The following is a 41,570-nucleotide window of genomic DNA, read 5'->3' on the forward strand; positions in this document are numbered from 1 at the left end:
CGCTTCGTTCTCGTAAAGGGGAAGACCAATGGATTTCAATGAGATGCTCGTCGGCATCACCGGCGAGGTGAGCGGGTTTCTGTACACGTACATCCTGCTCGTCCTGCTCGTGTTCGTGGGCGTGTACTTCACGATCCGCACGAAAGGCGTGCAGATCCGCTTCATCAAGGACATGTTCACGCAGTTGACGGAGAAGAAGCACGTCAAGGGCGAGCGCTCCATCTCGTCGTTCCAGGCGCTCATGGTGTCTACGGCCTCGCGCGTGGGCACGGGCAACATCGCGGGCGTGGCCACGGCCATCGCCACGGGCGGCCCGGGCGCGGTGTTCTGGATGTGGCTCATGGCCATCGTGGGCGCGGCGTCGGCGTTCGTCGAGTCCACCCTCGCGCAGATCTGGAAGGTGCGCGGCAAGGAGGGCGAGTTCCGCGGCGGCCCGGCCTACTACATCGAGAAGGCGCTCGGCAAGCGTTGGCTGGGCATCCTGTTCGCCGTGCTGCTCATCCTGTGCTTCGCGTTCGGCTTCAACGGCCTGCAGGCCTTCAACGCCACCTCGGCGCTGGAATACTACATTCCCGACTACGCCACGAACGGCACGGCCATCGCCTGCGGCATCGTGCTGGCGGTGATGACCGCGTTCGTCATTTTCGGCGGCGCGAAGCGCATCAGCGTCATCACGTCCATCATCGTGCCCATCATGGCCATCGGCTACATCGCCATCGCGGTGTGGACCACCCTCTCCAACATCACGGAGCTGCCGGGCGTGTTCGCGATGGTGTTCGCCTCGGCCTTCGACGTGCAGGCCATCTTCGGCGGATTCGCGGGTTCGGTGGTCATGCTGGGCATCAAGCGCGGCCTGTACTCTAACGAGGCCGGCATGGGCTCGGCGCCGAATGCTGCGGCCACGGCGTCGGTGTCGCATCCCTGCAAGCAGGGTCTCGTGCAGAGCCTGTCCGTGTACATCGACACGCTGCTCATCTGCACGTGCTCGGCTATGATGGTGCTCGTGTTCTACGTGCAGGATCCGCAGGCGGCTTCCGCCCTTAACGGCATGCCGCTCGTGCAGATGGCCGTGAACAACTCGGTGGGCGAGTTCGGCATCCACTTCATCACGTTCGCCATCTTCGCCTTCGCGTTCTCCAGCCTCATCGGCAACTATTTCTACGCCGAGAACAACCTGCGCTTCATCAAGGGCGACAGCAAGGCGCTGCTGTTCGTGTTCCGCGTGGTGTGCCTGTGCGTGGTGTTCTACGGCGCCGTGAACAGCTTCGACTTGGCGTGGAACCTCGCGGACATCTTCATGGGCTTCATGGCGCTCGTGAACCTCATCGCCCTGCTCTTCCTTGGAAAATGGGCGCTTGCGGCGCTCGACGACTACACGCGCCAGCGTAAGGAGGGCATCGATCCGGTGTTCGTGGCCGATCGCATTCCCGGTATGCCGAAGACCGAATGCTGGCACGTGTCCGAGGTGCACGACTACGGCAAGCCGCCGGTCAAGGAGTATCTGGACGACGCGCTCGACCCCGAGTACGTCGGGCTGAACTGACGCGCGCCGCTGGACGGGCGTGGTAGGATAGAGGGAAACGCGCGCGGGCGGGCGGCGCGCCTTGGGAAAGGAAGCGGCATGGCTGACGACGACCGTCGCGCGGGCGACTGGCAGAAGCGCGACCTGCGCAAGAACGCGAACGACCTGATCGAAGAGCCGAACCAGAAGGCTTGGTGCAAGCAGACGTTTTGGATCGTGTTCTTCCTCATCGTGTTCTGGCCGGTGGGTATCGTGCTGTGCTGGAGGAGCAGCTGGCATATCGTGGCGAAGGTCCTCGCTTCGGTGGCGGTGGCGTTCATGGTGTACTTCTCGGTGACCATGTACCAGGCTACGCAAGCGCTCATGGCGGCGGGCATGGCGTAGGTCGTCCGCGCCGCTCGGTTCGCGACTCTCTGCGGAAGAAGGGTCGTCCCGCTCGCAACCGAGCGGGACGACCCTTGCTTTTTCGGAAGGCGAACGACTCCTGTGCGATTTTTCGCCTTTCGCCGCAAGAGCGTATCGCGAATGTTCCTTGTGCGCTATCATTTCCAACGAAAACAGTGATCCATTCAGTACGAGTTGCACAAGGATAACGATATGACGAACTTCGCGAACGGTCACACGACCGTCCTGGCAGGCCACGGTTTCGCCGAGTCCGGCCCCTACCTCTTGATCAACGACGTAGAGCAAGGCGAGCAGCACCGTTTTCCCGTGTTGGGCAAGACGTTCTCGTTGCGCCGCCTTCCCACGCGCCGCTGCGTGGGACGCTTCGATCTGGCGTCCTACACGAAGGAGGTGTGCCCGCTCAACGTGGAGCTGCTTCCCGATGCGAAGGACACGATGTGTCCGGCATGCCAGGAGGCCACGGGCTTCAACCCCTCGTTCTACTACGCCGACTTCATCTCCGCCCAGCAGCGCGCCTACAACCTGACGCCGCATTTCACGTACCTGGCGTACTTCTCGCCGAAGCACGTGAAAGCCGGCATCTCGTCGGAGACGCGCGGCATCGAGCGCCTGCTGGAGCAGGGCGCCCGCGCGGCCCGCATCGTCGGCCGCTTCGGATGCGCCGACGACGCGCGCGAGCTGGAGGCGGCGCTGTGCGCGCAGCCCGGCATCCTGGAGACGATGCGCGCGTCGAAGAAAGTGGACTTGCTGGTGAACGAGCGCTTCGATTTCGTCGAGGCGAAGGCGGTGCTCGACGACGTGGTGGAACGTCTGGGTCTCGAGGGCGCTGAGCCGGCTCAGGACCTGTCGCCCCACTACTTCGGCGGCCCGTCGCCCGACTGCCACGACTTGCAGGTGCCCGAAGGCCACGACGGCGAATGCGGCGGACGCTGCATCGGCATGGTGGGCGGCGCGCTGGTGTTCCAGCAGGAGGGCACGAACTACGTCGTGTCAGTCAAAGAGTGGGAGTCGCACGAGGTCGAGCTGCTGCTGGACGAAGTGGTGTGCACGTACGACTTCGCGCCCCAACAGTTCTCCTTGTTCTAAGGCGGGGTGGGCGAGGGCGTGCGCCTTCGCCCCGACGGCGGCATCGCGTGTGCGGTATCGACCGAAATGCCGCAGATCCGGCTTCCCTCGACTTCCTTGCCTTTTCTACGGGCAGGCTTCATTGCGGCTTCGGAATCGCTGCTTTTCAGGAACGGCACGGATGGTCGGTTCGATCTGCTGCAAAAACGGGTTTTTGGCGGCAAGGGGAACGAACGCTCCCGGCGGAAATCTTGCGACCAGGTGTTTTTCAGACTTCCCCGTGTTCGAGGGCTTTCGGTGGCGCTGAAGCCGCGAAATTGCTGCCAAGAACCCGTTTTTGCAGCAGATAGCTCAGTCCAAAGCGTACATCCGTCGCTTGATGCGGACGGCGTTTTTCCGCGTGCGGGGAATCGATAGGATGCAGCGTCCTTTTCTTCGGCTAAACATTCTTTCCTCGAGGTGCGGCGAGCCGTGATCGCGCTCCTTCTATGACGTAAAATAAAGCGGTTGTCCGAAACGTTCTGCAAACGGCTTGCTTTACTACTCTACTGTGATAAAGTACTACCAGCAAACGAACGGCGTGCGCGGCCGCGTGCGAACCGGCGAAACGATGCAGCGAAGGAAGAGAACCATGGATTACGTGACACCGGCAGGGTTCAGAGACGTGCTATCCGACGAGGCGTGCATGCGCGAGCGCATCGCTCGCGACGTGCAGGCATGCTTCGCGGCGCGCGGCTACCTGCCCATCGAGACGCCGACGCTGGAGGTCATGGACGTCATGCGCGCGGGCGGCCGTATGCCCGGCTCTCCCTTCAAGTTCTTCGACGCGAGCGGCGACCTTCTGGCCATGCGCCCCGACGTGACGCTGCAGGTGGCGCGCATGTGCGCGACGCGCCTCGCGGGCCAGCCGGGGCCGTTCCGCTTCCGTTACATGCAGCGCGTGTTCCGCGAGGCCGAAGGGCGCATGCAGGCGCAGGCGCGCGAGATGACGCAGATCGGCGTGGAATGCATCGGCGAGGCCGGGCCGCAAGCCGACGCGGAGGTGGTGGAGCTCATGGCGGAGGCGCTGGAGCTCGCGGGCGCGCGCGGCTGCAAGCTGGCCCTGGCCACGGTGGGCGTGCTGCGCGCGCTGCTGGCGGCCAGCGGGGCGTCCGCGCAGTGGACCGAGCGGGTGCTGGCGGCGTTCCACGCCTCGAACTTCGTGGAGGTCGACCGGCTCACGGGTGAGGCGGCGGCCGTGCCGCCCGTGTTCGCCGCGGCCATCCGCGCGCTGCCGCGCATCCGCGGCGGGCGCGAGGCGGTGGAGGAGGTGCGCGCGCTCGTGGCGCCCCTGGGGTGCGAGGACGGCCTCGACGACTTTGCCCGCACCTGCGACCTGCTGGCCGAGGCGGGCTTGGCCGACCGCATCCTCGTGGACTTCTCGGTGATGAGCTCGTTCGATTACTACACCGGCATCGTGTTCGAGGCCTACGCGCCCGAGCTGGGCACGCCGCTGGGCAGCGGCGGGCGCTACGACAACATGATCGGCTCGTACGGCGAGAGCCGCCCGGCCGCCGGCTTCGCGTTCTCGTTGGAGCAGGCCATGGCCGCGGCCGCCGCCGCCGAGCGCTCGGTCGACGACGAAGCCGCGCGCCCGCTGCGCATCGCGGTGCCGAAGGGCGCGCTCAACGCCGACACGGTTGCCGCGCTCGAGGCCGCGGGCCTCGATACGACCGGGCTCGACGACCCCGGCCGTCAGCTCATCATCCGCAACCCCGGCGTCGAGTACGTCATCGTGCGGCCCACCGACGCGCCCGCGTTCGTGTCGCTGGGCGCGGCCGACTGCGGCATCTGCGGGAAGGACTCGCTGCTGGAAGCGCAGTCCGACGTCGTCGAGCTGGTCGACCTCGGATACGGCGCATGCCGCTTCGTGGTGGCCGAGCCCGCCGGTGCGGCCGAGGCCACAGGCGAGCACTACCGCCGCCTGGGATCGCTGCGCATCGCCACGAAGTACCCCAACATCACGCGCGCCCACTACGCGAAGACGGGCACGCAGGTGGAAATCGTGAAGCTGCACGGCAACATCGAGCTGGCGCCCCTCACGGGCATGGCCGAGCGCATCGTCGACATCACGGCCACCGGCACCACGCTCAAGGAGAACGACCTCGTGGTGGTGGACGAAGTCCTTTCGTCGACCGCGCGCTTCTTCTCGAACACCTGCGCGTTCCGCACGGACGCGCGTATCGTACAATTGGCGAATACGCTGCAGCGGAACGCGGAAGCCTCCGCGAGCCCGGCCGGCGAGGAAAAGGAGTAGCCCATGCGCCGCATCATCTTGCAACCTGGCGAGCAGTTCACCAACGCCCACCTCAAGCGCACCGGCGCGTTCAACGCCCAGGCCCTGACGGCGGCCACCGCCATCATCGAGGGCGTGCGCGAGCGCGGCGACGAGGCCCTGCGCGCCTACACCGAGCAGTTCGACGGCGTGCGCGTGGAGGAGTTCCGCGTGTCGCAGGCGGCTATCGCAGAAGCCATCGTGAACGTCGACGACAAGACGGCGCGCGCCCTGCGTCAGGCCGCCGCACAGATCCGCGACTTCCACGAGCGCCAGAAGCAGCAGAGCTGGTTCACCGTGCGCGAGGACGGCGCGCTCGTGGGCTCGAAGGTGGAGCCGCTGGAATCCGTGGGCATCTACGTGCCGGGCGGGCGCGCGCTGTACCCGTCGTCGGTGCTGATGAACGCGCTGCCGGCCGCCGTGGCCGGCGTGAAGCGCATCGTATGCGTGACGCCGCCGACGGCCGACGGAACGCTGGATCCGGCCATTTTGGAGGCGTGCCGCATCTCGGGCGTCACCGAAATCTACGCGGTGGGCGGCGCGCAGGCCATCGCCGCGCTGGCGTACGGCACCGAGTCCATCGCGCCCGTGGCCAAGATCACCGGACCCGGCAACGCCTACGTGGCGGCGGCGAAGAAGGTGGTGTCGGGCGATGTGGGCATCGACATGATCGCCGGCCCGTCCGAGGTGTGCGTCGTGGCCGACTCCACGGCCGATCCGGCGCTCGTGGCCATCGACCTCATGGCGCAGGCCGAGCACGACCCGCTGGCCGCCTGCTACCTGGTTACGTTCGATGCGGCCTACGCCGACGAGGTGGAGCGCATGGTTGAGCGCCACCTCAAGTCGTCCACACGCGCCGAGATCACGGCGGCATCGCTGGCCGACCAGGGCCTCATCGTCGTGTGCGACAGCATGCCGCAAGCCATCGAGGCCGTGAACGCCATCGCGCCCGAACACCTCGAGCTGCACGTCGACCACGCCTTCGACCTCTTGGGCGCCATCCGCAACGCGGGCGCCATCTTCCTGGGCGCCTGGACGCCCGAGGCCGTGGGCGACTACGCCGCCGGCCCGAACCACACGCTGCCCACGGGCGGCACGGCGCGCTACGCCTCGCCGTTGTCGGTGGACGAGTTCGTGAAGAAGTCGAGCGTCATCCAGTATTCGTCGCAGGCGCTCGCCCGCGATGCCGACATGGTAACCACCATCGCGCGCCACGAGGGCCTGTGGGCGCACGCCATGAGCGTGGAGATGCGCAAGAACCTGCTCGACACGGGCAACGTGTATGGGATCGAGGGCGGCGACGGAGCGGGCCGCGCGGCCGGAGACGGGGGTGCCGATGCGTAGCGTGTGCGCGGCCGCGCCCCAGCTGGCGGGCGTGGTGCCCTACGATCCGAAGTATTTGCCCGCCACCGCCGTCCTCTCGGCGAACGAGAACCCGCACGACGTCGACGACGAGATCCGCCGCGACATCATGCGCGAGGTGAAGCGCCTGCCCCTCAACCGCTACCCGGACCCGCTGGCCAACGACCTGCGCGACATGATCGCCGAAGCGAACGGGCTCGACCGCGACCAGGTGCTGGTGGGCAACGGGGGCGACGAGCTCTTGTTCAACCTGGCGCTGGCGTGGGGCGGGCCGGGGCGCACGTTCCTCAACCTGCCGCCCACGTTCTCGGTGTACGACGCGAACGCCCGCCTCACGAACACGTCGGTGGTGGACGTGCCGCGCCGCGCCGACTTCTCCATCGACGAGGAGGCCGTGCTGGCGCGCGTCGCCGAGGGCGGTATCGACTACCTGGTGGTGACCAGCCCGAACAACCCCACGGGGCAGCTTGCCAGCGAGACGTTCATCCTCCGGCTGCTCGACGCCACCGATGCGCTCGTGATGGTGGACGAGGCTTACTTCGAGTTCTCGCGCCAGACGATGCGCCCGTATCTGGCGCAGCACAAGAACCTCGTCATCCTGCGCACGTTCTCGAAGGCGTTCAGCCTGGCCGGGGCGCGTATGGGCTACATCCTGGGAGACGCCGAGGTCGTGCGCGAGTTCGTCAAGGTGCGCCAGCCGTATTCGGTGGACGCCGTCTCGCAGGCCGTTGCGCGCGTGGTGTACGCGAACCGCGCGAAGTTCGAGCGCGGCATCCTGGCCGTCATCGAGGAGCGCGCCCGCCTGATCGAGGGACTGAAGAGGATTCCCGGCGTGAAGCCCTTCCCGTCGGATGCGAACTACGTGCTGTTCCGCGTGGAGAACGCGCCCGTCATCTGGGAGGCGCTGTACGAGCGCGGTGTGCTTGTGCGCGATTTCTCGCGTGCGGCGCATCTGGAGAACTGCCTGCGCGTGACCGTGGGCGCCTCCGAGGAGAACGACGCGTTTTTGCGCGCGCTGCGCGATGCGGTGATGGGCAAGTGCGATTTGAAGGTTCCGTCGACCTGACGGCCGACGGAACGAGCCGACGGCTGCGACGCGAAGCTAGTCCCCGTAGGGGGCGGCTTCCCGTGGTGCCCGATCTCGCGGCGAGGTCGAGGACTCGCGTACCGAAGTATCCCCTACGGGGACTTCCTTCGGGGCGCGCTTCGTCCTCGCCCTCCCCACGATCTCGGGCACCACGGAAACCCTCGCTGACGTTGCTGGACCAGCGATAAAGAAAGGCCAACCATGAACCAGAGAACCGCCGAAATCGTCCGCACGACGAACGAGACGGACATCCGCGTCGCGGTGAACCTCGACGGCGCGGGTGCGACCGACATCGAGACGGGCGTGCCGTTCTTCGACCATATGCTGACGGCCTTCGGAAGGCATAGCCTGATCGACCTCGACGTGCGCGCAAAAGGCGATATCGAGGTGGACGCGCACCACACCGTGGAGGACGCGGGCATCGTGCTGGGCCAAGCCGTTGCGCGTGCGCTCGGCGACAAGCGCGGCATCGCGCGGTTCGGGTCGCTTTCGCTTCCCATGGACGAGGCTCTCGTGCTGGCGGCCGTGGACATATCGGGGCGCGGCCAGCTGCACTGGGCCGTGGACGTGCCCTGCGTCATGCTGGGCACGTTCGACGCGTCGCTGGCCAAGGAATTCTTCATCGCCTTCGCCGCGAACGCGGGACTTACGCTGCACGTGCGCAGCCTGGCTGGCGAGAACGCGCACCATATCGTGGAGGCGTCGTTCAAGGCCGCAGCGCGCGCCTTGCGCCAGGCCGTCGAGCTCGACCCCCGCATCGGCGATGCGCTGCCTTCGACGAAGGGCGCGCTATGATCGCCGTGGTCGACTATCATAAGGGCAACCTCAAAAGCGTCGAGCGCGGTCTGGTCGCGGCGGGCGCCGAGGTGCTCGTCACGAGCGATCCCGCCGCCATCGCCAAAGCCGATGCCATCGTGCTGCCCGGCGTTGGCGCGTTCGCCGACGCGGCCGCCACCATGCGCGAGCTCGGCCAGATGGACGCCATCCGCGAGCGCATAGCCGCCGGCGTGCCGTTCCTCGGCATCTGCCTGGGAATGCACCTCCTGTTCGAAGAAGGCGTCGAAGGCGCGCCGCGCGAGGACGACGAAACCTCGACCCACAACGCCCGCGGCCTGGCAGTGCTGCCGGGCGTGGTAACCAAGATGCCGAAACAGGATGAACACTCCCTCTCCTACAAGGTGCCACATGTAGGTTGGAACACCGTGCATTTCGGAGACGGCAGCGAGGGGTTCGGCGGCGCCCACCAAGCGAGTTCCGCACGAGCCGGACAGTCCTGTGGACTGTCCGAGCGAGCAGGACTGTCTGAGCGACTGGGCGTTGCCGAGCTCCTCGCGGACAGGTTTCAGGAATGCCCCCTGTTCGAAGGCATACCGTCGGGCACTTACTTCTACTTCACGCATGGCTACATCGCGCCGTCGGGTCCCTTCGTCGTCGGCGAGACGACGCACAGCGTGACGTTCCCGAGCGCCGTCCAGTACGGCGAGGCGGCGTACGGCGTGCAGTTCCATCCCGAGAAAAGCTCGGATGCGGGCGCGCGTCTGCTGCAGAACTTCGTGTCCATCGTGAAAGGGGCGTGAGCGCCATGTACCTGCTTCCAGCCATCGACATTCTGGGCGGCAAGGCCGTCCGCCTCGCCAAAGGCGACTACGACCGCGTGACCGTGTACCACGACGACCCCGCCGCGCAGGCGCAGCTGTTCGAAGAGCAGGGCGCGACGTGGCTGCACGTGGTGGACCTCGACGGCGCGCGTTCGGGCATCCCTGAGAATATCGCCATCGTCGAGCGCATCATGCGCAAGACCCTGCTCAAGGTGGAGGTGGGCGGCGGCGTGCGCTCGCTCGACACCATCGCGCGCCTGGCGGACGCGGGCGTGTCGCGCGTGGTGCTGGGCACGTCGCTCGTGGCCGACCCCGACTTCGCCGAGGCCGCCATCGCGCAGTACGGCAAGCTGCTGTGCGCGGGCATCGACGCGAAGGGCGGCGAGGTGGCCGTGGCCGGGTGGCGCGAGGGCGCTGGCGTGGCCGCCGAGGAGCTGGCGCGCGACATGTCGGCGCTCGGGTTCCGGCACCTCGTGTACACCGATATCGCGCGCGACGGCATGCAGACCGGCATCGAGGCCGCGGCGTACGTGCGCATGGCCGAGGCGTTCGGACATCCGGTGATCGCATCGGGCGGCGTGGCCGGCGTGGACGACATCGTGCGTTTGGGCGAGGTGGCCGGCAGCATCGAGGGCGTCATCGCGGGACGCGCCGTGTACGAGGGCGCGCTGTCGGTGCAGGAGGGCGTGCGCGCCTGCGACGAGGCCACGCGCCGAGCCGAGGCCGCCGCCGTCCAGGCGAACCCTTGTGGAATGTGAGTCCAACATGTTTGGTAAGGTCAGCGAGCGGGTTCTTCGCGAGCGCGATTGCCGCGAAGGCTCGACGAAGCGTGCCTTGGGCACGTGAGGAGAACCTGGAGCGGCAAGCGTGCCGCGAAGTACCCGCGCAGCGTCGGCACGTCCGTCGTTGCGTTAGCAACGACGGAAGGAGCGAGATGCTAGCGAAACGCGTGATACCTTGCATGGACGTGAAGGACGGTCGCGTGGTCAAGGGCGTGAACTTCGTGAACCTGCGCGACGCGGGCGATCCCATCGAGCTCGCGCAGCGCTACGACGAGGAGCGCGCCGACGAGGTGATCTTCCTCGACATCACGGCCACGAGCGACGACCGCGCCACCACGGTCGACCTTGCCAGCCGCGCCAGCGAGCAACTGCATCTGCCGTACTGCGTGGGCGGTGGTTTCCGCAGCGTGGCCGACATTCGCACGATGATCGCGGCCGGCGCTGACAAGGTGTCGGTGAACTCGGCCGCCGTGGCCGATCCGTCGCTCATCACGAGCGCCGCCGCGGCGTTCGGCTCGCAGGCCATCCTCTGCGCCATCGACGCGAAGCAGGTGACGGGCAACCCGAACAAATGGGAGGTCTACGTTGCGGGCGGGCGCAAGGCCACGGGCATCGACGCGGTCGCCTGGGCGCAGGAGGCGGCCCGGTGCGGGGCGGGGGAGATCCTGCTCACCAGCATGGATCGCGACGGCAGCCGCGACGGCTTCGACTGCGCGCTCACTCGCGCCGTCGCGCGTGCGGTGGACATCCCGGTCATCGCCTCGGGCGGGGTGGGCAAGCTCGAGCACTTCGCCCAAGGCGTCATCGAGGGCGAGGCCGATGCCGTGCTGGCTGCAAGCGTCTTCCACTTCGGCGAGCTTTCCGTCCGTCAAGTGAAGGAGCATATGCGCGCCCAGGGTATCCCCGTGCGGCTGTAGGGGTGGGGCGGCCCTCGTTTCCGGAGCGAACGCGACGACGGGTCGCTCGACCGCGATCCTCCATCGCGTCAAGGGGTCGCACGGCCGAGCCTTCCGTGCAGCTGAAAGCGCTGCGACTGGCGAAAAAGCATCGAATTCGGAAGTTTCTAGCTGGGTCGCAAGCTCGTCGGAGGCTCTTTTTGCGCATAGAGCCTGGTTGCTGGCTTGCTCCTTTCCGCTCCCGGGCGCCGCATGCGCTTGAAACGGGCGATGTCTTCCGAATTCGATGGCTTTTCGCCATTCAGAACGCCGTAGGCCGCACAGGTGGAGGAGCGATCCGGTTTTCGGACGATCCGACGGCATGGTTTGGGATCGTCCCGAGGACGTTCACGCGCCGGCCTTCCGCCTTCGCAGGAGAGAAGCGAGGGGCGGATGCAGGCTGCGGTTGCGCAAGCAGCCGCAGTACATCGATCGAGTGAGGATTATAGGTATGAACATTCCTGGCATCGCTTACAACGCCGACGGGCTCGTTCCCTGCATCGTGCAGGATGCAGACACGCTCGAGGTGCTCATGATGGCGTGGATGAGCGAGGAGTCGCTTGCGCTCACGCTCGAGCGCGGCGAGACGGTGTTCTGGAGCCGCAGCCGCCGGGAGCTATGGCACAAGGGCGCCACCTCGGGCAACGTGCAGAAGCTCGTGGAGCTGCGTTACGACTGCGATGCCGACACGCTGCTCGCGCTCGTTCATCCGGCGGGTCCGGCCTGCCATACCGGCGAGCGCACCTGCTTCTACCGCGCGTTCCCCCGCTAGCCGCCTCTCGCTCGGAACGCTCAGTGCAGCGAGGCCCGAGGATTCCGCTTATGTTGAGCCGTTGCATCATAGGGGTTGTGAGGATGCCGATCGTGCCTCATAATATTGCGTTCGATTACGGGATGGTTTAGAAGGGGACGCGAGTGACTGACAAGTCGACGGCAGGCCGTGACGGGGAAGCGGGCTCGACCGGCTTCGCTCGGGTTTCCATTGAAGCCCCGCGCATCGATGCCGCTACCGGGCTGCTTGGCAAAGAAGCCTTCTTCGACGAGGCCGCTGCGTATCTTAGGCATTCGGGCGCACGCGATGTCAGCATCGTCTGCTTCGATGTCGACCATTTCAAACTGTTCAACGATCTGCACGGACTTGATTGCGGCGACGAGCTTCTAAGGTACCTGGGTCGCGCCCTCGCCCTCCGCTTCTCGCCCGACGGGGCGCAACCGCTCGCGCGCCTTGCGGCCGATACGTTCGCCTTGTGCGCGACCGGCATCCGCCCCGAGCGCGTCGAGCGCATCCTCGTCGACATCTCCTCCGAATGTCCGAACGGCATCGACGCCATCGTGCGCGCGGGCGTGTACCGCATCGAGGATCCTGCTTCGCCGGTCAGCATCATGTGCGACCGCGCGGTCATCGCGCTTCGCACGGTGAAGGGCAGCTACTTCGACCGCGTGGCTTTGTACGACCCCGGCATGCGCGAGGCGCTCGTCCTCGAACGCGAGGTCGTCGCCGGCATAGAATCGGCGTTGCGCGAGGATCGCATCGAGCTGTTCCTCCAGCCGAAATGCAATATACGCACCGGCAAGATCGTGGGTGCCGAGGCGCTGGCCCGTTGGCGCCATCCCGAGCGCGGCATCGTCGCCCCGGGCGAGTTCATCCCGCTGATCGAGCGCAACGGCCTTGTGCGCTCACTCGACCTGCGCGTGTGGGAGAAGACCGCCGCGTGGATCAGGGGCCTCATCGACGAAGGAGTGCAGCCCGTTCCCGTGTCGGTGAACGTGTCGCGCGCCGACATCTACCTCGTGGACGTGGCCGCCGAACTGCATGCGCTCGTGGAGCGCTACGGCATCGAACCGTCGCTCATCGAGGTGGAGATCACCGAGAGCGCCTATTCGGAACGCCCCGATCGCATCGTGGCCGCGTTCGACGAGCTGGCCGAGCGCGGCTTCACCGTGCTCATGGACGACTTCGGCAGCGGCTACTCGTCGCTCAACATGCTGAAGGACATCAACGTCGACGTGCTGAAGATCGACATGCGCTTCCTCGACCGCGACGACCGGCGCAGCAAGGACATCATGGAATCGGTCATCCGCATGGCGCGCTGGCTGGACCTGCCCGTCATCGCCGAAGGCGTGGAGACGCGCGAGCAGGTGAACTTCCTTTTGGACGTGGGGTGCTCGTACGCGCAGGGCTACTACTACGCGCGCCCGATGGAGGCGGCGGCGTTCGAGGCGCTGCTGACCGACGGTTCGAAAGTTCAGCACGAGCAATGCGCTCTGCAGGATGCGCGCCGTCCCATCCTCGATTTCAGGGATCTGCTGCATGAGAACACCATCAGCGACCGCATGCTTTCCAGCATCATCGGCTCGGTGGCGCTGTACTCGTATGCCGACGGCGATCTGCGCCTGATTCGGGGCAACGAAGCGTACCGGCGCTTGATAGCGACGCTCGGGGAAGGCGTGAACGGCGCCGAGGAGGGCGGCAGCCTGCTTCCTTTCGTGCATGACGAAGATCGGGACGCCCTCGTGGCCGCGGCGGAGGAGACGGTGCGCTCCTGCCCCGACGACGGGGTGGAGGTGGTCGTGCGCCGCATGGGAACGAACGGCTGCCATTGGCATAAGATGCGCCTGTTCCATTTGAACACGACGAACGGTTCGGCCACGGTGTACGGCTCCGTGACCGACGTCACGGAGCGCATGGAGTACATGGAGGCGCTGCGCAAGAGCGAGCAGCGCTTCGAGATGACCTTGGAAGCCAGCGGCACGGTGGTGTTCGAGCTGGACATCCCCACGCGCACCGCTCGCTATTCGGAGTTCTTGCAGCAGGCGTTCGGCTTGGCCGAGACCGTGGCGAACGCCCCGGAGGGGTTCATCGAGCAGGGGACGGTTGCCGAGGAGTCCATCGAGGATTTTCGCGCCATCTACCGAGACCTCTACGCCGGCGCGCCTCGCACGTCGGCGGTTGTGCGCGCCATCATGGGAGACGGGTCGCGTGCGTGGAACCGCGTGACGCTTCTGGCCATGCCGAACGAGGCGGGCGCGCCCGTCAAGGCCGTCGGCCTCGTGGAAAACGTCACGCGCGAGACGGAGATGGATCTTTTGCTGAAGCGTCTCGGTCGTTTCGAGCAAGATTGAGGATCACGCCGTCCGCAAGGCGCGCCCGCACCGTTTCGTAGACCTTCCTCCATCGCTTTTACACGATACCTGCCGCTTTGCGCTTGAACGAAGGAAACACATGCGGTACCATGATGATCAGTTCTTTTATCTCACAGCACACATCCAACACACCCGCATCTCATCACGGAATCCATGCGCGCCGTCGCGCGCGTTTCACCTGTAATAGCCATTGTATAAGGAGGACCTGGGTGAAGTTTTTTCTGGACACCGCCGATCTCGACGAAATAGAAGAGGCGGCCAGCTGGGGCGTGCTCGCCGGCGTCACTACGAACCCGACGCTGTACGCGCGCACCGGAGGCAAGCTCGACGATTTCCACAACCACATCAAGCGCATCTGCGAAATCGTGGACGGGCCCGTCTCCGCTGAAAGCGTCGCCATGACGCGCGACGAGATCATCCGCGACGGCCGCGAGCTGGCCGCGCTTGCCGACAACGTGGTCGTGAAGATCCCCACCATGGTGGAGGGTCTCGCCGCCACCAAGGCGCTCTCCGAAGAGGGCATCCCCGTCAACATGACGCTGTGCTTCAGCGTGCCGCAGGCCATCATGGCCGCCCGCGCCGGCGCCCGCTACATCAGCCCCTTCGTCGGCCGGTTCGACGACATCGCCGAGGACGGCATCTCGCAGTTGGCCGACGTGGTGGCCGCGGTGAACAACTACGACTTCGGCCACGACGTGGAGATCATCGCCGCGTCGGTGCGCAGCGCGAACCACGTGACGCAGGCCGCCCTCATGGGCGCCGACATCGCCACGGTGCCGTTCGCTGCGCTCAAGAAGTGCGTGCAACATCCGCTGACCGACCGCGGCCTGGATGCGTTCATGAAGGACTGGGAGAAAGTTCAGCAAGCATGAGCGAAACCGAAGCAACCACGGAGGCTCCTGCGGCCGCTCCCGTCAAGCGACGTTCCACCAGCGTGAAGGCGAAGACGCAGGGCAAGGCCGAGGGCGCAGCCACTCCGGGCCGCAACTCGTCGGCCACGCGCACGCCGCGCAAATCGGTGAAGGCGGGCGGCGCGCAGCAGCAACAGCCGCAGGGCGGTTCGAACAACCGCCGCCAGAACGCCTCGAACGCCGGCAAGCAGAACAACGGCGGCAGCAATCGCCAGAAGCAGGGCGGCGGCCAGAACCGGCAGAACAACAGCCAGAACCAGCGTCGTCAGCGTCGCCAGCACGACAACAACCGCGGCAACCGCGAAGTGCAGCCCAGCGTGTCGCGCGAGGAGCTGGCGAAGCTCAAGGTGGCCGAGCTGCGCGAGAAGGCCGCCGAGCTCAACCTCGACGTGACGGGCCTCAAGAAGGCCGAGCTGGTGGAGGCCGTGTTCGAAGCCAGTGTCAAGGCCGAGGGCTTCATCGAGGTGTCGGGCATCCTCGACATCCTGGCCGACGGCTACGGCTTCCTCCGCACGCAGGGCTACCTGCCCAGCGAGACGGATTGCTACGTGGGTCTTTCCACCATCCGCCGCAACGGCCTGCGCAAGGGCGATCTCGTGTCCGGTCAGACGCGCCCGGCGCGCGAGAACGAGAAGTACGCCGCCATCCAGAAGGTCACGGCCGTCAACGGCACGCCCGTCGAGGAGCTGGGCAGCCGCGTGCGCTTCGGCGACCTCACGCCGGTCTACCCGGACGAATGCCTCGTCATGGAGCACGGCAAGAACACCGTCACCGCCCGCGTCATCGACCTCGTGTCGCCCATCGGCAAGGGCCAGCGCGGACTGATCGTCAGCCCCCCGAAGGCGGGCAAGACCACCATCCTCAAGGACATCGCCGCCGCCATCAGCGCGAACAACCCCGAAGTGCACCTCATGTGCCTGCTCGTGGACGAGCGTCCCGAGGAAGTCACCGACATGGAGCGCTCCATCAAGGGCGAGGTCATCTCCTCCACGTTCGATATGCCCACCGAGAACCACATCGCCGTGTCCGAGCTGGTCATCGAGCGCGCGAAGCGCCTCGTGGAATGCGGCAAGGACGTTGTCGTGCTGCTGGACTCGCTCACGCGCCTCGCGCGCGCCTACAACCTGGCGCAGCCGGCATCGGGCCGCATCCTGTCGGGCGGCGTGGACTCCACGGCGCTCTACCCGCCGAAGCGATTCCTGGGCGCTGCGCGCAACATCGAGCACGGCGGTAGCCTGACCATTCTGGCCTCAGCCCTGGTGGACACGGGCTCGAAGATGGACGAGGTCATCTTCGAGGAGTTCAAGGGCACCGGCAACATGGAGCTCAAGCTGGATCGCAACCTGGCCGACCGCCGCATCTTCCCGGCCATCGACCCGGTGGCGTCGGGCACCCGCAAGGAGGATCTGCTGCTGGAGCCGCAGGAGGCGCCGCTCATCTGGGCCGTGCGCCGCATCCTCGCGAACACGAACAGCACCGAACGCGCCATGGACATGCTGATCAAGTCGCTCAAGCAGACCGAGACGAACCAGGAGTTCCTCGTGCGCACGGCGAAGAAGGCCCAGCACACAAAGGCCGACGGCTCGCTGGAGTTCTAGGCGCGCCCATCCGTCATCCGGCCGACACCGTGCGCGCCGGTCGCGGTCTTATAATGGAAACCACCAGGGAACCGCATCCGTTGGGTGCGGTTCCCTGTCGCATACGGTAGTATGGTCAGACGCATGAACCAAGGAGGGACCATGTCTCAAGACAACAACTGGCAGCAGCAGGTGTGGCAGCAGCCTGCCGCGCCGCAGCAGCCTGTCGCGCCGGCCGCGCCGTACGGCTACGCCGTGCAGCCCCCGAAGAAAAGCCGCGGCTGGATCGTCGCCCTCGTGGCCGTCGTGCTCGTGTTCGCGCTGCTGGCGCTGGGCATGTGGTCGTGCACGTCGGTCATGTCCTCGTCGTTCGGGTCCTTCGGCACGGGCTCCACGGTCGACGACGTGGACTACCTCACGGGCGACGCGGTCGGCGTCATCGACATCGACGGCACCATCCAGTACGACAACACCACCTCCAGCCCCGAAGGCCTGAAGGCCCAGCTCGATCGCGCCGAGAAGAACAGCCATATCAAGGCCGTCGTACTGCGTGTGAACTCCGGCGGCGGCACGGCTACGGCGGGCGAGGAGATGGCCGACTACGTGCGCGGGTTCTCCGAGCGCACCGGCAAGCCTGTCGTGGTGTCCAGCGCGTCCGTCAATGCGAGCGCCGCCTATGAGATATCCTCGCAGGCCGACTATATCTACACGGCCAAGACCACGGCCATCGGCGCCATCGGCACGGTCATGCAGGTTACCGACCTGTCCGGCCTCATGGAGAAGCTGGGCATCTCGGTGGACAACGTCACCAGCGCCGACAGCAAGGATTCCAGCTACGGCACGCGCCCGCTCACCGAGGAGGAGCGCGCCTACTACCAGGATCAGGTCGACCAGATCAACGAGACATTCATCCAGACCGTGGCCGAGGGTCGCGACATGCCCGTCGAAGACGTGCGCGCGCTGGCCACGGGTCTCACGTTCACCGGCATGACGGCAGTCGAGAACGGCCTTGCCGACGAGATCGGCACCAAGGACGACGCCGTGGCGAAGGCGGCCGAGCTGGCGAACATCGCGCACTACACCACCGTCACGCTCAAGAATCCCACGAGCAGCCTGTCGAGCCTGCTCGACCTCATGTCAAAGAGCAACGTTTCCACCGACGATATCGCCCGAGCGCTGAAGGAGCTGGACACCGATGGCAGCATCGCCCAATAGCAACGAACGAATCTCGTGGCCCAAGCGCGCCGTCGTCACGGCGGGCATGCCCTACGGCAACAAGCCGCTGCACTTCGGCCACATCGCCGGGGTGTTCGTGCCGGCCGACGCCTTCGCGCGCTTCCTGCGCGACCGCATCGGCGCGGCCAACGTGCGCTTCATCAGCGGCACCGACTGCTTCGGCTCGCCCATCAACGAGGGCTACCGCAAGCTGGTGGAGGCCGGCGAGTTCGACGGCACCATCGCCGAGTACGTCGAGCGCAACCACGAGGCGCAGAAGAACACGCTGGACGCCTACGGCATCAGCCTGTCCATCTACGAAGGCTCCGGCATGGGGCATTCGGGCGACGTGCATCAGCTGATCACCGAGAAGTTCATCGAGAAGCTGCACGAGAACGGGCACTTGCAGCGCCGAAGCACGCTGCAGTTCTACGATGCGGAAGCGGGCACGTTCCTCAACGGCCGCCAGGTGGTCGGGCGCTGCCCCGTGCAGGGCTGCAAGTCCGAGCACGCCTACGCCGACGAGTGCGACCTGGGGCACAGCTACGCCCCCGAGGACCTCATCGCGCCGAAGTCGTCGCTGACGGGCACGACTCCCGAGATGCGCCCGGTGGAGAACTGGTACTTCGATTTGCCCGCGTTCGCCGACTTCCTGCGCGGCCACGTGGCGGCGCTCGAGGCCGACCCCGAGGTGCGCGCCATCGTGCCGCAGACCGTCAAGGAGTTCCTCAGCGCCCCCGTCGTCTACATCAAGAACGACGCCCGCGAGGCCTACGACGCCGTGGCGGGCGAGCTGCCGGCCCATCAGCTGCGCGAGGCCGAGAAGGGCAAGCAGAGCTTCGAGATCGAGTTCGCCTCCATCGACGACCGCGACGCGGCGCGCGAGGTGCTGGGGCGGGCGGGCATCCGCTTCCGCACGGGCAAGGCGCTCGTGCCGTTCCGCATCACGGGCAACATCGAGTGGGGCGTGAAGGCGCCGGTCATCGACGGGCTGGAAGGCCTCACGGTGTGGTGCTGGCCCGAGAGCCTGTGGGCGCCCATGTCGTTCACCATGGCCGTCAACGACAAGATGGGCCTGCCGCGCGGCAGCTGGCGCGATTTCTGGTGCTCGGAGGACGCCGAGGTGTACCAGTTCATCGGCCAGGACAACCTGTACTTCTACGGGGTTGCGCAGCCCGCGCTCATCGAGGCGCTGCGCCCTGGCGACATCCTGACGCCCGGCGTGACCGAGCATCCCATCCGCCAGACCACCCTCGTGGCGAACCATCACATCCTGTTCGGCGACAAGAAGGCCTCGTCGTCGGGCTCGGTGAAGCCGCCCACGGCCGACGAGCTGCTGGACTACTACACCGTCGAGCAGCTGCGCGCGCACTTCCTGGCGCTCGGCCTCGACCAGAAGTCGGTGGGCTTCAAGCCCAAGCCGTTTTTGGCCACCCCCGAGGAGCTTGCGGACACGCGCGTGGCCGACCCGGTGCTGAAAGAGGGCGCGCTGCTGACGAACGTGTTCAACCGCTTGGCCCGCAGCTGCTTCTACGAGGCGCAGAAGAACTTCGAGGGCTATATGCCGCTGGGCGATGCGTCCGAGGACGTGGTAGCGAAGGTGCACGAGGTGCTGCGCGCCTACGACGAGACGATGCACCGCGTGGAACTGCACACCATCATGTCCATCATGGACGAGTTCATCCGCTGGGCGAACAAGCGCTGGTCGGACGGCATCCGCGAGGTCGAGAACACGGGCGACGACGAGCTGCGCCGCCAGGTGCTCGTGGACTCGTTCTTCCTGCTGCGCATGGCGACGCTGCTCATGCACCCCGTGGTGCCGGCGGGCGCCGAGAAGATCTGCGACTACCTCAGCTTCGAGTTCGACGACTTCTTCAGCTGGAACTACGACTTCGAGAACATGGACGAGCTGTGCAGCGCCGGCGAGATCACTGAAGCCCGCCACCGCATCCGCGAGCTGCCCCCGCGCTTCGACTTCTTCGCGAAGCACCCGAGCCAGTACAAGTAACGTCCCGACAGGGGGCGGGCCTTCAACGGGGATGTTTTCGGGATGAAGAGCGCCCGTCCGCGGAATGCGGGCGGGCGCTTTCGGTTGACGTGCGTTAGGGAGGGACGGGTGGTTCGACGCGTGCGCAGCTATGGGTGGATTGCGTGCAGCAAAAACGCCGGTTTGGCAGCACCGGCCCGTTCGGACGCCTTCTTCTCGGGTTCGGGAGCGTTGTTTTGCGGAATGCGACCGAGCGCCATCTGGAGTTTTGTCGCTGCTCTTCACCAGTCGCGGAGTCGAGGCTGCCAAACCGGCGTTTTTGCTGCACGCGAGCCGGCGAAAACGTGCGCGGCCGTTGCGTGGTCCGACAGCCGAGGGGCGGAGCAGGTTGCCGGGCTGGGCGCAAAGAGGGTTCCATGACAATCTCGAAGCAGTTTCGACGTGCCGGTAGGCTTCGCCAAACCGTATAATCCCAGGTGGTGAAAATCTTGCGTCGCCGCCGACGTCCGATCCGGCCGCCGAATTTGTCATGGGACCCGTTTTGCGCCCAGCTCCGCCTCGCTCTATGTCGGATTTGACACGTCAGGGTTCCAACGTGTCAAAGCACCCGTCCTCTTGACGCACTGGGTGCTGCCGTTCGCCCGCATGGACGCTCGCGACGGTGTGGGACGCAACATGAAAACGCCCGCCCGCATTTCGCGGACGGGCGTTTTCGGTTGGCTCGAGGTTGCGTGCTGCGAAGGGTTTAGGCCACTTCGAACAGCAGCGTCGCCGCAAGCGGGGACACCATGCCGTCGGCGGTTTTCGCGCGCACGGTCATGCGGTAGTCGCCCTTTTCCTCGAACGACGTGGTGAACTGCCAGTTCACCCACTTGTCGGCCGTGGCGCCGTCGGTGTCGCACGACGTCCATGTGCGGCCGTTGTCGAATGAGAACTCGATGGCGGCGATGGGGCTTCCCAGATCGTCGGCCACGCCTTCGAACATGATCTCGTCGCCTGCCTTGAACACGCAGTCGTCGGAGTAGTTCATGATGTTGATCTTGTTGCGGTAGCACGGGTCCACCTGCTGCACGTCGGGCTCCGCATCCTCCTGCGTCAGCTCGATGTTCACGATGTCGCGCGTGAAGTAGCGCGCCACGGTCTCGGGCATCCACAGCTGCAGGCTCGACCCGGTGGCCGCCTCCAGCTCCTGGCCGTTCACCTGGTACGCCAGAAGCGCGTTCTTCTCCAGCGCGTAGCGCAAGGGCAGCGGCTGGCCGAAGCCGTCGGCGCCGTAGGCGGTGATGGTGTTCACGCCGTCTTCCAGGTCGGCCATCTCCACCACGGCCGACAGCGGCACGCCCATGACGGCCGCCTGGCCGAAGGGCGATCCGGTGGCGCACGAGCACGCCATCATCGTCTCCTGGTTGGCATCTTCGGCCAGGTCGCGCACGTCGATGGTGAAGTTCTTCTTGATGTTGCCGCCCACGTTCACGTAGAAGTTGGCCACGCCGCCCTCCACGTCGACGAGCTCGGTGGCAGGCTTCGAGCACATGCTGGTCAGCGCTGTTCCGAACACGTTGAACAGCTCGTCGTTGGGGGTGACGCCTTCCTGGTTGAAGGTGAACGCTCCCTGGGCGTTGGCCACGGAGACGTAGGACACGTCGTCCTCGTTGAACCATTGTGCGGTCACGACGTTGTCTCCCACGGCATGCGTCGTGGCGATCGGGTCCGCGTCGGCGGTCTGCGGTAGTCCGGCCGTAGCGCCGATACCGCCCACTGCTCCGAACATCAGCAGCGCGCCGCCGGCCACGCCGCCCGCGATCTTCTTGGGGTTGTAAGCCATGGCGTCCTCCTACTCGCTCTTCTCGTCAGATGCCGCCGCGACCTTCGGAGGGATCAGCGATGCGCTTTCCAGCACGGTCGTGTCCTCGGGGTTGGGCATCTTGTCCTTCGCGTTGAACATGACGGTCTGGGTCTCGAAGCTCGTCATGCCGCTTTCGGTGGTGGCGCGAACGGTCAGGCAGTACGCGCCTTCCAGTTCGGGCTTGTAGGTGAAGCTCCACCACACCATCTTGTTGCGATCCATGTCGCCGATATCGTACTTCGTCCACGTTTCTCCGCGGTCAAGGGAGAACTCGACGCTTGCGATCTTCTCGTCGTAGCCGTCCACGTAGCCGGTGAATTCGTAGGGCTGGCCGTTCTGCACGAGCAGGCCGTCGGGCACGCCGAGGATGGTGGCGTTGGGCTTGTTCATGGGAACGTCGTCCTCGTTCTGCCATCCGTTCGGGTTGCCGGCCCACTTGTCGGTGTAGTCGATGTCCTCGTCGGTGACGTGGTAGGTGTCGATCTGCTTCGAGTTGATCTGCGCGTCCACGCCTTCCACCCAGTTCGTGCACGGATAGCCGCGCGTCGCGTCGAGGTACTCGCCGCCGATCTTGTACACCAGCAGCGCCTCGTCGGAGTCGACCTTGTCCACGGGGAAGGCGCGTTTGGAGCTGCCGTCGGCGCGCAGCGCCTTCACGCCCGTCGTGCCGTCCTTGTAGCCGCCCGCCTTTTCGACGAGCCAGCTCACGGGAATGCCGGTTATCTCGGTGTTCGTGACTCCGCCGCCTCCCACCGGGTTCCAGTTGCACACCATCTTCGAGGTCTTCGTGATCACGGCGCCGTCGGCCTCGGCTTCTTTGATGAGCTCGGGCAGCGTGGCCGTGTACTCGGCGTTCACGTTGCCGTCAACGGTGATGGTCCATTCGTCGAACAGGCTTTGCGGCATCTCCAGGTCGAGGCCGTTCACGCCCGCGCCGTGGCGCATGTTGTCGTAGTAGGCGTGCATCCAGTCGTACGAGAACACGCCGCTCTGGCCCTGCGTCCTCTCTTGATCGATCTTGAAATCGCCCTGCACGTTCTCGACGTCGTTGATTCCCCACAGGCGATCGTATTTCGTGAGATCCCACAGCTCCAGGCCCGCACCGTTCTCGGTGGCGTTGTGGCAGGACATGCAGTCGCCCTGATACTGGTTGACGAAGTCGCTCTTCGTGCGCGATCCGTAGTGAACGGCGTGCATGAGCGTGCCGAACTCGTACTGCTTCGCGATGTAGCCCGGAGCGTAGGAGTGGCAGAACAGGCACTGCTGCAGCGTGGTCTTGTTGTCCAACTCGTCGTTCCAGGCAACCGGGTGCTCGTAGGGCAGGTGCTTCAGCAGCGAGTTCATGTCGGCATGGCACGATTCGCAGCCGCGGTTGTCGGCGTCCAGCCAGTAGGTGTTGTACGAGTTGGAACCGGCTTGGATCTGCCAAGCGTCGGGGTTCACCTCGTACTCGGTGGGCGTGCGCTGCACCATCTGCCCGTTCGGCAGGGTGCGCACTTCGGGAGCGTATTCGGTCGCAACCTGGTCCCAGCGGTCCCATAGGTTGTCGAGGTATTCCTTGCCGGGATAGTAGTTCTCGTCGATGTCCTCGTTCGTGGTGCCTTCGGCGCCGTCGATGACGGCCTGCTGCTCGGGCGTGAGCTTCTGCTCCTGCGGGACGGCGCCTCCGTCCCCGGACGGAGCGGCGGCGCCTGCGTTCTCCGACTGCTGCGGCGCGCATCCTGCCGCCAGGCCGAGCGTGCAGGCCGCGCAGGTTGCCACGATGATGGCCTTCTTGTTGAGCCTCATGCATCCCCCTTTCCTTGTCTTGGTTCCCGTCGTCCGCCATGCGCGCTCGCGCTTCGCCGTTTGCGTCCCTCCCTTCTTCCTCTTGCGTCGTCGATGCGCGCGGACCGTCCCATCGTAGGATGCGGGCTGCCGTGCGCGCCATCGCCCAAGTATCCGATTCGCGGGTCGTCCGATGATTTCCGCATCGGACACTTTGGCCGATGCCCGTGCAGAGCGGGGTGATTCTGCCGGTTCGGGCCGAACGCGCCGTTTTTTGAGGGTGCGGGCGTGCGAAGGGCGTGCGATAATGAGAGGCGGTCGCCGAGCGGTGGCCTGATGTTGGGGAGGCTTGGGGAATCACCGATCATGGGCAACCGCGGTCTGCAAATCAATCCGGTGGGCGTGCTCGCTTCGTGCGGGCTGGGGCTCAATCTGGTCTGGTGCACGTTGATGGGCCACACGCTGGGCTTCATGTCGTCAACAGCCGGCATGGATGCGTGGGCGAATCCGCGCCTGTTCTTCCTTGCCGGCATCCTTCTATGCACGGCGGCGTTCGCGACGGCTCCGCGTGCGCTCAAGCGCGCCGACGGCATGCTGCGCTTCGTGCTGCCGCTGTTGTCGGCCTTCGGCACGGCGTGCTTCGGCATGTCGTTCCACCAGACCTTCTTCGATCCCGGGGCGCTGGCCGTGGGCGGCCTGTTCGTGGCCGGCGTGGGCTACTTCTGGCTGGCGGCGCGCTATATGCTGCTGCTCGCGCGCACGCAGGGCTACGTGTGCGCCGTCGCCAGCATAGCGGGCAGTCTGGTGCTCAAGCTTCCCGTCTTGCTCGTGCTCAGCGCGTTCGCAAGCCCCGCAGTGCAGGTGATCGTCGCCATCGCCATGCCTGTGGCCACGGCGCTTCTGTTCGAAACGGCATGCACTCTTGCGCGCGATCGTGCCGATCTCGCGGCAGGGGAGGGCGTTTCGGATGCCGTTGCGCCTTCGAGGGCGGCTTCCGCCTCGGAGGGCTCTCGCGCTCGTACGGTGTTCGGCGTGCCGGCCGTCCCGCGCACGCGCGAGCGCACGTCAGCTGCCGAACGCCGCACCATGCTCGTGCTGTTGGCTATTGCGGCGGTGGTGCTGGCTGTTATCCGCTCGGTGAGCTACCTGGGGATGTGGGGCGATACGAACGCGAACATCTCCACGGCGCTGCCGTGGCTCACCGCCATGATCGTTCCGGCCGTCTGCGTCGTGGTGTTCGCCTACGCCGCGCTCGCGCGCCTGGCCGATGCCGCGTTGCCGATCCGATTCCAGCCTGCGCTGCTGCTCATCTTGGTGGGTTTGTTCGTCGTAGCCATCCAGGCGAACCCCACGGGAGCGTCGCTCGGGTTCCTCACCGTGGTCATACAGATCGACGAGCTGTTCGCGCACCTCTTGTTCTGGACCGTCGTGGTAACGGCGCTCGACGTGCTCGACGTGCCGTCGTACCGCGTCATGGGGGTGGCCGGCGTGGTCTATGCGGGAGCGTCCATCGCCTGGGTGCTGTTGTTGGGACGCGCGGCCATCGTGGACACGTTGCTCGTGATGCTGGCAACCTACGCTTTCGTGGTCGTTGCGCTGTGCGCCGTTTGGTTCGTGCCGAGTCGAAAGGATGCCGCTTCGGGCGAGGTCGCTGCTCCGCTCGTGCAGACGGTGTCGGACACGTGTCTCGAGCTGGCGGGACGTTATGCGCTGTCGCCGCGCGAGACCGAGGTGTTCGTGCTTCTGGCCCAGGGCCGCACGCGCGCCTTCATCCAGGACGAGCTGGTGCTGTCAGGCAGCACCGTGAAGACCCACGTCTCCCATATCTACGCCAAGATGGGCGTCCACGACCGCCAGGAGATGATGGACCTCATCTGGGGCTGACGCGTAGAATTCGATGGCGACCGCTCTCTCGTGGTATGATACCCATCCGGTTTTGCCCCTCCGACGCGAAAGGCCCTCCACATGCATGTAGATATATACACCGACGGTGCGGCGCGGGGGAATCCGGGGCCGGGGGGCTACGGCACGGTGCTGCGCTTCGTCGATTCGAAGGGCGCCGTCCACGAGAAGGAGCTGTCGCAGGGCTACGAGCGCACCACGAACAACCGCATGGAGCTCATGGCCGTGGTGGCGGGTCTCGAAGTGCTCAAGCGCCCGTGCTCCATCACGTTGTACTCCGACTCGCAGTACGTGGTGAACGCCTTCAACCAGCATTGGGTTGACGGCTGGCTCAAGCGCGGCTGGAAGAACGCGCAGAAGCAGCCCGTGAAGAACGACGATCTGTGGAAGCGTCTGCTGGCGGCCAAGGAGCCTCACGACGTGACGTTCGTGTGGGTGAAGGGGCATGCGGGCCATCCCGAGAACGAGCGCTGCGACGAGCTGGCCACGACGGCCGCCGACGGCGCGGGGCGCATTCGCGACGAGGGCTTCAACGGATAAGTGAGGATTCCGAAGCTGCACCCGGCTCACCCGAGGTTCGTATGATGTTCCTGTTCGATTTCCAAGCTGTTTCGTAGGCGAGCCATGCGATCTGATACACTAGCTCGCAATGTATACGAGCATCTGAGCGCAGGTGGAGGTTCCCACATGCAACAGCAAGCAATGCGCGCCCGCAAGGGCGTGTTCGCGGGAGCAGTGGCTGCGGCCCTCGCGGCGACTCTCATGATCCCTTCGTTGGCGTACGCCGATCCGACTGCCAGCGAAAAGCAGGCTGAAGCTCAGGCCGCGCTCGCATCGCTCAACAGCATGCAGAGTACGCTCAACCGAACCTCCGTCGTCTACGATGAGGCCTTGGCCGCGCAGAGAGAAGCCGAGGCCAAGCGCGACGAGGCGCAGGCGCGCATCGACGAGGCGAACGGCCAGATCGCCGACCTTCAAACCCGATTGGGATCTCGTGCGCGCAGCATGTACCGCACGGGCGGAAGCTCGTTCCTCGACCTGCTGCTGGGCGCCACCACCTTCCAGGAGTTCTCGACGGGTTGGGATATGCTCAACACCTTGAACGAGAACGATGCCGATCTCGTTCAGCAGACGAAAGATCTGCGTGCCGAAGTGCAGGAGCAGCAGGCCGCCTATGCAGAGCAGCAGCGCGTAGCCGCCGAGAAGGCCGATGAGGCGCTGCGCTCCAAGCAGGAGGCGGCGTCCACGATGTCCGCCATGCAGGCTACCTACGACAGCCTGAGCGCCGAAGCGGCCGAGCTGCTGGAGCAGGAGCGCGCTGCGCAGGCAGCCGCCGATGCAGCTCAGGCCCAAGCCGTGGTGGAAGCGTCTGCGCGTCAGGCCCAAGAGAACGCGAACGCTTCGGGCAATGTTGCTCCGGGCAACGATCCCTCGCCTTCTCCGTCGCCCGCTCCGAGCGAGCCTTCCGGACCCTCCTACAATCCTGTGACGGGCAATGCTATCGTCGACCGGGCGTACGGTTGCATAGGATTGCCATATTCGTGGGGTGGGGTAGGACCGAGCTCGTTCGATTGCTCCGGCCTGGTAAGCTATGCCGTGACTGGAAGCTTCTCCCGATGGGGAACCACGAACACGTTCATGGGCATGTCGCAGGTAGGCGATCCTCAACCTGGCGATATCGCCACCAGCTGGGGCCACTGCGGTATCTACATCGGCAACGGCCAGATGATCCATGCTCCAACCTTCGGCCAGACGGTGTGCATCAGCCCGGTGCAGGGTGACATGATCATCGTTCGCCCGTAGCCCCGGATTCCTCAAGCGAAAGAAAACGGCCCTTCGGGGCCGTTTTCTTTCGGGTGCATGCTGTGGCAGCGCCTACCGCACGCTGTTCTTGATGAGCGAGCGCAGTTCGTCGATGCCGGTGCCCTTCTCCGACGAGCACACCACGAGCGGCACGTCGGCCCCCAGCTTCAGCTGCTTCTTCAGGGCGGCCTTCTGCTTCATCTGCTGCTGACGGCTGAGCTTGTCGGCCTTCGTCAGCACCACGGCGAACGGCAGCTCGGCCTCCTGCAAAAAGCCGATCATGTTCACGTCGAGGTCGGACGCCTCGTGGCGGATGTCCACGAGCGAAACCACGAGCGCGAGGTCGCGATCCTGGTTGAAGTAGCCCTCGATGAGCTCCGACCAGCGGCTCTTGTCCGACTTCGACACCTTCGCGTAGCCGTAGCCCGGCAGGTCGACGAAGCGCACGCCGTCGCAGGAGAAGAAGTTGATGGTGGCCGTCTTGCCCGGCGTCTGCGACACCTTCGCCAGCCCTTTGCGGTTGAACAGCTTGTTCAGCAGCGACGACTTGCCCACGTTCGAGCGTCCCGCAAACGCGATCTCGGGCATGGTCGAAGGCGTGAGCTGAGACGATACGCCGAATGATCGCTCGAATACCACGTTGTTGATGTTCATGGGACGCTCCTTGCGGCCGTGCTGTTCGTCATGCTCCTCATGGTACCCGAACCGCGTCGGGGATGCGGGCGGAACCCGGCAACCCCCTCGCATTCCCCACGGGATGCGTCAGACGCGCTTGCGTCCCGTGTACAGCGCCAGCGCCATGCAGGCGAGGCTCGCCCATGCCCAGAATCGATGCTGCTTCATGTCCGACCTCCTTCGCTTCGATGTCGACGATACTAGTTAATCATGATTGACTTTATCCGACAACCGCATTATCCTTGATAAGTTAGATTCGTGCAACTTCAAATCGAAGCGCGCGGATGGGGAACCAACGAGAGAGAGGCGAAGCGATGGGATTCAAGAAGAAGAGCGGGCTGCTGGTGGGCGCGGGCTTTCTGCTGGGCACGGTGGGCGTGAAGGCGCTGACCAGCACCACCGCCAAGAAATGCTACGTGCAGGGCGTCGCGCAGGGGCTGCGCGCGAAGGCGACGTACGAGAACATCGTCGAACAGGCGAAGGCCGAGGTTGACGACATCGTGGCCGAGGCCACCTACATCAGCGTCGTCGGCAAGGACGGGGAGCGCCCTGCCGAGCCCGCCGTCGAGGCCGACGACCAGCCGGCGAAGTAGAACGCGATGGACTACGTCATCGCGAGCGAGGTTCCCGGCCGCTTGCGCGTGCGGCTGGTCGGTCCCGTGCCCGCCGACGATCTCGACGCGCTCTACCGCGTGCTGGGCGCGTGCCCGGCGGTGGAGCGCGCGAACGTCTACCCTCGCATCGGCAGCATCGCCGTGCGCTACCGTGCGGCGGACGGCGCGCGGCAGCGGGTGCTCGATCACCTGGACGCCATCGACGCCGAGGCCATCGCCGAAGCCCGTTCGAGCTGCGGGCTCGAACTGGCACCGCGCACCCAGTCGCTGCTCATGGACATCGCGGTGCTCGTGGGGTCGTACTTCGCGCGCCGGTGGTTCCTGCCGAAGCCCGTCGCGGCCCTCGTCACCGCCTGGCGCTACCGCGGCTTCCTGGCGGCGGCGGTCCGCTCGCTCGGGCGGGCGCGGCTCGACGTGCCCGTGCTGGACGCTGCCGCCATCGGCATGTCGTTCGTCAAGCGCGACCCGCGCACGGCGGGTGAGACGATGCTGCTGCTGAACCTGGGCGAGACGCTGGAGGAGTACACGCGCTCGCGGTCGGAGGGGGCGCTCGTGAACGCGTTGCTCGACCTCCCGGAAACCGCGCAGCTCGTCGAGGGCGACCAGGAGGTCCAGGTGGCTGCGTCGGACCTCAAGCCGGGCGACTGCATCGCCGTGCGCACCGGCATGCCCGTGTGCGTCGATGGCGAGGTGGTGCGCGGCACGGCCATGGTGAACCAGGCCGCCCTCACCGGCGAGCCGCTGGCGGTCGAGCGCGGCGTGGGCGACAACGTGTTCTCGGGCACCGCGGTCGAGGACGGCGAGATCATCGTGCGCGTGACGGCGGACGCGGGCGAGACGAAGCTGCGCTCCATCGTGGCGCTCGTGGAGCAGGCGGAATCCTTCAAATCGGAAACCCAGTCGCGCATGGAGCAGCTGGCCGACCGCATCGTGCCCTGGAACTTCCTGCTGGCAGGCGCCGTGGCGCTCACCACGCGCAGCCTCGTGAAGACGTCGGCGGCGCTCATGGTGGACTACTCCTGCGCCCTCAAGCTCACCGGCTCCATCGCCGTGCTGGCGGCCATGAGCCAAAGCGCGCAGGCGGGCTTCACCGTGAAGGGCTCGAAGCACTTCGAGGCCATGGCGGCGGCCGACACCATCGTGTTCGACAAGACCGGGACGTTGACCGAGGCCACGCCCAACGTGGCCTGCGTGCTGGCGCTCGACGGGTGGAACCGTCGCGAGGTGCTGCGGCTGGCCGCTTGCCTGGAGGAGCATTTCCCGCACCCGGTGGCCCGCGCCGTGGTGCGCGCGGCCGCGGAGAAGAACCTTCGGCACCGCGAGCGCCACGCCGACGTGGAGTACCTCGTGGCGCACGGCATCGCGTCGTCGCTCGACGGCAAGCGCGTGGTCATCGGCTCGGAGCATTTCGTCGTGGAGGACGAAGGCGTGTCCCTCACCGAGGAGCAGAAGCGCCGCGTGGCCGACGAAACGGAGGGGCTGTCGCCGCTGTACCTGGCGGTGGACGGCGAGCTGATCGGCGTCATCGGCATCGAGGACCCGCTGAAGGCCGGGGTGCGCGAGGCCATCGCCGACCTGAGGATGCTCGGGTTCAAGCGCGTCGTCATGCTCACGGGCGACGGCGAGCGCACGGCGGCGCGCATCGCGGACGCCGCCGGCGTGACGGAGTACCGCGCCAACCTGCTGCCCGAGGACAAGTACGCCTTCGTGGAGCGGCTGAAGGCGGAGGGGAGCAAGGTGGTCATGGTGGGCGACGGCGTGAACGACGCCCCGGCGCTCTCGCTGGCCGACGTGGGCATCGCCATGGGGCAGGGCACCGCCGTGGCGAAGGAGGTGGCCGACATCACGCTGACGGGAGGGCACCTGAGCGCGCTCGTGACGCTGCGGACGCTGAGCGCGGGGCTGACCGCGCGCCTGAACGCATCGTTCAAGGAGGTCATCGCCATCAACTCGGCGCTGCTGGCGGCGGGCATCGGCGGCCTCATCACGCCGCAGACCTCGTCGCTGCTGCACAACGCGTCCACGGTGGCGCTCAGCGTGAGGAACGGCGGGACGTACCGCGCCTAGCGTCAGGCCGTCGGCGGCGCTGCGAACGCCTCCTCGAAGGCATCGCCGATCGACGCGAAGCCGTGCAGCGCGGGCTCGTCCGAGAACAGGTCGAGCAGCAGGGAGCGCTGGGCAGCCGGGAGGTCGAGGTCGTCGAACCAGGGAAGCTTCGCGTGCCGCCTGCTGCGCACTGCGGCGGGGCTCGCGTACAGCAGGAACAGCAGCACGTCGGCGAGCCCGGCGCGATCGGATGCGGTCGCGGCCGGGCTCGCCGCGTTCCGGTCGAAGAAGCCGGCCAGCCCGAAGTCGACGAGCGACACCGTTCCCTCGGCGTCGATCAGCAGGTTCGCCGGCCGCACGTCGCCGTGCGCCACGCCGCGGCCCTCCAGGTGCGCGAGCGCGTCGATGACCTGGCGGCCGATGGAGGCGATCGCCGCTTGGTCGAACGACCGCCGTTGCCGGAACAGCAGGCGGTCGAGGGAGGTGCCGGGCATGAGGCTTTGCGCCATGAAGCAGCGCCCGCGGTCGCGCGCGTCGTCGCGCTCGCGCACGATGCCGAGCCAGCGGGGGACGGCGGGGTGCGCGCACAGCGACAGCGCCTTCGCCTCGTTCCAGAGGGCGTCGCGGTCGAGGGACCCCTGCTCGGGTTTGATCAGCTTGAGGGCCGCGCTGCGGGGCTCGCCGCTTGCGCGCGAGGCGCGAAAGCACGTGCCGAACCGGCCTTGGCCCAGCACGGCGTCGAGCCGCCATGCGCCGAACGTGCGGCCGACGAGCCTGCGGTCGCCGGCCGCGGTGGCGAAGCGCGCTAGCCGCGCGGCGTGCCGCATTCGGGGCAGAACTTCGCGCTGGGAGGCAGCGTCGCGCCGCACTGCGCGCAGAACCCGCCGCCCAGCTTCTCGCCGCATTCGAGGCAGAACTTGGAGCCCGCCGGCACCTGCGCGCTGCACTTCGGGCAGGAAAGCGAGCCTGCGGCCGAGGCGGCACGCGGAGCCTGCGCCTGCGCTTGGGGCGCGGCCTGCGCCTGGCCGGGGATGGGCTGCGCGTTCTGCTGGGGGTAGCCGTGGCCGTAGCGCTTGCGGTCCGAGCTGCTGAACGAGCCCACGAAGCCGCCGAGCTTGCCCATGAATCCTTGCGGTTGATAGTAGCCGCTGCCTTGGTTGGTGCGGTGCTTTTTGCGACCGCTCATGGAGAAGAGCCCCATCGGGTGGTCCTTTCGATCAGGTGGGTAGCTGCGCCCCAGGATACCGGATGCGATCGGGCTCCGCCGCTTCTGCCGCCGACTCCCGGAAAAAACCAAGGGGCACCGCTTCGCTTGCCCCAAGCCCGTCCCCAAGCTCCAACTCTCAATGCAACCGGGTATCTGTCAATGACAGCCGGGCATGCGAATTCGCCCATGCTAACCAGTTTTTTCGTTTTGCGCGCGATTTGGCGCTTCGAAGCGTCCTTGGACACCGATCCTCGAAAGTGGTTTTTACGTTTCCGCAGGTCGCGTGATTCATGTTCGATCGCTGCGGGTCAGCATGTCCCCTAAACGGGACAACACGCACCCCTGAACGAACGCAAAACGAAAAAATTGGTTAGAACTCGACGATTCGCGTGCCGCGGCACTATTGACGTGAACCGTCGTTCACCCGTTGATCAGTGTGCTCTGCTTCGGGGCAACCCGTCCGCAAGCCTCTTCACCAAGCTAGAGCGTACCCGTAGGAGCCGCTTGGTATGCAGCCAGATACCCGTCAATGGTGGTTGAACGGCAGACCTTCGGCTGTATGACCGGAGCGTTGCGTGTTCGGAACGCTTCCGGGGCCGGCCTTTCCCGCCGCTACACTTGAAGCGTCCGTCGCCGCGCCGCGTCGGGCGCAACGAGGAAACGGACGAGGAAGGGCGGTCGGATGGGCAACGCGAAGAAGCGAAGCGGAAGCGTGGCGAGCATGCTGCCCGTGCTGCTGGCGTGCTCGTTCACGGCCTCGTTCGGCCAGAGCATGATGAACGTCGCCCTGCCCGAGCTGGCGGAGCGCTTCGGCGTCACGCTCTCCATCGCGAACTGGGTGATCGTGGGGTACATGGTGGTCGCGGCGACGGCCATCATGCTGTCGGCGTTCATGCTGAGGCGCCTCGGGCTGAGGCGCGTGTTCTTCGTCGGCGCGGGGGCGCTCGCGCTCGGCAGCGCGTGCGCGCTGCTCTCGCAGGACTTCCCGATGCTGTTCGCCAGCCGCCTCGTGCAGGCGGTGGGCACGGGCCTGTTCTTCCCGTCGGTGACGAGCGTCATCATGACGAACTCGCCGGCCGCGGTGCGCGGCACGCGCCTCGCGTTGAACAGCGGCGTCATCGCCGTGGGCCTTGCCATCAGCCCGACGGCCTCGGGCTTCGCGCTCACGCAGTTCGGCTGGCGCGCCATGTTCGTCGTATCGCTCGCCATGTCCGTCGCGCTGCTCGCGGTCGGCTTCTTCCGCATCCACGGCGGCCCTTCGACGAAGCGCGTTCCCATCGACGCGCTCAGCGTGATGCTCGGGCCGCTCGGGTTGGCCGCGTTCCTGTACGGCTTGGGCGAGGTCACGCGCGATCTCGCTCCCTCCCTCGCGGCGCTCGCGGTCGGCGCGGTGCTGCTCGCCCTGTTCGCCTGGCGGCAGTTCGCGTTGGAGAGCCCGCTGCTCGACCTGCACCCCCTCGTCCACCCGCGGTTCGCCGTGGGCATCCTGCTCGTCATGGTGGGCATGCTCACGTCGTTCTCCATGAGCATCCTGCTGCCGCTGTACTACGAGGGGGCGTTGGGGTACACGGCGTTCTTCGCGGGCCTGCTGCTGCTAGGCCCCGTGCTGGTCAACGCGGCGTTCACGTTCCTGGGCGGCCGGGTGTTCGACAGGCACGGCGCGTGGCCGCTCATACCGGCGGGCCTCGTGCTCGTGCTCGTCGGGCAGGCGGCGGCGTTCTTCTCGGCCGAGAGCATGATCGCCATCCTGATCGTCCTGTCGTCGGCGGCCGTGTACGCGGGCGCCGGGTTCGTGGTGGCGCCGTCCAAGACCGCGGCGCTCGGCACGCTGCCGCCCGCGACGTACTCCGCCGGCGCGTCCATCAACTCCACGGCCGCGCAGATCGCCTCGGCCATCGGCTCGTCGCTGTTCGTCGGCGTGCTGTCGGCCGACGTGCTCAGGGACACGGCGGCGGGCGCGGCGAAGGCGTCGGCGTACGCCGCGGCGTTCGAGCACACCCTCTCGATAGCCGTCGTCATCGCGGCGGCGGGGCTGCTCGTCGCGTTCTTCTACGCCCGCGCCATGCGCAAACCGGCCGGTAAGCAGCGGTGACAACTTCCGGTTGTCGAGAAAAACCGTGAAAAGCATCCGAAAGTTGGTTGAGGGAACCGCGGTTTCGGTGCATGCTGTAGGGAGAAGGCAAGCGAGAGGAGAATCCTATGAGCTTCCGAGACAACCTCCAGCATCTGCGCGGAACGCGCGATTTGAGCCAGGCGCAGCTTGCGACGCTGCTCGGCGTGAGCCGCCAGTCCGTGGCAAAATGGGAAGCCGAGAAAAGCTACCCCGAGATGGACAAGCTCATCAAGCTGTGCGACCTGTTCGAGTGCTCGCTCGACGACCTCGTACGGGGCGACTTAACCGGCTGCGCGACGGCGAGCGAGGCGATCGTGGAGGCCGAGCCAGCCTCCGCAGCCATGCCTGTCGATAAGGACGGCTACGACGAGCACATGCGCCGCCGTGCGTGGGATGTCGCTGCGAGCGTGGCGGTGATCGTCATGAGCTTCGGGGTGGCGATGTTCGTGACAGGCGGCGGTTACAACAGCACGACGGTTTCGGCGAACATCGTCGTCCACCTCGTAGGGATCGCGCTCGGCCTGTGCTTTTTCGTTCCGGCGTATCGCAGCCATGCGGCATTTCGCAAGGAGCACCCGGTGGTCGAGGACTGCTACACGCCGGAGGAGAAGGCGGAAGCGCGCCGTCGGAAGATGCGGGGCGTCGGCGGCGGTGTCGCGCTGCTCGTCTTGGGCATGTTCATGCCCGGCATGCTCCAATCGATTCAGATGTTCTCGTTCGTGCCGTTGGCGCTGTTCGCTTGCTTCGCCGCCGCGGCCGCTCTGCTCGTCCACTCCGTCATGATGGATCGCCGCGTCGACGTGTCCTTCTACAACGGCGCCCCCGATTTCACGATCCAATCCCTCCTTTGAGGGCGTCGTACTGACGCCTGATCTCGTTGCGCAGCTCGTCTTCGGCTTGAACGTGGGCGCCGCCGTCGGCCGGCCGCGAATTCGCCGTATCCGCTCGCAGTTGTGGGCAACCGCGCACAACTGCGTCCTTTTGCGCTTTCCGCTTGCAAACGCTTGGGGGCGTGGTATACTTCTGCAGTTTCTAAATACGCATGCTTGCGCGACCCGATCCGCTAGTGGCCAACTGAAAAAGGCTGCGGATCTCGGGGATGACCGCAAGCAGAGGACTAACGAATGGAGAGAGTCATGACGAAAGTCAGCATTACTTCGCTGCTCGATGCGGGCAGCCACTTCGGCCATCAGACGCGCCGTTGGAACCCCAAGATGAAGCCGTACATCTTCGGCAGCCGCGGGGACATCTACATCATCGACCTCAAGCAGACGCTCGTGGGCCTCGACCAGGCGTACACGTTCGTGTCCGAGCTGGCCAAGAAGGGCGGCACCGTGCTGTTCGTGGGCACGAAGAAGCAGGCCCAGGAGGCCGTCGCCGACGCTGCCAACAAGTGCGGCATGCCCTACGTGAACGCTCGCTGGCTCGGCGGCATGCTGACCAACTTCGTGACCATCCGCTCCCGCGTGAACCGCATGGAGGAGCTGGAGGCCATGGAGGCCGACGGCCGCATGGCCGTGCTGCCCAAGAAGGAGCAGATCCTGCTGCACAAGGAGCTGTCCAAGCTGCAGACGAACCTCAACGGCATCCGCAACATGAAGCGCACGCCCGACGCCGTGTTCGTGATCGACACGAACCGCGAGGCCATCGCCATCCATGAGTCCCGTCGTCTCGACATCCCCGTGGTGGGCACGCTCGATACGAACTGCGATCCGGACGACGTCGATTTCGGCATCCCCGCCAACGACGACGCCATCCGCTCGGTCCGCCTGCTGGCTGACTTCATCGCCGACGCCGTCATCGCCGGCGTGGGCGTGCCGGTGACCGCCGCCGACATGGGCGAGGTCGCCGTCGAGGCTACCGCCGTGGAGGCCCCTGCCGCCGAGGCCGCGCCCGCCGAGGCCGCTGCCCCTGCCGCCGAATAAGCTGATCTGCGCATCTACCGCACTGAACGCGCCGTCGCGCCCTTCCCGCGCTGCGGCGCTCGACACCCCGCCGCGTCCCAAGGCCGCGGCATCGTGAGAGAAAGGAACAACGTGGCTGCTGTTACCGCTTCCATGGTCAAGGAACTCCGTGAAATGACCGGCGCCGGCATGATGGAGTGCAAGAAGGCGCTCGTCGAAGCCGACGGCGACATGGACAAGGCCGTCGACGTGCTGCGCACGCGCGGTCTGGCCGCCGTGGCCAAGAAGGCCGGCCGTGCCACCAACGAAGGCACCGTCATGGCCATCGTCTCCGACGACGCCACGTCCGGCGCGGTCGTCGAGCTGAACTGCGAGACCGACTTCGTGGGCATGAACGACAAGTTCAAGGCCTACGCCGAGAAGATCGCCAAGGCCGCCCTGGCCGCCAAGCCTGCCGACCTCGACGCCCTCAAGGCCGCCGACGCCGAAGGCGAGACGGTGGAAGCCGTTGTCACCGACGCCATCCACACCCTGGGCGAGAACATCCAGCTCGCCCGCTTCGCGGTGGTGGAGGGCGGCGCCGTGTCGTCCTACATCCACGGCGGCGGCAAGATCGGCGTGCTCGTGCAGTTCGACGTCGAGGGCATCGACCCCGCGTTCGACGGCTTCAAGCAGTACGGCCGCGACGTGGCCATGCAGGTTGCCGCCGCCGCTCCGGTGGCCGCCACCCGCGAGGCCGTCGACCCGGCCGTCGTCGAGCACGAGAAGGCCATCTACATGGCTCAGGCCGCCGAGTCCGGCAAGCCCGAGGCCATCCAGGAGAAGATGGCCGTCGGCCGTCTGGAGAAGTTCTTCAAGGAGAGCACGCTGACCGAGCAGGCCTTCGTGAAGAACCCCGACCAGTCCGTGAACGACTACACGGCCGAGGTTGCGAAGAACCTGGGCGGCGAGATCAAGATCGTCGACTTCAAGCGCTTCGTGCTGGGAGAATAGTTTTGTTCCGGCGGCCTGACGGCCGTCGGAACCGCTCGACGCTGCGAAGCCCCCTCGCACCGATCCTCGGCTCTTTTCGCTTGTCTTCGCGTACCGAAGTACGCTCAGCCGCGAAACGAGCCGACTATCGGCACGAGGGGGCTTCTCGCTGTCTTGCTGCGCCAACCTGCGTTCTTCGTTTCGGTACCAGCAGCTATCGGCCCTTCTGCTTTCGTTGTGATGATGGTGGGCGCGCAGCCTCCCTGTTCTTATAATGGTGGGTACCGCGAAGGGCGCCTCGGACGGCGTCCGCCACCCAATGAAACCAACGCCCGGACCCTCGTCGTCGCGGGCGCGGAGGATGCTTCCATGGCTGAAGAGATCATCATCGTACAGGGCAACAACACGCTGGCCGGCGACGTCGCCGTGTCGGGCGCGAAGAACTCGGCGCTCAAGCTGATCGCCGCCGCGTTGCTGGGCCAGGGGGAAACGACCATCCATAACGTCCCGCTCATCTCGGATATCAGCATCATGTCCGACGTGCTGCGCTGTTTGGGCGCGCGGGTGGAGCGCGACGGCCATACGCTGACGGTGGACACCTCCGCCGTCGACAAGCACGAGACCCCCTACGAGCTGGTGTCGAAGATGCGTGCGAGCATCTCGGTGCTCGGCCCGCTCGTTGGCCGCTTCGGATGCGCCCGCGTGGCCATGCCGGGCGGCTGTCAGATCGGCGCTCGCAAGATCGACATGCATCTTGTCGGCCTCGAGGCTATCGGCGTGGAGTTCTCCATCGACCACGGCTTCCTTGAGGCCAGCACGCCCAACGGGCTGCACGGCGCGCACGTCGTACTCGACTTCCCCAGTGTGGGAGCAACCGAGAACCTGCTCATGGCCGCCGGGGCGGCCGAGGGCTCCACGGTCATAGAGAACGCCGCGCGCGAACCCGAGATCGTGGATCTTGCGAACATGCTCGTGTCCATGGGGACGCGCGTCACAGGCGCGGGCTCGGACATCATCGAGGTCGAGGGCGTGCCGCTTTCTTCGCTGCATCCTTGCGAGCACACGACGGTGGGCGACCGCATCGAGGCCGGCACCTTCCTGGCCGGAGGCGCGCTGACGGGCGGTCCCGTCACCGTGCACGGCATCGATCCGTCGTATCTGCGCGTTGCGCTCATGAAGCTCCGCGCCATGGGCTGCGACGTGGAGACGGGCGACGACTGGATCACCGTGGGCCGCACGCGCCCGCTGGCTCCCATCGACTTGCAGACGCTGCCGCATCCCGGGTTTCCCACCGACCTTCAGGCGCAGTTCATGCTGCTGGCCGCGTTCGCCGACGGCATGTCCGTCATCACCGAGAACGTGTTCGAGAACCGTTTCATGTTCGCCAGCGAGCTCATGCGCATGGGCGCGGACATCGCCATCGAGGACCATCACGCCCTCGTGCGCGGCGTGGACGTGCTGCAGGGCGCCGACGTGTCGTCCACCGATCTGCGCGCCGGGGCGGCTCTCGTGCTGGCCGGCATTGCGGGGGAGGGCGAGACTCGCGTGCACAACATCGGCCATATCGATCGCGGTTACGAGGACTACGTGGGCAAGCTGCGCGCTCTCGGCGCCGATGTCGTGCGCGCTGAAACCGAGCAAGCCCAGACGTCCCGGTAGCGAGCTCCCATGGTCAACAAACGCAAGCAGGGCCTGACGCAGGCTCGTGCGAAACTTACGTCGCATCGCATGAGGTCGGCAACGGTCGGCACCCATGTGCCGCGACGCTCGTCGCGTCATATGAACGGCGAGGCGGTGGGATTCTCCAGCCCGCGCAAAAGGAAGCGCGCGGCTCGCGGCATCGTGGAAACTATTCTGCCCGTCACATCGTCGGGCGAGAGCTCGTCGCAATACGCCCGTCGCGTCAGCCGTCGCGAATTCGCCCAGGACATCCAACGTAAGGCGCGCATCCGCCGCATCGTCGCGATCGCGGTCTGCCTGCTCGTGGCGGTTGCCGTCGCCGCCGCCGTCGGCGTGGCGACGTTCTTCGGGTCGCTCGATGCGAAGCTCGGGCTCAAGGATTCCGATGCAGCGTCGGCGCTCGTTGCTCCCAAGGCCGATGCGAAGGCGTTCTACACGGTGGTGTCGGCCGACCTCGATGCGCCGGGCTCGGCGAATGCGACGGACGGCCCCGACGCCATCGCGCTGGTGCGCGTCGACGAGGAGACCCGCGCCGTCACCGTCGTCTCGATTCCGCCTACGCTGCAGGTATCGCTGAAGGACGGCAAGAAGCACCCGCTGCGTGAGGCTTCGACGCAGGAGGGCGATGCCGCGCTCGTGTCGGCCGTGGCCGACTTCGCAGGGGTGAACGTGGCTCATTACGTGAAGACCGACGCCGAATCCATCGTGCGCCTCGTGGACGTCCTCGGCGGCGTCGAGGTGAACGTGGCCGAGGAGGTGGACGACCCGAACGCGGGCGATGCCTACCTGCCGGCGGGCGCCCAGACGCTCGACGGCGCGCAGGCGCTCACGTTTTTGCGCGCCAGCAACTTCTCGAACGGCCTCGAAGTCCAGGCGGCGAACCAGCGCGAGCTGCTCACGGCACTGTCGCTGCGCCTTCTGGGGGAAGGGCGGCTGAGCTTCCTCGCCACGCTCGACAACGTGGGAGGGTCGTTCCAGACCGACCTTTCGGCTGCGGCCGCGCTTTCCGTCGCCGATGCGCTTCGCGGTGTGGACTCTTCCTCGGTGTACGGGGCGCTTGTGCCCGGCTACGAGACCGCGCGCGATGGCGCGAGCTCGTATGCGGTGTCTTCCGATGCCTGGAAGAGCATGATGGAGCTCGTGGCGGCCGGTTCCGAGCCCGTGGTGGAGCAAACGGCGCCCCAGGTGGATCCGGGCAGCTTCACCATCACCGTACGCAACGGCTCGGGCGTGACGGGCGGAGCCGGCCAGATCGCCGACGCGCTGAAAGACCGCGGCTTCGACGTGACCGAGACGGGCAACACCGACACGTACGTTTACGACGAGACGCTCGTCGTGTACAACGACGACGCGTTCGAGGCGGCGGCGGAAACCGTGGTGGCATCGCTCGGCCTGGGCCGTACGGTGCCCGGGGCGGGTTTCTACACGTTCGATACCGACGTGTTGGTGGTTCTCGGCAAGGATTGGAAGCCCACATCGTAGACTGTGGTAGAATCGGCACCTGAAAGCAAGATGTTCAAGTTCAACGAAGGAGCTTTACCATGGTAGACAAGAACGATGTGGCGGCGGTGCTCGAGCTCATCCGCCCCAGCCTGCAGGCGGACGGCGGCGATGTGCGCCTCGTCGACGTGAACGAGGACGGCGTGGTGTCGGTGGAGCTGCAGGGTGCCTGCAAGGGCTGCCCCATGTCCCAGATGACGCTGGCCAACGGCGTGGAGCGCATCCTCAAGGAGCGCGTTCCCGGCGTGACGAAGGTCGTTCCGGCCGACCTGTAAACCGGATCGATTTCGAAGGCGAAGGAGGCGGATATGGCGCAGTGTTGGGAACGCCGCGGGTGCGACGAGGAGATGATGTCGCGCTGCCCGCACAACATCCCGGGCGAGCCGTGCCCTGCCGATTGCCGCTTCGCCGCATGCACGCGCTCGACGCACGAGGTGTGCCAGGATTTCAACAAGCTGCTGAATCCCGAGCGCGATTACGACGCGGCCGTCAAGGAGGTGTGTCGCTTCTGCGAGCACTTCCTGGAGCACGGCCCTGGCGTGGCCGAGCGCACTGGCGAAGTCACGAGGCAGGGCAATCCGAACCGGTTTCTGCTCTAGCAGGGCGAACCGGTTCGAAACGCGCGCATCCGCGAGGAGCGCGCGACAATCGCAGCGAGCAACCGCGGCCGTGCAGGACATCTGCGCGGCCGCGCGCTACCCCCATACCAGCAAAGAACCGACGAAAGGGAGACGATGGCAGAGCAGGCTCACGGCACGCTGAAGGTGAAGACCGGGTTCGCGGAGATGATGAAGGGCGGCGTCATCATGGACGTCGTGAACCCCGAGCAGGCGAAGATCGCCGAGGACGCGGGCGCGGTGGCCGTCATGGCTCTGGAGCGCGTTCCCGCCGACATCCGCGCGCACGGCGGCGTGGCCCGCATGAGCGACCCCACCATGATCGAGGGCATCGTGGAGGCCGTGTCCATCCCCGTCATGGCGAAGTGCCGTATCGGGCATTTCGTGGAGGCGCAGGTGCTGCAGAGCCTGGGCGTGGACTTCATCGACGAGAGCGAGGTACTCACCCCGGCCGACGACGAGTACCATGTGAACAAATGGGACTTCGACGTGCCGTTCGTGTGCGGCGCGCGCAACCTGGGCGAGGCTCTGCGCCGCATCGCCGAGGGCGCGGCCATGATCCGCACGAAGGGCGAGCCGGGCACGGGCAACGTGGTGGAGGCCGTGCGCCACATGCGCACCGTGACCACCGACATCGCCCGCATCAAGGGCCTGCGCGACGAGCAGCTGTTCACGGCTGCGAAGGACCTGCAGGCGCCCTACGAGCTGGTGAAGTGGGTGGCCGAGCACGGGTGCCTCCCCGTGGTGAACTTCTCGGCCGGCGGCATCGCCACGCCCGCCGACGCGGCGCTGATGATGCAGCTGGGCTGCGACGGCGTGTTCGTGGGCAGCGGCATCTTCAAGTCGGGCGATCCAGCCAAGCGCGCCCGGGCCATCGTGGAGGCCACGACGAACTACGACGACCCCGACACCATCGCCCGCGTCTCGCGCGATCTGGGCGAGGCCATGGTGGGCATCGAGATCTCGGACATTCCCGAGAACGAGCTCATGGCCGGCCGCGGCTGGTAAGGCGGGTTCCGG

At 66.3% G+C, this 41,570-nt stretch carries 36 protein-coding genes; 30 read left to right on the forward strand and 6 right to left on the reverse strand.

What is annotated here, in order from left to right:
* The first annotated feature begins 28 nt into the window (after nt 1–28).
* The 3 genes from GT613_RS06365 to GT613_RS06375 all read left to right on the forward strand — a co-directional run bounded on the left by GT613_RS06365 (nt 29) and on the right by GT613_RS06375 (nt 3,013).
* Entirely contained in the window at nt 29–1,543 is a 1,515-nt protein-coding gene (locus GT613_RS06365) for a sodium:alanine symporter family protein (RefSeq protein ID WP_009304794.1), read from the forward strand.
* 78 nt (nt 1,544–1,621) lie between these two features.
* Complete coding sequence (locus GT613_RS06370) at nt 1,622–1,906, forward strand: hypothetical protein (protein WP_009304793.1); 285 nt, start codon at nt 1,622–1,624, stop codon at nt 1,904–1,906.
* Nucleotides 1,907–2,119: 213 nt separating this feature from the next.
* Nucleotides 2,120–3,013 carry a DUF2797 domain-containing protein gene (locus GT613_RS06375; RefSeq protein ID WP_009304792.1) on the forward strand — a complete coding sequence of 298 codons (894 nt, stop codon included), beginning with the start codon at nt 2,120–2,122 and terminating at the stop codon, nt 3,011–3,013.
* Here GT613_RS06375 and GT613_RS06380 read toward each other — a convergent pair.
* Nucleotides 3,010–3,519, reverse strand: a complete 510-nt coding sequence (locus GT613_RS06380) for a hypothetical protein (RefSeq protein WP_139019518.1) — start codon at nt 3,517–3,519, stop codon at nt 3,010–3,012. The two genes, GT613_RS06375 and GT613_RS06380, sit on opposite strands and share 4 nt — an antisense overlap.
* A 104-nt stretch (nt 3,520–3,623) precedes the next feature.
* On the opposite strand from GT613_RS06380, the gene hisZ reads away from it, so the two are divergent.
* From hisZ to GT613_RS06445, 13 genes are all read left to right on the forward strand, one after another.
* The gene (gene hisZ, locus GT613_RS06385; protein ID WP_161172563.1) at nt 3,624–5,288 is read left to right on the forward strand and encodes an ATP phosphoribosyltransferase regulatory subunit; all 1,665 of its coding nucleotides are present in this window, start codon (nt 3,624–3,626) and stop codon (nt 5,286–5,288) included.
* Between the two features lie 3 nt (nt 5,289–5,291).
* Nucleotides 5,292–6,650 carry a histidinol dehydrogenase gene (gene hisD / locus GT613_RS06390; protein WP_009608801.1) on the forward strand — a complete coding sequence of 453 codons (1,359 nt, stop codon included), beginning with the start codon at nt 5,292–5,294 and terminating at the stop codon, nt 6,648–6,650.
* Nucleotides 6,643–7,734, forward strand: coding sequence for a histidinol-phosphate transaminase (hisC, locus tag GT613_RS06395; RefSeq protein ID WP_035577289.1), 1,092 nt, complete (start codon nt 6,643–6,645; stop codon nt 7,732–7,734). Before hisD ends, hisC begins: the two co-directional genes overlap by 8 nt.
* A 222-nt stretch (nt 7,735–7,956) precedes the next feature.
* Nucleotides 7,957–8,550, forward strand: coding sequence for an imidazoleglycerol-phosphate dehydratase HisB (gene hisB, locus GT613_RS06400; RefSeq protein ID WP_009304787.1), 594 nt, complete (start codon nt 7,957–7,959; stop codon nt 8,548–8,550).
* A complete protein-coding gene (gene hisH, locus GT613_RS06405; RefSeq protein WP_009304786.1) occupies nt 8,547–9,332 on the forward strand; it encodes an imidazole glycerol phosphate synthase subunit HisH in 786 nt (261 codons plus the stop codon). Before hisB ends, hisH begins: the two co-directional genes overlap by 4 nt.
* A 5-nt stretch (nt 9,333–9,337) precedes the next feature.
* Complete coding sequence (gene hisA, locus GT613_RS06410) at nt 9,338–10,111, forward strand: 1-(5-phosphoribosyl)-5-[(5-phosphoribosylamino)methylideneamino]imidazole-4-carboxamide isomerase (protein WP_009608881.1); 774 nt, start codon at nt 9,338–9,340, stop codon at nt 10,109–10,111.
* Nucleotides 10,112–10,287: 176 nt separating this feature from the next.
* Nucleotides 10,288–11,052, forward strand: coding sequence for an imidazole glycerol phosphate synthase subunit HisF (gene hisF / locus GT613_RS06415; protein WP_009304783.1), 765 nt, complete (start codon nt 10,288–10,290; stop codon nt 11,050–11,052).
* Between the two features lie 469 nt (nt 11,053–11,521).
* Nucleotides 11,522–11,842, forward strand: a complete 321-nt coding sequence (hisI, locus tag GT613_RS06420) for a phosphoribosyl-AMP cyclohydrolase (RefSeq protein ID WP_009304782.1) — start codon at nt 11,522–11,524, stop codon at nt 11,840–11,842.
* 143 nt (nt 11,843–11,985) lie between these two features.
* The gene (locus GT613_RS06425) at nt 11,986–14,193 is read left to right on the forward strand and encodes a GGDEF domain-containing phosphodiesterase (protein ID WP_009304781.1); all 2,208 of its coding nucleotides are present in this window, start codon (nt 11,986–11,988) and stop codon (nt 14,191–14,193) included.
* A 230-nt stretch (nt 14,194–14,423) separates the two neighbouring features.
* Nucleotides 14,424–15,086, forward strand: a complete 663-nt coding sequence (gene fsa, locus GT613_RS06430; protein ID WP_009608849.1) for a fructose-6-phosphate aldolase — start codon at nt 14,424–14,426, stop codon at nt 15,084–15,086.
* Entirely contained in the window at nt 15,083–16,723 is a 1,641-nt protein-coding gene (rho, locus tag GT613_RS06435) for a transcription termination factor Rho (protein WP_009608903.1), read from the forward strand. Before fsa ends, rho begins: the two co-directional genes overlap by 4 nt.
* A gap of 141 nt (nt 16,724–16,864) precedes the next feature.
* On the forward strand, nt 16,865–17,917 hold the full coding sequence (gene sppA, locus GT613_RS06440) for a signal peptide peptidase SppA (RefSeq protein WP_009608843.1): 1,053 nt from the start codon (nt 16,865–16,867) through the stop codon (nt 17,915–17,917).
* Complete coding sequence (locus GT613_RS06445) at nt 17,898–19,925, forward strand: methionine--tRNA ligase (RefSeq protein WP_009608896.1); 2,028 nt, start codon at nt 17,898–17,900, stop codon at nt 19,923–19,925. The genes sppA and GT613_RS06445 overlap by 20 nt, the downstream gene beginning before the upstream one ends.
* A gap of 724 nt (nt 19,926–20,649) precedes the next feature.
* Here the strand turns inward: GT613_RS06445 and GT613_RS06450 are convergent.
* Both GT613_RS06450 and GT613_RS06455 read right to left on the reverse strand, forming a co-directional pair.
* Complete coding sequence (locus GT613_RS06450) at nt 20,650–21,729, reverse strand: molybdopterin-dependent oxidoreductase (protein WP_161172564.1); 1,080 nt, start codon at nt 21,727–21,729, stop codon at nt 20,650–20,652.
* Nucleotides 21,730–21,738: 9 nt separating this feature from the next.
* Complete coding sequence (locus tag GT613_RS06455; RefSeq protein ID WP_009304776.1) at nt 21,739–23,538, reverse strand: molybdopterin-dependent oxidoreductase; 1,800 nt, start codon at nt 23,536–23,538, stop codon at nt 21,739–21,741.
* Between the two features lie 345 nt (nt 23,539–23,883).
* Here GT613_RS06455 and GT613_RS06460 point away from each other — a divergent pair, with 345 nt between their 5' ends.
* The 3 genes from GT613_RS06460 to GT613_RS06470 all read left to right on the forward strand — a co-directional run bounded on the left by GT613_RS06460 (nt 23,884) and on the right by GT613_RS06470 (nt 27,222).
* Nucleotides 23,884–25,401 (forward strand): helix-turn-helix transcriptional regulator, encoded by a 1,518-nt coding sequence (locus GT613_RS06460; RefSeq protein ID WP_009304775.1) that lies wholly within the window; start codon nt 23,884–23,886, stop codon nt 25,399–25,401.
* Nucleotides 25,402–25,482: 81 nt separating this feature from the next.
* Nucleotides 25,483–25,959, forward strand: coding sequence for a ribonuclease HI (gene rnhA / locus GT613_RS06465; RefSeq protein ID WP_009304774.1), 477 nt, complete (start codon nt 25,483–25,485; stop codon nt 25,957–25,959).
* A gap of 147 nt (nt 25,960–26,106) precedes the next feature.
* Nucleotides 26,107–27,222 (forward strand): NlpC/P60 family protein, encoded by a 1,116-nt coding sequence (locus GT613_RS06470; protein ID WP_009608859.1) that lies wholly within the window; start codon nt 26,107–26,109, stop codon nt 27,220–27,222.
* 72 nt (nt 27,223–27,294) lie between these two features.
* On the opposite strand, the gene yihA is transcribed toward GT613_RS06470, so the two are convergent.
* On the reverse strand, nt 27,295–27,876 hold the full coding sequence (gene yihA / locus GT613_RS06475) for a ribosome biogenesis GTP-binding protein YihA/YsxC (RefSeq protein ID WP_009304772.1): 582 nt from the start codon (nt 27,874–27,876) through the stop codon (nt 27,295–27,297).
* A gap of 335 nt (nt 27,877–28,211) precedes the next feature.
* On the opposite strand from yihA, the gene GT613_RS06480 reads away from it, so the two are divergent.
* Together GT613_RS06480 and GT613_RS06485 are read left to right on the forward strand one after the other, a co-directional pair.
* Nucleotides 28,212–28,490, forward strand: coding sequence for a DUF6110 family protein (locus GT613_RS06480; RefSeq protein ID WP_009304771.1), 279 nt, complete (start codon nt 28,212–28,214; stop codon nt 28,488–28,490).
* A gap of 6 nt (nt 28,491–28,496) precedes the next feature.
* Nucleotides 28,497–30,578, forward strand: coding sequence for a heavy metal translocating P-type ATPase (locus GT613_RS06485; protein ID WP_009608875.1), 2,082 nt, complete (start codon nt 28,497–28,499; stop codon nt 30,576–30,578).
* Nucleotides 30,579–30,580: 2 nt separating this feature from the next.
* On the opposite strand, the gene GT613_RS06490 is transcribed toward GT613_RS06485, so the two are convergent.
* The gene (locus tag GT613_RS06490) at nt 30,581–31,384 is read right to left on the reverse strand and encodes a protein kinase family protein (protein ID WP_009304769.1); all 804 of its coding nucleotides are present in this window, start codon (nt 31,382–31,384) and stop codon (nt 30,581–30,583) included.
* On the reverse strand, nt 31,363–31,743 hold the full coding sequence (locus GT613_RS06495) for a zinc ribbon domain-containing protein (protein ID WP_227100892.1): 381 nt from the start codon (nt 31,741–31,743) through the stop codon (nt 31,363–31,365). The genes GT613_RS06490 and GT613_RS06495 overlap by 22 nt, the downstream gene beginning before the upstream one ends.
* A 703-nt stretch (nt 31,744–32,446) precedes the next feature.
* Between GT613_RS06495 and GT613_RS06500 the strand changes: the two genes are divergently transcribed.
* The 9 genes from GT613_RS06500 (at nt 32,447) to pdxS (ending at nt 41,558) form a co-directional block, all read left to right on the forward strand.
* A complete protein-coding gene (locus GT613_RS06500) occupies nt 32,447–33,856 on the forward strand; it encodes an MFS transporter (RefSeq protein WP_009304767.1) in 1,410 nt (469 codons plus the stop codon).
* Nucleotides 33,857–33,963: 107 nt separating this feature from the next.
* Nucleotides 33,964–34,728, forward strand: coding sequence for a helix-turn-helix transcriptional regulator (locus tag GT613_RS06505; protein WP_009304766.1), 765 nt, complete (start codon nt 33,964–33,966; stop codon nt 34,726–34,728).
* Nucleotides 34,729–35,013: 285 nt separating this feature from the next.
* Nucleotides 35,014–35,802 carry a 30S ribosomal protein S2 gene (rpsB, locus tag GT613_RS06510; protein ID WP_009608822.1) on the forward strand — a complete coding sequence of 263 codons (789 nt, stop codon included), beginning with the start codon at nt 35,014–35,016 and terminating at the stop codon, nt 35,800–35,802.
* Nucleotides 35,803–35,913: 111 nt separating this feature from the next.
* Nucleotides 35,914–36,774, forward strand: a complete 861-nt coding sequence (gene tsf, locus GT613_RS06515) for a translation elongation factor Ts (RefSeq protein ID WP_009304764.1) — start codon at nt 35,914–35,916, stop codon at nt 36,772–36,774.
* Between the two features lie 348 nt (nt 36,775–37,122).
* Nucleotides 37,123–38,412, forward strand: a complete 1,290-nt coding sequence (gene murA / locus GT613_RS06520) for a UDP-N-acetylglucosamine 1-carboxyvinyltransferase (protein WP_161172565.1) — start codon at nt 37,123–37,125, stop codon at nt 38,410–38,412.
* Between the two features lie 9 nt (nt 38,413–38,421).
* Nucleotides 38,422–39,915 (forward strand): LCP family protein, encoded by a 1,494-nt coding sequence (locus tag GT613_RS06525; RefSeq protein WP_009304762.1) that lies wholly within the window; start codon nt 38,422–38,424, stop codon nt 39,913–39,915.
* Between the two features lie 59 nt (nt 39,916–39,974).
* A complete protein-coding gene (locus tag GT613_RS06530; protein WP_009304761.1) occupies nt 39,975–40,208 on the forward strand; it encodes a NifU family protein in 234 nt (77 codons plus the stop codon).
* Between the two features lie 33 nt (nt 40,209–40,241).
* Nucleotides 40,242–40,532, forward strand: coding sequence for a hypothetical protein (locus tag GT613_RS06535; RefSeq protein WP_009304760.1), 291 nt, complete (start codon nt 40,242–40,244; stop codon nt 40,530–40,532).
* A 135-nt stretch (nt 40,533–40,667) separates the two neighbouring features.
* Nucleotides 40,668–41,558 (forward strand): pyridoxal 5'-phosphate synthase lyase subunit PdxS, encoded by an 891-nt coding sequence (pdxS, locus tag GT613_RS06540; protein ID WP_009304759.1) that lies wholly within the window; start codon nt 40,668–40,670, stop codon nt 41,556–41,558.
* The last annotated feature ends 12 nt before the right edge of the window (nt 41,559–41,570 follow it).

This window comes from Eggerthella sp. BIOML-A4 (assembly GCF_009875575.1).
GTDB lineage: Bacteria > Actinomycetota > Coriobacteriia > Coriobacteriales > Eggerthellaceae > Eggerthella > Eggerthella lenta.

Coding starts and splice junctions, on each gene's coding strand:
- GT613_RS06365 (WP_009304794.1), top strand. CDS start 29: ATGGATTTCAATGAGATGCTCGTCGGCATCACCGGCGAGGTGAGCGGG.
- GT613_RS06370 (WP_009304793.1), top strand. CDS start 1,622: ATGGCTGACGACGACCGTCGCGCGGGCGACTGGCAGAAGCGCGACCTG.
- GT613_RS06375 (WP_009304792.1), top strand. CDS start 2,120: ATGACGAACTTCGCGAACGGTCACACGACCGTCCTGGCAGGCCACGGT.
- hisZ (WP_161172563.1), top strand. CDS start 3,624: ATGGATTACGTGACACCGGCAGGGTTCAGAGACGTGCTATCCGACGAG.
- hisD (WP_009608801.1), top strand. CDS start 5,292: ATGCGCCGCATCATCTTGCAACCTGGCGAGCAGTTCACCAACGCCCAC.
- hisC (WP_035577289.1), top strand. CDS start 6,643: ATGCGTAGCGTGTGCGCGGCCGCGCCCCAGCTGGCGGGCGTGGTGCCC.
- hisB (WP_009304787.1), top strand. CDS start 7,957: ATGAACCAGAGAACCGCCGAAATCGTCCGCACGACGAACGAGACGGAC.
- hisH (WP_009304786.1), top strand. CDS start 8,547: ATGATCGCCGTGGTCGACTATCATAAGGGCAACCTCAAAAGCGTCGAG.
- hisA (WP_009608881.1), top strand. CDS start 9,338: ATGTACCTGCTTCCAGCCATCGACATTCTGGGCGGCAAGGCCGTCCGC.
- hisF (WP_009304783.1), top strand. CDS start 10,288: ATGCTAGCGAAACGCGTGATACCTTGCATGGACGTGAAGGACGGTCGC.
- hisI (WP_009304782.1), top strand. CDS start 11,522: ATGAACATTCCTGGCATCGCTTACAACGCCGACGGGCTCGTTCCCTGC.
- rho (WP_009608903.1), top strand. CDS start 15,083: ATGAGCGAAACCGAAGCAACCACGGAGGCTCCTGCGGCCGCTCCCGTC.
- sppA (WP_009608843.1), top strand. CDS start 16,865: ATGTCTCAAGACAACAACTGGCAGCAGCAGGTGTGGCAGCAGCCTGCC.
- GT613_RS06445 (WP_009608896.1), top strand. CDS start 17,898: ATGGCAGCATCGCCCAATAGCAACGAACGAATCTCGTGGCCCAAGCGC.
- GT613_RS06450 (WP_161172564.1), bottom strand. CDS start 21,729: ATGGCTTACAACCCCAAGAAGATCGCGGGCGGCGTGGCCGGCGGCGCG.
- GT613_RS06455 (WP_009304776.1), bottom strand. CDS start 23,538: ATGAGGCTCAACAAGAAGGCCATCATCGTGGCAACCTGCGCGGCCTGC.
- GT613_RS06460 (WP_009304775.1), top strand. CDS start 23,884: ATGGGCAACCGCGGTCTGCAAATCAATCCGGTGGGCGTGCTCGCTTCG.
- rnhA (WP_009304774.1), top strand. CDS start 25,483: ATGCATGTAGATATATACACCGACGGTGCGGCGCGGGGGAATCCGGGG.
- GT613_RS06470 (WP_009608859.1), top strand. CDS start 26,107: ATGCAACAGCAAGCAATGCGCGCCCGCAAGGGCGTGTTCGCGGGAGCA.
- yihA (WP_009304772.1), bottom strand. CDS start 27,876: ATGAACATCAACAACGTGGTATTCGAGCGATCATTCGGCGTATCGTCT.
- GT613_RS06480 (WP_009304771.1), top strand. CDS start 28,212: ATGGGATTCAAGAAGAAGAGCGGGCTGCTGGTGGGCGCGGGCTTTCTG.
- GT613_RS06485 (WP_009608875.1), top strand. CDS start 28,497: ATGGACTACGTCATCGCGAGCGAGGTTCCCGGCCGCTTGCGCGTGCGG.
- GT613_RS06490 (WP_009304769.1), bottom strand. CDS start 31,384: ATGCGGCACGCCGCGCGGCTAGCGCGCTTCGCCACCGCGGCCGGCGAC.
- GT613_RS06495 (WP_227100892.1), bottom strand. CDS start 31,743: ATGAGCGGTCGCAAAAAGCACCGCACCAACCAAGGCAGCGGCTACTAT.
- GT613_RS06500 (WP_009304767.1), top strand. CDS start 32,447: ATGGGCAACGCGAAGAAGCGAAGCGGAAGCGTGGCGAGCATGCTGCCC.
- GT613_RS06505 (WP_009304766.1), top strand. CDS start 33,964: ATGAGCTTCCGAGACAACCTCCAGCATCTGCGCGGAACGCGCGATTTG.
- rpsB (WP_009608822.1), top strand. CDS start 35,014: ATGACGAAAGTCAGCATTACTTCGCTGCTCGATGCGGGCAGCCACTTC.
- murA (WP_161172565.1), top strand. CDS start 37,123: ATGGCTGAAGAGATCATCATCGTACAGGGCAACAACACGCTGGCCGGC.
- GT613_RS06525 (WP_009304762.1), top strand. CDS start 38,422: ATGGTCAACAAACGCAAGCAGGGCCTGACGCAGGCTCGTGCGAAACTT.
- GT613_RS06530 (WP_009304761.1), top strand. CDS start 39,975: ATGGTAGACAAGAACGATGTGGCGGCGGTGCTCGAGCTCATCCGCCCC.
- GT613_RS06535 (WP_009304760.1), top strand. CDS start 40,242: ATGGCGCAGTGTTGGGAACGCCGCGGGTGCGACGAGGAGATGATGTCG.
- pdxS (WP_009304759.1), top strand. CDS start 40,668: ATGGCAGAGCAGGCTCACGGCACGCTGAAGGTGAAGACCGGGTTCGCG.